The sequence below is a fragment of the Propionicimonas sp. T2.31MG-18 genome, from assembly GCF_964266745.1.
Classification (GTDB): domain Bacteria; phylum Actinomycetota; class Actinomycetes; order Propionibacteriales; family Propionibacteriaceae; genus Propionicimonas.
This window is the reverse complement of sequence record NZ_CAXWGX010000004.1, coordinates 79,481-134,468: the sequence shown is the minus strand read 5'-3', so window position 1 is coordinate 134,468 and position 54,988 is coordinate 79,481. Positions and strand designations below refer to the sequence as shown.

57 protein-coding genes and 1 tRNA gene (1 of these 58 only partly in view) are annotated in these 54,988 nt (G+C 72.5%); 31 read left to right on the top strand and 27 right to left on the bottom strand.

Annotated features, from left to right (window positions below; genetic code table 11):
• On the bottom strand, positions 1–1,085 hold the 5' portion of the coding sequence (locus tag ACFQQJ_RS04535) for a hypothetical protein (RefSeq protein ID WP_377104554.1). The gene continues 208 nt to the left of window position 1, outside the view; only the first 1,085 of its 1,293 coding nucleotides appear in the window; it begins with the start codon at positions 1,083–1,085; its stop codon lies off the left edge, out of view.
• A gap of 18 nt (positions 1,086–1,103) precedes the next feature.
• Between ACFQQJ_RS04535 and ACFQQJ_RS04530 the strand changes: the two genes are divergently transcribed.
• The 4 genes from ACFQQJ_RS04530 to ACFQQJ_RS04515 all read left to right on the top strand — a co-directional run bounded on the left by ACFQQJ_RS04530 (position 1,104) and on the right by ACFQQJ_RS04515 (position 3,117).
• The gene (locus ACFQQJ_RS04530; RefSeq protein WP_377104552.1) at positions 1,104–1,697 is read left to right on the top strand and encodes a 5-formyltetrahydrofolate cyclo-ligase; all 594 of its coding nucleotides are present in this window, start codon (positions 1,104–1,106) and stop codon (positions 1,695–1,697) included.
• A 73-nt stretch (positions 1,698–1,770) separates the two neighbouring features.
• Complete coding sequence (locus tag ACFQQJ_RS04525) at positions 1,771–2,046, top strand: FmdB family zinc ribbon protein (RefSeq protein WP_377104549.1); 276 nt, start codon at positions 1,771–1,773, stop codon at positions 2,044–2,046.
• A 49-nt stretch (positions 2,047–2,095) separates the two neighbouring features.
• Complete coding sequence (locus tag ACFQQJ_RS04520; RefSeq protein WP_377104547.1) at positions 2,096–2,704, top strand: SAF domain-containing protein; 609 nt, start codon at positions 2,096–2,098, stop codon at positions 2,702–2,704.
• Between the two features lie 50 nt (positions 2,705–2,754).
• Positions 2,755–3,117, top strand: a complete 363-nt coding sequence (locus tag ACFQQJ_RS04515; RefSeq protein WP_377104545.1) for an MscL family protein — start codon at positions 2,755–2,757, stop codon at positions 3,115–3,117.
• A gap of 19 nt (positions 3,118–3,136) precedes the next feature.
• Here ACFQQJ_RS04515 and ACFQQJ_RS04510 read toward each other — a convergent pair whose 3' ends face one another.
• Positions 3,137–3,499 (bottom strand): hypothetical protein, encoded by a 363-nt coding sequence (locus ACFQQJ_RS04510; RefSeq protein WP_377104543.1) that lies wholly within the window; start codon positions 3,497–3,499, stop codon positions 3,137–3,139.
• Positions 3,496–4,854 (bottom strand): UTP--glucose-1-phosphate uridylyltransferase, encoded by a 1,359-nt coding sequence (locus ACFQQJ_RS04505; RefSeq protein ID WP_377104538.1) that lies wholly within the window; start codon positions 4,852–4,854, stop codon positions 3,496–3,498. The genes ACFQQJ_RS04510 and ACFQQJ_RS04505 overlap by 4 nt, the downstream gene beginning before the upstream one ends.
• A gap of 337 nt (positions 4,855–5,191) precedes the next feature.
• Here ACFQQJ_RS04505 and ACFQQJ_RS04500 point away from each other — a divergent pair.
• Positions 5,192–5,264, top strand: a tRNA-Arg gene (locus ACFQQJ_RS04500).
• Between the two features lie 288 nt (positions 5,265–5,552).
• On the opposite strand, the gene ACFQQJ_RS04495 is transcribed toward ACFQQJ_RS04500, so the two are convergent.
• Together ACFQQJ_RS04495 and ACFQQJ_RS04490 are read right to left on the bottom strand one after the other, a co-directional pair.
• Positions 5,553–6,920 (bottom strand): GH1 family beta-glucosidase, encoded by a 1,368-nt coding sequence (locus tag ACFQQJ_RS04495; protein ID WP_377104536.1) that lies wholly within the window; start codon positions 6,918–6,920, stop codon positions 5,553–5,555.
• Between the two features lie 187 nt (positions 6,921–7,107).
• A complete protein-coding gene (locus tag ACFQQJ_RS04490) occupies positions 7,108–7,308 on the bottom strand; it encodes a twin-arginine translocase TatA/TatE family subunit (protein ID WP_377104534.1) in 201 nt (66 codons plus the stop codon).
• Between the two features lie 564 nt (positions 7,309–7,872).
• On the opposite strand from ACFQQJ_RS04490, the gene ACFQQJ_RS04485 reads away from it, so the two are divergent.
• A complete protein-coding gene (locus ACFQQJ_RS04485; protein WP_377104532.1) occupies positions 7,873–8,361 on the top strand; it encodes a molybdenum cofactor biosynthesis protein B in 489 nt (162 codons plus the stop codon).
• On the top strand, positions 8,361–8,792 hold the full coding sequence (locus tag ACFQQJ_RS04480; RefSeq protein WP_377104530.1) for a molybdenum cofactor biosynthesis protein MoaE: 432 nt from the start codon (positions 8,361–8,363) through the stop codon (positions 8,790–8,792). The genes ACFQQJ_RS04485 and ACFQQJ_RS04480 overlap by 1 nt, the downstream gene beginning before the upstream one ends.
• Before the next feature lie 8 nt (positions 8,793–8,800).
• Here the strand turns inward: ACFQQJ_RS04480 and moaC are convergent, their stop codons facing one another.
• The 5 genes from moaC to ACFQQJ_RS04455 are packed head-to-tail and all read right to left on the bottom strand — an operon-like array spanning position 8,801 to position 12,494.
• A complete protein-coding gene (moaC, locus tag ACFQQJ_RS04475; RefSeq protein WP_377104528.1) occupies positions 8,801–9,268 on the bottom strand; it encodes a cyclic pyranopterin monophosphate synthase MoaC in 468 nt (155 codons plus the stop codon).
• Positions 9,265–10,056 (bottom strand): HesA/MoeB/ThiF family protein, encoded by a 792-nt coding sequence (locus ACFQQJ_RS04470; RefSeq protein ID WP_377104526.1) that lies wholly within the window; start codon positions 10,054–10,056, stop codon positions 9,265–9,267. The genes moaC and ACFQQJ_RS04470 overlap by 4 nt, the downstream gene beginning before the upstream one ends.
• Positions 10,050–10,643 carry a molybdenum cofactor guanylyltransferase gene (locus tag ACFQQJ_RS04465; protein ID WP_377104524.1) on the bottom strand — a complete coding sequence of 198 codons (594 nt, stop codon included), beginning with the start codon at positions 10,641–10,643 and terminating at the stop codon, positions 10,050–10,052. Before ACFQQJ_RS04465 ends, ACFQQJ_RS04470 begins: the two co-directional genes overlap by 7 nt.
• Positions 10,634–11,842, bottom strand: coding sequence for a gephyrin-like molybdotransferase Glp (gene glp, locus ACFQQJ_RS04460; protein ID WP_377104522.1), 1,209 nt, complete (start codon positions 11,840–11,842; stop codon positions 10,634–10,636). The genes ACFQQJ_RS04465 and glp overlap by 10 nt, the downstream gene beginning before the upstream one ends.
• On the bottom strand, positions 11,835–12,494 hold the full coding sequence (locus tag ACFQQJ_RS04455) for a helix-turn-helix transcriptional regulator (RefSeq protein ID WP_377104520.1): 660 nt from the start codon (positions 12,492–12,494) through the stop codon (positions 11,835–11,837). The genes glp and ACFQQJ_RS04455 overlap by 8 nt, the downstream gene beginning before the upstream one ends.
• Before the next feature lie 122 nt (positions 12,495–12,616).
• Here ACFQQJ_RS04455 and moaA point away from each other — a divergent pair, with 122 nt between their 5' ends.
• The 8 genes from moaA to ACFQQJ_RS04415 all read left to right on the top strand — a co-directional run bounded on the left by moaA (position 12,617) and on the right by ACFQQJ_RS04415 (position 23,515).
• Positions 12,617–13,651 carry a GTP 3',8-cyclase MoaA gene (gene moaA / locus ACFQQJ_RS04450; RefSeq protein ID WP_377104518.1) on the top strand — a complete coding sequence of 345 codons (1,035 nt, stop codon included), beginning with the start codon at positions 12,617–12,619 and terminating at the stop codon, positions 13,649–13,651.
• A 3-nt stretch (positions 13,652–13,654) separates the two neighbouring features.
• Positions 13,655–13,894, top strand: coding sequence for a MoaD/ThiS family protein (locus ACFQQJ_RS04445; RefSeq protein ID WP_377104516.1), 240 nt, complete (start codon positions 13,655–13,657; stop codon positions 13,892–13,894).
• Positions 13,895–13,975: 81 nt separating this feature from the next.
• Positions 13,976–17,701 carry a nitrate reductase subunit alpha gene (locus ACFQQJ_RS04440; protein WP_377104514.1) on the top strand — a complete coding sequence of 1,242 codons (3,726 nt, stop codon included), beginning with the start codon at positions 13,976–13,978 and terminating at the stop codon, positions 17,699–17,701.
• Positions 17,701–19,341, top strand: coding sequence for a nitrate reductase subunit beta (narH, locus tag ACFQQJ_RS04435; protein ID WP_377104512.1), 1,641 nt, complete (start codon positions 17,701–17,703; stop codon positions 19,339–19,341). Before ACFQQJ_RS04440 ends, narH begins: the two co-directional genes overlap by 1 nt.
• The gene (narJ, locus tag ACFQQJ_RS04430; RefSeq protein ID WP_377104510.1) at positions 19,338–19,973 is read left to right on the top strand and encodes a nitrate reductase molybdenum cofactor assembly chaperone; all 636 of its coding nucleotides are present in this window, start codon (positions 19,338–19,340) and stop codon (positions 19,971–19,973) included. Before narH ends, narJ begins: the two co-directional genes overlap by 4 nt.
• Position 19,974: 1 nt before the next feature.
• Complete coding sequence (narI, locus tag ACFQQJ_RS04425; protein ID WP_377104508.1) at positions 19,975–20,730, top strand: respiratory nitrate reductase subunit gamma; 756 nt, start codon at positions 19,975–19,977, stop codon at positions 20,728–20,730.
• Complete coding sequence (locus tag ACFQQJ_RS04420; protein ID WP_377104506.1) at positions 20,727–22,115, top strand: nitrate/nitrite transporter; 1,389 nt, start codon at positions 20,727–20,729, stop codon at positions 22,113–22,115. Before narI ends, ACFQQJ_RS04420 begins: the two co-directional genes overlap by 4 nt.
• Positions 22,112–23,515 carry an MFS transporter gene (locus tag ACFQQJ_RS04415; RefSeq protein ID WP_377104504.1) on the top strand — a complete coding sequence of 468 codons (1,404 nt, stop codon included), beginning with the start codon at positions 22,112–22,114 and terminating at the stop codon, positions 23,513–23,515. The genes ACFQQJ_RS04420 and ACFQQJ_RS04415 overlap by 4 nt, the downstream gene beginning before the upstream one ends.
• 6 nt (positions 23,516–23,521) lie before the next feature.
• On the opposite strand, the gene ACFQQJ_RS04410 is transcribed toward ACFQQJ_RS04415, so the two are convergent.
• Positions 23,522–24,010 carry a molybdenum cofactor biosynthesis protein B gene (locus tag ACFQQJ_RS04410; RefSeq protein WP_377104502.1) on the bottom strand — a complete coding sequence of 163 codons (489 nt, stop codon included), beginning with the start codon at positions 24,008–24,010 and terminating at the stop codon, positions 23,522–23,524.
• Positions 24,011–24,361: 351 nt separating this feature from the next.
• On the opposite strand from ACFQQJ_RS04410, the gene ACFQQJ_RS04405 reads away from it, so the two are divergent.
• Entirely contained in the window at positions 24,362–24,793 is a 432-nt protein-coding gene (locus ACFQQJ_RS04405) for a hypothetical protein (protein ID WP_377104500.1), read from the top strand.
• 21 nt (positions 24,794–24,814) lie between these two features.
• On the opposite strand, the gene ACFQQJ_RS04400 is transcribed toward ACFQQJ_RS04405, so the two are convergent.
• The 3 genes from ACFQQJ_RS04400 to ACFQQJ_RS04390 form a co-directional block, all read right to left on the bottom strand.
• A complete protein-coding gene (locus ACFQQJ_RS04400; RefSeq protein ID WP_377104498.1) occupies positions 24,815–27,412 on the bottom strand; it encodes a sucrose phosphorylase in 2,598 nt (865 codons plus the stop codon).
• A 223-nt stretch (positions 27,413–27,635) separates the two neighbouring features.
• On the bottom strand, positions 27,636–28,001 hold the full coding sequence (gene trxA, locus ACFQQJ_RS04395) for a thioredoxin (protein ID WP_377104496.1): 366 nt from the start codon (positions 27,999–28,001) through the stop codon (positions 27,636–27,638).
• 76 nt (positions 28,002–28,077) lie between these two features.
• Positions 28,078–28,767 (bottom strand): metal-dependent transcriptional regulator, encoded by a 690-nt coding sequence (locus ACFQQJ_RS04390; RefSeq protein WP_377104495.1) that lies wholly within the window; start codon positions 28,765–28,767, stop codon positions 28,078–28,080.
• A 38-nt stretch (positions 28,768–28,805) separates the two neighbouring features.
• Between ACFQQJ_RS04390 and ACFQQJ_RS04385 the strand changes: the two genes are divergently transcribed.
• On the top strand, positions 28,806–29,456 hold the full coding sequence (locus ACFQQJ_RS04385; RefSeq protein ID WP_377104493.1) for an acVLRF1 family peptidyl-tRNA hydrolase: 651 nt from the start codon (positions 28,806–28,808) through the stop codon (positions 29,454–29,456).
• Between the two features lie 3 nt (positions 29,457–29,459).
• Here ACFQQJ_RS04385 and ACFQQJ_RS04380 read toward each other — a convergent pair whose 3' ends face one another.
• Complete coding sequence (locus tag ACFQQJ_RS04380) at positions 29,460–29,762, bottom strand: hypothetical protein (protein ID WP_377104491.1); 303 nt, start codon at positions 29,760–29,762, stop codon at positions 29,460–29,462.
• Between the two features lie 142 nt (positions 29,763–29,904).
• Here ACFQQJ_RS04380 and ACFQQJ_RS04375 point away from each other — a divergent pair, with 142 nt between their 5' ends.
• The 7 genes from ACFQQJ_RS04375 (at position 29,905) to gap (ending at position 37,588) form a co-directional block, all read left to right on the top strand.
• Entirely contained in the window at positions 29,905–30,555 is a 651-nt protein-coding gene (locus ACFQQJ_RS04375; RefSeq protein WP_377104489.1) for a hypothetical protein, read from the top strand.
• 73 nt (positions 30,556–30,628) lie between these two features.
• The gene (locus ACFQQJ_RS04370; RefSeq protein ID WP_377104487.1) at positions 30,629–31,390 is read left to right on the top strand and encodes a TetR/AcrR family transcriptional regulator; all 762 of its coding nucleotides are present in this window, start codon (positions 30,629–30,631) and stop codon (positions 31,388–31,390) included.
• Positions 31,390–32,643 (top strand): efflux RND transporter periplasmic adaptor subunit, encoded by a 1,254-nt coding sequence (locus tag ACFQQJ_RS04365; RefSeq protein ID WP_377104485.1) that lies wholly within the window; start codon positions 31,390–31,392, stop codon positions 32,641–32,643. The genes ACFQQJ_RS04370 and ACFQQJ_RS04365 overlap by 1 nt, the downstream gene beginning before the upstream one ends.
• 7 nt (positions 32,644–32,650) lie before the next feature.
• Positions 32,651–33,388: an ABC transporter ATP-binding protein gene (locus tag ACFQQJ_RS04360; protein ID WP_377104483.1), complete on the top strand. Its 738-nt coding sequence runs from the start codon at positions 32,651–32,653 to the stop codon at positions 33,386–33,388.
• Complete coding sequence (locus ACFQQJ_RS04355) at positions 33,385–35,913, top strand: FtsX-like permease family protein (protein WP_377104481.1); 2,529 nt, start codon at positions 33,385–33,387, stop codon at positions 35,911–35,913. Before ACFQQJ_RS04360 ends, ACFQQJ_RS04355 begins: the two co-directional genes overlap by 4 nt.
• A gap of 74 nt (positions 35,914–35,987) precedes the next feature.
• Positions 35,988–36,587 (top strand): TetR/AcrR family transcriptional regulator, encoded by a 600-nt coding sequence (locus tag ACFQQJ_RS04350; protein ID WP_377104479.1) that lies wholly within the window; start codon positions 35,988–35,990, stop codon positions 36,585–36,587.
• Positions 36,584–37,588, top strand: coding sequence for a type I glyceraldehyde-3-phosphate dehydrogenase (gap, locus tag ACFQQJ_RS04345; RefSeq protein ID WP_377104477.1), 1,005 nt, complete (start codon positions 36,584–36,586; stop codon positions 37,586–37,588). Before ACFQQJ_RS04350 ends, gap begins: the two co-directional genes overlap by 4 nt.
• Before the next feature lie 31 nt (positions 37,589–37,619).
• Here gap and ACFQQJ_RS04340 read toward each other — a convergent pair whose 3' ends face one another.
• The 3 genes from ACFQQJ_RS04340 to trxA (ACFQQJ_RS04330) form a co-directional block, all read right to left on the bottom strand.
• Complete coding sequence (locus tag ACFQQJ_RS04340; RefSeq protein WP_377104475.1) at positions 37,620–38,837, bottom strand: glycosyltransferase; 1,218 nt, start codon at positions 38,835–38,837, stop codon at positions 37,620–37,622.
• A complete protein-coding gene (locus ACFQQJ_RS04335; protein WP_377104473.1) occupies positions 38,834–39,292 on the bottom strand; it encodes a GbsR/MarR family transcriptional regulator in 459 nt (152 codons plus the stop codon). Before ACFQQJ_RS04335 ends, ACFQQJ_RS04340 begins: the two co-directional genes overlap by 4 nt.
• A gap of 88 nt (positions 39,293–39,380) precedes the next feature.
• The gene (trxA, locus tag ACFQQJ_RS04330) at positions 39,381–39,806 is read right to left on the bottom strand and encodes a thioredoxin (protein ID WP_377104471.1); all 426 of its coding nucleotides are present in this window, start codon (positions 39,804–39,806) and stop codon (positions 39,381–39,383) included.
• 335 nt (positions 39,807–40,141) lie between these two features.
• On the opposite strand from trxA (ACFQQJ_RS04330), the gene ACFQQJ_RS04325 reads away from it, so the two are divergent.
• Positions 40,142–41,251: a DUF3048 domain-containing protein gene (locus ACFQQJ_RS04325; RefSeq protein WP_377104469.1), complete on the top strand. Its 1,110-nt coding sequence runs from the start codon at positions 40,142–40,144 to the stop codon at positions 41,249–41,251.
• A 65-nt stretch (positions 41,252–41,316) separates the two neighbouring features.
• Here the strand turns inward: ACFQQJ_RS04325 and ACFQQJ_RS04320 are convergent, their stop codons facing one another.
• Complete coding sequence (locus tag ACFQQJ_RS04320) at positions 41,317–42,831, bottom strand: NCS2 family permease (protein WP_377104467.1); 1,515 nt, start codon at positions 42,829–42,831, stop codon at positions 41,317–41,319.
• Between the two features lie 44 nt (positions 42,832–42,875).
• Between ACFQQJ_RS04320 and ACFQQJ_RS04315 the strand changes: the two genes are divergently transcribed.
• Entirely contained in the window at positions 42,876–43,262 is a 387-nt protein-coding gene (locus ACFQQJ_RS04315) for a DUF2530 domain-containing protein (RefSeq protein WP_377104465.1), read from the top strand.
• A gap of 36 nt (positions 43,263–43,298) precedes the next feature.
• Here ACFQQJ_RS04315 and ACFQQJ_RS04310 read toward each other — a convergent pair whose 3' ends face one another.
• Complete coding sequence (locus tag ACFQQJ_RS04310) at positions 43,299–44,075, bottom strand: DUF3027 domain-containing protein (RefSeq protein WP_377104464.1); 777 nt, start codon at positions 44,073–44,075, stop codon at positions 43,299–43,301.
• Positions 44,072–44,458 carry a cold-shock protein gene (locus tag ACFQQJ_RS04305; RefSeq protein ID WP_377104462.1) on the bottom strand — a complete coding sequence of 129 codons (387 nt, stop codon included), beginning with the start codon at positions 44,456–44,458 and terminating at the stop codon, positions 44,072–44,074. Before ACFQQJ_RS04305 ends, ACFQQJ_RS04310 begins: the two co-directional genes overlap by 4 nt.
• A gap of 129 nt (positions 44,459–44,587) precedes the next feature.
• On the opposite strand from ACFQQJ_RS04305, the gene ACFQQJ_RS04300 reads away from it, so the two are divergent.
• The 4 genes from ACFQQJ_RS04300 to ACFQQJ_RS04285 are packed head-to-tail and all read left to right on the top strand — an operon-like array spanning position 44,588 to position 47,679.
• Positions 44,588–45,397 carry a hypothetical protein gene (locus tag ACFQQJ_RS04300; RefSeq protein ID WP_377104460.1) on the top strand — a complete coding sequence of 270 codons (810 nt, stop codon included), beginning with the start codon at positions 44,588–44,590 and terminating at the stop codon, positions 45,395–45,397.
• Complete coding sequence (locus ACFQQJ_RS04295) at positions 45,397–46,185, top strand: hypothetical protein (protein ID WP_377104458.1); 789 nt, start codon at positions 45,397–45,399, stop codon at positions 46,183–46,185. Before ACFQQJ_RS04300 ends, ACFQQJ_RS04295 begins: the two co-directional genes overlap by 1 nt.
• Positions 46,186–46,195: 10 nt before the next feature.
• Positions 46,196–46,759: an NUDIX hydrolase gene (locus tag ACFQQJ_RS04290; RefSeq protein ID WP_377104456.1), complete on the top strand. Its 564-nt coding sequence runs from the start codon at positions 46,196–46,198 to the stop codon at positions 46,757–46,759.
• A gap of 5 nt (positions 46,760–46,764) precedes the next feature.
• Positions 46,765–47,679, top strand: coding sequence for a cation diffusion facilitator family transporter (locus ACFQQJ_RS04285; protein ID WP_377104454.1), 915 nt, complete (start codon positions 46,765–46,767; stop codon positions 47,677–47,679).
• 43 nt (positions 47,680–47,722) lie between these two features.
• On the opposite strand, the gene ACFQQJ_RS04280 is transcribed toward ACFQQJ_RS04285, so the two are convergent.
• The 5 genes from ACFQQJ_RS04280 to ACFQQJ_RS04260 form a co-directional block, all read right to left on the bottom strand.
• Positions 47,723–48,436, bottom strand: a complete 714-nt coding sequence (locus ACFQQJ_RS04280) for a copper homeostasis protein CutC (RefSeq protein WP_377104452.1) — start codon at positions 48,434–48,436, stop codon at positions 47,723–47,725.
• 62 nt (positions 48,437–48,498) lie between these two features.
• Complete coding sequence (locus ACFQQJ_RS04275) at positions 48,499–49,947, bottom strand: MFS transporter (RefSeq protein WP_377104450.1); 1,449 nt, start codon at positions 49,945–49,947, stop codon at positions 48,499–48,501.
• Positions 49,948–50,280: 333 nt separating this feature from the next.
• The gene (gene groL, locus ACFQQJ_RS04270; RefSeq protein ID WP_377104448.1) at positions 50,281–51,903 is read right to left on the bottom strand and encodes a chaperonin GroEL; all 1,623 of its coding nucleotides are present in this window, start codon (positions 51,901–51,903) and stop codon (positions 50,281–50,283) included.
• 480 nt (positions 51,904–52,383) lie between these two features.
• On the bottom strand, positions 52,384–53,502 hold the full coding sequence (locus ACFQQJ_RS04265) for a sensor histidine kinase (RefSeq protein WP_377104446.1): 1,119 nt from the start codon (positions 53,500–53,502) through the stop codon (positions 52,384–52,386).
• Between the two features lie 13 nt (positions 53,503–53,515).
• On the bottom strand, positions 53,516–54,214 hold the full coding sequence (locus ACFQQJ_RS04260) for a response regulator (RefSeq protein ID WP_377104444.1): 699 nt from the start codon (positions 54,212–54,214) through the stop codon (positions 53,516–53,518).
• Between the two features lie 155 nt (positions 54,215–54,369).
• On the opposite strand from ACFQQJ_RS04260, the gene ACFQQJ_RS04255 reads away from it, so the two are divergent.
• Complete coding sequence (locus ACFQQJ_RS04255; protein ID WP_377104442.1) at positions 54,370–54,852, top strand: hypothetical protein; 483 nt, start codon at positions 54,370–54,372, stop codon at positions 54,850–54,852.
• Between the two features lie 21 nt (positions 54,853–54,873).
• Here the strand turns inward: ACFQQJ_RS04255 and ACFQQJ_RS04250 are convergent.
• Positions 54,874–54,988, bottom strand: a 115-nt coding sequence (locus ACFQQJ_RS04250; protein ID WP_377104600.1) for an integrase core domain-containing protein, incomplete at its 5' end; no start/stop codon positions are given.

Here is a 54,988-nt window from a genome sequence, read left to right as displayed (position 1 = left end):
TCCTCGGCGAGGGGCGGCCGGTCGGCGCCGGCGAGCCGCTGCACGAGCGGGCGCCCGAAGCACACGTACGCGAGCTGGGCGGCGACCGCGCCGGGTGGCAGCACGAGGACCGGCGACCTCTCGGCCCCGACGAGGGCGAACAGCATGCGGCCGGCGAAGCCGTCCACCTCGGCCACGTCGAGAACGTCCTGGGCGCCGAACACGGCCTCGAGGTCGTCGTCCGCGGCCACGAGCAGCAGCAGGTCGGCCCGGACGAGCTGCTCGGAGATCGTGGTGGCCAGCGACTTCGGCTCCGCGGCGACGATCCCCGCCGCGAACACCTGTGCGCCGTCCGCGCGGGCCGCGGCGGCCAGCATCGTGGTGCAGGCGTCGTAGGTCTGGTCGAGGCGGGTCAGGGGGAGCCCGGGCTCGACGAGGGTGGCGTCGGCGGTGAGTACGACCACGCGCGGACGGGGACGCGCCAGCACCTTGTCGTGGCCGACCTCGGCGATCAGCCCGAGCACGCGCGGGGTGAGCACCGTGCCGGAGGTGACGAGCGGGGTGCCGTCCGCGATCTGCGACCCGGCCGGCCGCAGGTTCTGGCCGAAGGCGGCCTCCGAGGTGAACTGCACCTCTTCGCCCACGGCGAGGCCCTCCCCCAGCGCGACCACGGCGTCCGCACCCTCGGGAACCGGCGCGCCGGCGGCGACGCGCACAGCCGTGCCCTTGGGCAGGGGTGCGCCCCGGTACGGGCCGGGCCCGATCTCGTCCACCACGGGCAGGATCACCGGCAGGTGCGGGCTCGCCCCCACGAGGTTGGACGCGCGCAGCGCCCAACCGTCCACGGTGGCGGAGGTGAAGGTCGGCAGGTCGAGGTCGGCGACGATCGTCTCGCAGATGGCCAGGCCGGCGGCGTCCAGCAGGGCGATGCCGAGCGGGGCCTCGCTGTGCACGTGCCGCAGCAGGAACTCCCGGTGGGCGTCGAGGGTGCGGCGTCCGGAAGGGCCCGCCGCCGGAGCGTCGGGGAACGTGGCCGGCACGGCCGGCTCCGGCTCGACCGCGGGCGCGGGCTGCGTGCCGTCCCCGGCTCGGGTGAAGAGGGCCATGCGCCCTACGATAAGTCAGTGACCAGCGACGGCCGCGAAGGCCAGCCGCGAGCCACCCGATCCGGCGAGAAGGCCGAACTGCGCCTCCGGATCGGGGCTGCGCGAGCGTCCCGTCCCTCCGATCCCGCCGGGGACGACGCCCGGACGGCCCGTGCGCTCGCGGCCTGCGCGGGCGTCCCCGTGGTCGCAGCGTACGTCTCCCGTCCCGGCGAACCGGACACCCTCGCCCTCATCGAGCACCTGCGGCAGGCGGACGTCCGGGTGCTCCTCCCTGTGCTGCGGCGCGCACCGGACTGGGCCTGGTACACCGGGCCCGACGACCTCGCGCCCGGCCCGCTCGGCATCGCCGCCCCCACCGGGCCCCCGCTCGGCCCTGAGGCGCTGGGCACGGCCGGCTGGGTCTGGCTGCCCGGTCTGGCCGGCACCCCGGACGGACGCCGGCTGGGCACCGGCGGCGGGTGGTACGACCGGGCCCTGGCCTGGTCAGCGGCGCACGCCCGGCGCGGATTGCTGCTCTTCGACGAGGAGGTGCTGCCCGACGTGCCGACCGACAGCTGGGACGTTCCCGTCCACCTCGTGGTCACCGAGCGGCGGCGCATCGACGCGGAATAGTGCCGGCGATTTCCTCGTTCCCCAGGGTGCTGGCTACCATTTGACCGTCCCTGTCGATCCTGTAGGAAGTGACATGCCCACCTACCAGTACCGGTGCACCTCGTGCGGCACGGATGTGGAAGTCGTCCAGAAGTTCACCGACGACCCCCTCACCGAGTGCGCGGAGTGCGACGGAACCCTGCGCAAGGTGTTCAACGCCGTCGGCGTCGTGTTCAAGGGATCCGGCTTCTACGCCACTGACAACCGCAGCAAGGGCAAGGCCAACGCCGCGACCCCGGCCAAGCCGGCCCCGGTCGACAGCGCGCCGGCCACTGCGGCGTCATCCACAGGGGCCAGCAGCGCGGCCTGAGCCTGTGGACGCCTGACGCGCTGGGGCGACGTCGGCTGAAGATTCAGGTATGCGCCTGATCGACCCGCTCCGCCGCGCGTTCCGCTGGCACCGTCGCGGTATCGCCGCGCTCCTCCTCGCCGTCGCCGTCCTCAGCGGGCTGGCCGCCGTCGGCCCCCGTTCGTCCGGGGGCGTGGCGGTGGTCGTCGCCGCCCGGACGGTTCCCGGCGGCGCCACGCTCACCCCCTCCGACCTCACCGTCGCCCTCCTGCCGCCGCAGGCCGTGCCGGAGGGGGCGGAGGGCGATCCCGGTCAGCTCGTCGGGCGGACGGTGGTCGTCGACGTCCCGGTGCGCCAGGCGCTCACCGCATCGGTGCTCCTCGACGGGGTCGGCGGTGTCGGGCCGGGGCTGCTCGCGCTGCCGGTCACCTTCGGCACCACGGGGGCGGTGGCACTGCTGCGCACGGGCCAGCGGATCGACGTGCTCGGCGCGAGCGCCGCCGGCTCGGGCTTCGGCGTCATCGCCGCGGGCGTACGGGTGGTCGCCATCGCCCCGTCGGACGCGGGGCTGCTCGGCGGCACCGACCCCTCGCTGGTCCTGCTGGAGGTCACCGCCGCGCAGGCGGCGGCTGTCGCCGCCGCGATGTCGGTCTCTGGCCTGAGCTTCGCCCTTCGCTGAGGCGGCCGGGTAGCGTGCGGAGTCCACCGAACCGGAAAGAGGGCAGGCAGATGAAGGGATTCAGGGATTTCCTGATGCGCGGGAACCTGATCGAACTGGCCGTCGCATTCATCATGGCGACCGCATTCACCGCTGTCGTGACCACGTTCACCCAACTGGTGATGGACGTGATCGGGAAACTAGGGGCGCAACCCGATTTCAGCAGCGTCGCGATCGGCGGAGTGAATGTCGGCACCTTCATCACCGCTGTGGTGACCTTCGTGGTGACGGCCGCCGTCGTGTACTTCGGGCTTGTCAGGCCCTACGACGCCGTCAAGGAGCGGCTCTCGACGCCGCAGCCCGACCAGCCCGCCGCACCGAGCTCGGAGGAACTGCTCGCCGAAATCCGCGACCTGCTCCGGGCGCGGGCGTAGTTGGCGACGGCCGCGCGCTTCAGGAGCCGTGGTGCGGGGGGACCTCCCGCAGCAGCCGGAGCTCGTCGGCGTTCAGCCGCCGGCGCCCCGAGGGCGGGCGCGTCTCGAGGGTGGTGAGGTCGAGGAGCTCCCGCACCCGGCCCATCAGCGCCGCCAGCTGCGCGGCGCCGCAGCCCGCCCGCAGGGTCGCCGGGACGAGGTGCGGCCACCCCTGTTCTGCCTCCAGCACCCGCCGGGCATGGTCGGCGATCCGCGTGCGCGTCCACCCGAGAGCGGCGAGGTCGTCCACGAGCCCGGACGGATCGGGCGCCTGCGCGTCCGGCAGGTCCAGCTCCTCACCGGTCAGCGCGTACCCGAGCGCGGAGTGCCAGCGTCCGCTCACCGGAAGGAGTGCGGGGTGCCGTCGTCGGGCAGGTCGACCGCGCCCACGACGGCCGCCGGGGCGTCGAAGCGCCACTCCCCGCGCACCCGCAGCGACGTGGCGCCCCGCAGGGACGGCACCACGGTGACGAGCGCGTCGAAGTCGTCGATGAGCCGGTAGTGGCGTCCGTCCAGGTCGATCTCCGGGATGCGCTCCACGCGGCTGTGCAGGCGACCGTCCGGCTCGAGCTCGAAGAGGTCGGAGCGCAGCAGCAGCAGCTCGTTGGTGGTCTTCACCGGCAGGAAGCGGTCACGACCGACGGCGATCGCCGTGGCCCCCGGGAACACCTCGATCGCCGCGCCCATCGCGCTCTCCAGCTGGATCACCCTGGGTGAGGTGGGGTCCGCGGGGTCGACGGTCTTCTCGTTGCGGATCAGCGGGAGGCCCAGCACGCCCCCGCGCTCGGCGAGGGTGTCGCGCAGCTGGACCAGGTCGAGCCACAGGTTGTTGGCGTGGAAGTACGGGTGGCGGAACTCGTCGGTGAAGAACTCCATCTCCTCGGGCGCGGTCTGGGCGGTGTCGCGCAGGATCAGCTGTCCGTCGGAGATCCGGACGGCGAGATGCCCGCCCTTGCGGTCGTTCACCGTCCGCGGGCACACCTCGGCCGCGTACGGCGCACCGGACGCGGCGAACCAGCCGGCCAGTCGCGCGTTCGGTGCGGCACCGAGGTTGTCGCCGTTGGCGACCGAGGCGTAGCGGAAGCCGGCGTCCACCAGGGCGTCCAGCACCCCGGTGCCCAGCAGCGCCGGGTAGAGGTCGCCGTGACCCGGCGGGCACCACTCCTGGCCGGGATCGGCGGGCCAGGACACCGGCGCGAGGCTGTCGGCCAGGATCTTGGGCTCTGCGTTCTGCAGGAAGTCCAGCGGGAGCCCGTCGACGGCGAGCCCCGGGTAGCGCTCGAGGTGGGCGAGGGTGTCCTCCCGGGTGCGGAAGCTGTTCATGAACAGCAGTGGCAGGCGGGCGTCGTAGCGCTCGCGGGCGTAGCGCACCTGGTCGACGATGAGGTCGAGGAACGTCCGTCCCTCGAGCACCGGGAGCAGTGTCTTGGCGCGGTCCAGGCCCATCGAGGTGCCCAGCCCGCCGTTGAGCTTGATGATCACCGTCTTCTGCAGGGCATCGCGCGCGGCGGCGTCGTCCACCTCGACCTGGTCGAGCCGGGGCGGGTCGGTCAGCGGACGGATGGTGTCCTCGAGGATCAGGCCGGTCGCGCCCGAGGCGCACAGCTGCCAGTAGTGGGCGAAGTTGTCCACGGCGGCGCGGCTGATCCCCGCGGCACGCATCTTGTCCAGGCACTGCTCGAGGGCGGTGGGGCTCATGCGGCGATGCTAGCCGGGACAGGACGGGACGCGCCTCCGCGGCGCCTGCTGAGACCTCGCGGCCACCGGGCCGGCGGGCGTTCGCGCGAGGGCCCTGCGGACACAGCGAGAGTGACGCACCGCGAAGGGCTTGAAGCCGTCTACCCACCCCCAGGAGACAACATCGTGTGCGTCACTCTCGATTGAGGACTCTAGCCGAACCGGGCGGCAATTCAAACTCGAATCGCGAATTCCCAGCGCACTCACAGGTTGTTTCACCCCTAGCCAGCCGCGCCGTCACTCGGCCGGGGGACAGTGCCGTCAGGCGGTAGGCTTGTGGAGCCCGCAAGGGCGTCCGGGCCCCATAGCTCAGGGGATAGAGCAGAGGTTTCCTAAACCTTGTGTCGCAAGTTCGAATCTTGCTGGGGTCGCAGAATGCGTGCGTCGTCCGCCGTGACAAGCACGGACGTCACGCCGACCTGTTCGCACTCCCCACCCGTCTGCGACCCCGCTCCCCCGCGAGGGCCAGCCTTCCGGCCGAGGGCTCGTCCACAGGTACTGGCCCTCGGCGTTAGGGCTGGTCCTCGATCACGAAGGCTGGTCTTCGATCGACGGGGCCGGCGTTCGGGCCGGGGCCGGCGTTCGGGTCCCCGGGCCGGCGTTCGGGCCGGGCCCGGCGTTCGAGCCCGAGGCCGGCGTTCGGGCCCGGACCGGGGCGTTCAGCCGATGGTTCCGGTGCGTGCCAGGTCGGCGAACCAGTGGGCGCTGGCCTTGGGGATTCGGCGCTGCTCCGCGTCCACCCGGACGACGCCGAAGCGCTTGGCGTAGCCCTCCGCCCACTCGAAGTTGTCCATCAGCGACCACGCCAGGTAGCCGCGCACGTCGGCACCCTCCTCGATCGCCTGGTGGACGGCGGTCAGGTGCCCGCGCAGGTACTCCACCCGGTCCTGGTCGTCGACGAAGCCGTTCTCGTCCGCCACGTCGTCGTAGGCCGCGCCATTCTCGGTGATCACCAGGCCGGTGCCGGTCGCGCCGGTGTAGGTGGTGTGCAGCCACACGAGCAGGCGACGCAGTCCGTCCGGGTCGACCTCCCAGCCCATCGCGGTCAGCGGCAGGTCGCGCATCACCTGCACGGCGTCAGGGGCGGACGGGTGCGGGGTGGGGCCGGACGGCGCGTCGCCCGGCCCCGCGGCACGGAACACGTTGGTCGTGTAGTAGTTCACGCCCAGGACGTCGATCGGCGTGCTGATCGCGGCCAGGTCGCCGTCCTGGACGAGGTCGGACGGCCACAGGCCGGCCAGGTCCTCCAGCGCGTCCTCGGGGTAATGGCCGTGCGCGATGGGCTCGATGAAGAAGCGGTTCGCGGTGGCGTCCACCCGGCGGGCCACGTCGACGTCCTCGGGGCTGTCGGACGCCGGGTAGGACGGGGTGAAGTTCAGCGTGATGCCGAGGCTGGCGTCGGGATCCGCCACGCGCAGCGCCTGCACCGTCCACCCGTGGGCGAGCAGCAGGTGGTGCGCGGCCTTGATCGCGGCGACCGGATCGGTCCAGCCGGGAGCGTGCACGCCGGCGGAGTAGCTCAGGAACGACGAGCACCAGGGCTCGTTCAGCGTCGTCCAGGTGCGCACCCGGTCGCCCAGCCGGTCGTGCATGGCAAGGGCGTAGTCGACGAACCGCTCGGCGGTCGCCCGGTTCGTCCAGCCGCCCGGCAGCGCAGCGGGCAAGTCCCAGTGGTAGAGCGTCAGCCAGGGCGCGATGTCGTGGGCGAGCAGCTCGTCCACGAGGCGGGAGTAGAAGTCCATGCCCTTGGGGTTCACGCTGCCGTCGGCGTGCATGACCCGCGGCCAGGACACCGAGAACCGGTAGGTGTTCATGCCGAGGTCGGCCAGCAGCTTCACGTCCTCGGGGTAGCGGTGGTAGTGCTCGCAGGCGACCAGCCCGTCGTCCCCGTTCACGATCTTCCCTGGCTCGCGGCAGAACACGTCCCAGATCGAGTCCTCCTTGCCGTCCTCGGTGGCGGCACCCTCGATCTGGTACGAGGACGTGGCAGAGCCGAAGAGGAACCCCTTCGGGAATTCGATGCCCATCATCAAGTCCTTCCCACCCGCGGGCCCTGCTCCAGTGCCGGGACCACCACGAATGATCGCGCTCTCATTGCGGTTGGGAGCAACTTAGCACCGCTCACCAGTGATGCGCGAAGCCCCGTCCGGCCAGAAGGGGTCGGCGGGACGGGAAGACGCCTGTCGCGACCGCCGGGGCAGGTCGCGCGGCAGGTCAGGCCTTGGGGCCCTCGTCGGTCGCCGGCGGCTCGGCCGGGGTCGCGGGCGGCTCGACGGAGCCGGTCTTCGACTCCTCCTTGAACTCGCGAATGGCCTTGCCCGCGTTCTTGCCGAAGTTGGCCAGTTTCGCGCCACCGAAGAGCACCAGCGCCACCACGGCGATGATGACCCATTCCCAACCGCCAAGACTCGGCATGCCGTTCTCCTGTTCCTGCGCCTCGTGGGGGCGACGTTACCCGACGCCGACCGGTGCCCATCTTCCACCCTCCGGACGTGGATCCCCAACGCGGGCCGGGGAATGCTGGCAGATGCTCACGATCGGCCGCGGACGCCGTCCGTTCGACCCACCCCGTCCATCGCCTCGAGGGCCAGCCTTCCGGCCGAGGGCTCGTCCACCGGTGCTGGCCCTCGACCACAAGGCTGGCTGTCGAACCGGAAGGCTGGCCCTCGACGGGACGAGGCGTCGCGAAGAGGGACGCGCAACGGCGGTTCTCACCTGCCGGCGCCGGTCATCGTCCCCCCGCACGACGGCTCGGACGCGCGGGCCCTCGTCCGGGCCCAGCACGCCGAGGACCAGCCATTCGGCCGAGGGCTCGTCCACTGGTGCTGGCCCTCGGCAGCAAGGCTGGCCCTCGAACATGGATGCTGGCCGTCACGTCCGTGGCTGGCCGACCATCGAACATGGGGCGTTGTCGCGGACGGGAGGCGAGCGAGGGACGCGGCGAGCGGGGTACGGTCGTCGCGTCGACAGGAGGTGGCGATGGAACGGTGCCGGGTGATCACGGTGTCCGACCGGTGCGCGGCCGGCGTGCGCGAGGACGAGTCCGGGCCGGTCCTCGTCGCCGCGCTCGAGGCGGCGGGCCACGCCGTGTCGCGCGTGGTGGTGCCGGACGGAGAGGAGAGCGTCCGCGCGGCGCTGCTCGAGGCGCTGGACGCCGGCGACCGCGTCGTCCTCACCACCGGTGGCACGGGCGTCGGCCCGCGCGACCGGACACCCGAGGGCACGCGCGGCGTCCTCGACCGCACCCTTCCCGGCGTGGCGGAACTGCTGCGCGCACGCGGGGCGGCGCGATCCCCGCACGCGGCGCTCAGCCGGGGCGTCGCCGGGGTGGTCGACGCCGTGGACGGGGCCGGCGGCGCCGTGGTCGTGAACCTCCCGGGCAGCCCCCGCGCCGCCGCAGAGGGCATCGAGGTGCTCCTGCCCCTGCTCGCCCACCTGCTCGAGCAGCTCCAGGGTGGTGACCACTGATGCCCGTCGTGCTCGCGGAGGTCCGCGACCACCCGGTGACCTCCGAAGAACTCGCGCGCCTCGTCGCCCGCCCCGACGCCGGGGCGGTCGTGCTGTTCGTCGGGGTCGTCCGCGACCACGACCCGCAGGCGGCCGGACGCGTCGTCGCCCTCGACTACACCTGCCACCCGTCCGCGCCCGCGCGCATCGCGGAGATCGTTGCCACCACGCTCGCCGACGCCGACCCCGCGGGAGACTGCCGGGTGGCCGCGGTGCACCGCACCGGCCACCTGGTGGTGGGGGAGAACGCGTTCGTGGTCGCCGTCTCCTCGCCGCACCGCCGCCTCGCCTTCGCGGTCTGCGCCGACGTGGTCGAGCGGGTGAAGGCGGAGCTCCCGGTCTGGAAGCAGCAGTTCGAGGACGACGGCAGCTACCGCTGGTCGAACCTGTAGGGGGCCGGTCAGCGGCGCCACGCGCCGGACCGCCCCCCGTCCTTCGCGACCAGGCGGACGCCGGCGATCTCGACCCGCTTGTCGAGGCCCTTCACCATGTCGACGACGGCGAGGGCGGCCACGGACACCGCCGTCAGGGCCTCCATCTCCACGCCTGTGCGGTCGACGGCGCGGACGGTGGCCGCGATCGACACGCCCTCGTCGGTGACGGCCAGGTCCACCTCGACGCCGTGGACGCCGATCACGTGCGCCAGCGGGAGCAGCTCCGGCGTCCGCTTCGCCGCGGCGATGCCGGCCACCCTGGCGACCGCCAGGACGTCGCCCTTGGGCACCTCCCCGCCGCGCAGGGCTGCGACCACCGCCGGCGGGCACCGTACGAGACCCTCGGCGGTTGCGCTGCGCGCGGTCACCTGCTTGCCGCTGACGTCGACCATCCGGGCGTGCCCCGCCGCGTCCAGGTGGGTGAACTCGCTCACGTCGTCCTCCTCGGGGACAGCGGCACGGTGGCGACCGTCGCGCTCATCGTGTCCAGGTACAGCATGCGGCCGAACAGCACATCGCCGGCCCCGGTGACCAGCTTGATCGCCTCGGTCGCCATCAGCGCGCCGACCTGGCCGCACATCGACCCGAGCACCCCGACCCCCGCCGCGGTCACCCACGTCGCCGGGTCGGGTGGCTCGGGGTGGAGGTCGCGCAGCGTGATCCCGGGCAGCGTCCCACCCACGCCACGCGGGGTGCTCCAGAACACGCTCACCTGGGCGCGGGTGACCATCACCGCACCCCACACCACAGGGATCCCCAGCTCGGCGCAGGTGTCGCTGATGAGGTAGCGGGTCGGGTAGTTGTCCACGGCGTCGAGCACGAGGTCGTAGCCGCCGAGCACCTCCCGGGCGTTGCCCTCGTCCAGCCGCAGCTCGTGGGTCACCACGCGCACGGCGGGGTCGAGCTCGGCGAGCCGCCGCGCGGCGCTGGCCGCCTTCGGCGTCCCGATCCCCCCGGTGGTGTGCAGCACCTGGCGCTGCAGGTTCACCAGCTCGACGACATCCGCGTCCACCACCCCGAGGGTGCCCACACCGGCAGCGGCGAGGTAGAGCAGGGCGGGGCTGCCGAGCCCGCCGGCGCCCACGACGCAGATGCGGGCGGCGCGCAGCCTGCGCTGCGCGAGCTCGCCGAGCCCGGGGATCGGCAGGTGCCGCGCGAACCGCTCCCGGTCGGACGCGGACAGCGCGCCGGCCGGCTCGACGAGAGGGGCGAGCCTCACCATTCCACCGCTCCCCTGCGCCCCGCCCAGCGGGCGGCGTCCTCCGGGGTGTCCAGGTCGTCGACGACCGCCGCGCCACGGGCCACGCCCCGCAGGCGCAGCGGGGCGAGCAGCCGGTGCATCGCGGTCAGGGGAGGGTCGCCCCGCTCCCCCAGCCGCCGCTCGAGCGCAGCGGTCCGGTAGCACCCCAGCAGCCACTGCAGGCGGCCGTCGTCGTCCACCAGGCAGGCGCCGTCCTCGTCGTCGGACGGCGGGGACGCCAGCAGCGTCGCCACGGCGGCCTCCGCGTCGGGCAGGTCTGCGGCCAGCACCAGCGTCCACGGTGCCTGCCCGTGCGCGCGTCCCAGCGCGGCCAGACCCGCGTCCAGCGCGGCCACCGGGCCGCCGAACGGCGGGTCCTCCCGGGTGCGCAGCACCCCGGACGGCACGTCGGCGTCGCCGACGACCACCACCCGGCGGGCCCCGGCGACCGCGGAGAGGGCGATGTCGAGCAGGCGGCGCCCACCGATCCTCACCGCCGGCTTGTCGATCCCGCCCAGGCGCGACCCGCGTCCCCCGGCGAGCACCACGGCGTCGAAGATCACAGCCACCTCACCTGGAGCGCGTCGCCCGGCTCGACGGCCGTGACGTCCTCTGCGACGACGGCGATCCCGTCCGCCCCGGCCAGCGAGGTGACGACGTGCGACGCCGATCCGCGCCGGTGCGCCGGACGGGCGACCAGCCGGCCGTCGTCCTCGCCGGAGAGCAGGACCGGCACCACCTGACGGCGGCCCTGCGGCGACGTCCACGCTGCCCCCGCCACGGCAGGGAGCCAGCCCGGCCCGGGCCGTCCGAGCATCCGGTCGACAAGCGGGCGGACGAACAGCTCGTAGCTCAGGGACGCCGACAGCGGGTTGCCCGGCAGCGACACCACCGGCACCCCGCGCCACCACGCCCAGCCCTGCGGCTTGCCGGGCTGCACGCGGACGTGCCGGAACGTGCCGCCCGCGCCGGTGAGCACGTCGCGCACCACGTCGTAGGCGCCCACGCTCGCGCCGCCGGTCAGCACCACCAGCGCACAGCCGGACGCGGCGAGGCCGTCGAGCCGGGCCGCCAGGGCCGCGGGCCGGTCGCCGACCGGAGCGGCCGCGACGACCTCTGCCCCGTCCCGGGTGAGCGCCGCGGCCAGCGCGAGGGCGTTGGACTCGTGCACCTGACCGCGCCGCAGCGCCGACCCGTCGGTGACCAGCTCGTCCCCGGTCGCGCACACCGCCACCACCGGCCGCGGCCGCACCGCGACCGTGCGGACGCCTGCGGCGGCCACCGCGCCCACCACGCCCGGGGTGAGCGCCGCCCCGGCGGGGGCGACGAGGTCCCCGGCGTCGACGTCCTCACCGGCCCGGCGCACGTGCGCGCCCCGACGGGCGGGCGGCGCCAGCACGGACACCTCGTCGTCCTCCACCCGGGTGTCCTCGACGGGCACGACCGTATCGGCGAAGGCAGGGAGCGGCGCCCCGGTCATGATGCGCACGCACTCCCCCGGCCCGGCGTCCGGGTCGTCCGCGCTGCCGGCCGGGACGTCACCGACCACCCGCAGCACCGCGGGAGCGCCGGCCACCTCCGCGAACCGGACCGCGTAGCCGTCCATCGCAGAGTTGTCGAAGGCGGGGACGGACGCCGCCGCGGCCACGTCGGCGGCGAGCACGCGCCCGAAGGCGGCGGCCAGCGGCAGCACCTCCGACCGCTCGTCCGGGCGCACCAGGACGAGCAGTTCGTCGAGGTACTCCTCGACCCCGAGCAGCTCACGCATCGGCCGCGGCGACCTCGGGGACGGGCGCGAGGCGCACCAGGCAGGTGGCGGGGGTGGCCCACGGCTCGATGGCGGTCACCGTCCAGCCCTCGCCCGGCCCGATCAGCCCACGCACGAGCCCGAGGTGGAGCTGGCAGACCACCTCCGGGTCGTCGTCGGCGAGGTCGAGGTAGGGGCAGGGGCGCAGCTGCACCACGGTGTCCGGGCCGGGCAGCAGGGTGGGGGCGTAGCCGAGGGCGTCGAGGCTGCCGACCACCCGCTCCAGCGGCGGCAGGGCGCCGGCGCGCTCCTGCTCGGCGCGCAGTTCCGCACCCCACGCCTCGCCGGCGAGGACGGCGTGCGCCCCGCGGTCCTCGACACCCCCGGCGAAGTGCCTGACCATGGCCGCGGCGAGATCCTGGTAGCGATTGGCGCGGTGGCCCGGCGCGGCGCGGTAGAGCACCCGGGGGCGACCGGGGCGACGGCGCGCCTCCGTCTCGCGGGCCACCAGGCCCGCCTCGACCAGCGCGTCGAGGTGGAAGCGGGTCGTGTTGGGGTGGAGGCCGACGGCTGCCGACACCTCCGCGACGTCCACGGGCCCTCCGGTGGTCCGGAGGTGGTCGAGCACCTCCGCGCGGGTGGGCCCCAGGCGTACCGCCACGCCCTCGCTCATCGGATCCTCCTCGCACCGGCACCGTGGGTACCCATGATCCCGCACGCCCGGAACCGTTTCCACTAGAAACTCGTAACTAATCGGGTTACTGTGCAGGCGACACCGACCGTTGGGAGCACCGGGTGCCGACCGCCGTCCTGCCGCTGGGCACGCTCAGCGATGCCCACGGACGGGTCGCGCGTGACCTGCGGGTGTCACTGACCGACCGCTGCAACCTGCGGTGCACCTACTGCATGCCGGCCGAGGGCCTGCCGTGGCTGCCCGGCCGCGACATCCTCACCGACGAAGAAGTGGCCCGCCTCGTGGGCGTGGCCGTGCACCTGCTCGGCGTCCGCAAGGTGCGCTTCACCGGCGGCGAGCCGCTCCTGCGCCCCGGACTCGCCGGCATCGTCGCCGCCGCCACCGGGCTGCGCACCGACGAGGGTGTCCCGCCGGAGACCTCCCTGACCACGAACGGGATCGGCCTCGACCGGCGAGCCGCATCCCTGGCCGGCGCCGGCCTGGGCCGGGTCAACGTCTCGCTGGACTCGCTCGACCGGACGCGGTACGCCGCCCTGGCCCGGCGCGACCGCCTGGACGACGTGCTGGGCGGGCTCGCCGCCGCCGACGCCGCGGGCCTGCACCCGGTGAAGGTGAACACGGTGGTGATGCGGGGTGCGAACGAGCAGGACGTCGTGCCCCTGGCGCGGTTCTGCATCGAGCACGGGTACCGGCTCCGGTTCATCGAGCAGATGCCCCTCGGCCCGGAGCACGGGTGGGACCGCAGCACGATGGTCCCGGCCGCCGAGATCCTGGACGCCCTCCGGACGGCCTTCACCCTCACACCGATCGACGGGCGCGGCGCCGCCCCGGCGCAGGAGTGGCGCGTCGCCGCGGCCCCCGGGCACCCCGCCGGACGCATCGGCGTGATCGCGTCGGTCACCGCGCCGTTCTGCGGAGACTGCGACCGCACCCGCCTCACCGCGGACGGGCAACTGCGCACCTGCCTGTTCAGCCGCACCGAGACCGACCTGCGCACGCCCCTTCGCGACGGGGCGGACGACGTCGAGCTGGCCCGGTTGTGGCTGGGCGCCCACCGCGCCAAGGCCGCCGGGCACGGGATCGACAGCCCCGGCTTCCGTCCACCCGCCCGCACCATGAGTTCGATCGGAGGCTGAACCGTGCAGATCACCTTCTACGCCGGGGCTGCGGACGCGGCCGGCACGACCACCGCCGAGCTGGACGAGGACGGCCTCACGGCCGCGGAACTGCTGGGCCGGCTCAGCCGCGGAGAGGACGCCCTCGCCGCCGTCCTCGGGTGCTGCTCCCTGCTCGTGGACGGCGCTCCGGTGCGCGAGCCCGACACCCGGATCTCCCGCTCGGCAAGGGTGGACGTCCTGCCGCCGTTCGCCGGCGGGTAGCCGCACGGCAGCGTCCGGAATCCCGTCCGGGATTTTTCCGAAAACTTCGTGAAAAGTGCTCCGTGCTGGTTAGCATGAGCCATGACCTCCCCGCGCGCGCACCTGGACGGTCCGGCCGCCGACGCCCTGCTCTCGCTCGGCAAGTACTTCACCAAGTGGGAGGAGACCGCCGACGGGCGCGTGGTCTTCCGTGAGGGCGGGCGCTCGGGCGACGTCTTCTACCGCGACCGCTGGAGTCATGACAAGGTGGTCCGTTCGACGCACGGCGTGAACTGCACCGGGTCGTGCTCGTGGAAGGTCTACGTCAAGGACGGCATCATCACCTGGGAGTCACAGCAGACCGACTACCCCACCACCGGCCCCGACCGCCCCGAGTACGAGCCGCGCGGCTGCCCGCGCGGAGCGGCCTTCTCCTGGTACACCTACTCGCCCACCCGCGTCCGCTACCCCTACGGGCGCGGCGTGCTGGTGGAGGCCTACCGCGAGGCGAAGGCCCGCCTCGGCGACCCGGTCGCCGCCTTCGCAGAGATCTCCTCCGACCCACAGACCCGCAAGCGCTACCAGTCCGCGCGCGGCAAGGGCGGGCTGGTACGCATCTCGTGGAACGAGGCGCTGGAGATCGCTGCCGCGTCCTACGTGCACACCATCGGCACCTACGGCCCCGACCGGTGCGTGTCGTTCTCGCCGATCCCAGCGATGTCGATGGTCTCCCACGCGATCGGCACCCGGTTCAACCACCTCATCGGCGGCGCGATGACGTCGTTCTACGACTGGTACGCCGACCTGCCGGTGGCCAGCCCGCAGGTGTTCGGCGACCAGACCGACGTGCCGGAGTCCGGCGACTGGTGGGACTCCACGTACCTGATGATGTGGGGCTCGAACGTCCCGGTCACCCGCACCCCGGACGCGCACTGGATGGCCGAGGTGCGCTACCGCGGCACCAAGGTGGTCACGGTCTCCCCCGACTACGCCGACAACGTGAAGTTCGCCGACGAGTGGCTGCCGGCCCAGGCCGGCACCGACGCGGCGCTGGCGATGGCGATGGGCCACGTGATCCTGAAGGAGAACTACGTCGAGCGGCAGGTGCCGTTCTTCACCGACTACGTGCGCCAGTACACCGACCTGCCGATGCTGGTCACCCTGGTGGAGCACCCCGACGGCCACGGCCTGACCGCCGCCAAGTTCCTCACCGCCGCCGATCTCGCCGCGAGCGGGACCGGCCGGACGCCCGGCCAGGACGACGAGTTCAAGACCGTCCTGTGGGACCGCGCGACCGGGGCCCCCGCGGTGCCGAACGGCACGATGGGCCACCGGTACACCGAGACCGGCAAGGGCAACTGGAACCTCGACCTCGGTGACCTCGACCCGGCGCTCAGCCTGCTCGACGTGGCCGGGGCACGGGCCGTCGAGCTCGCTCTGCCCTGTTTCGAGGATCCCCGCGGCGAAGGCACGATCGTGCACCGCGGCGTCCCGGCCGTCCGGGTCGGCAAGCACCTCGTGACCACCGTCCTTGACCTGATGCTCGCGCAGTACAACGTGGGACGCGAAGGCCTTCCCGGTACCTGGCCGTCCGGCTACGACGACGTGGAGGCGCCGTACACCCCTGCGTGGCAGGCGGAGATCACGTCCGTGCCCGCGGAGGCGTGCCTGCGCATCGCCCGGGAGTTCGCGAAGAACTCCGAGGACAGCCAGGGCCGCTCGATGATCATCATCGGCGCGGGCATCTGCCACTGGTTCCACGCCGACGTCACCTACCGGGCGATCATGGCGCTGCTGATGCTCACCGGCTGCATCGGGCGCAACGGCGGCGGCTGGGCGCACTACGTCGGCCAGGAGAAGTGCCGCCCCATGACCGGCTGGTTCAACCTGGCCAACGCGCTCGACTGGTCCCGCCCGCCGCGGACGATGATCGGCACCGGCTACTGGTACATGCACACCGACCAGTGGCGCACCGACGGCTACTCCGCGGACCGCGTGAAGTCGCCACTGTCCACGGGCAGCCTGGACGGGCTGCACACCGCGGACGCGATCGCGCTGTCCCACCGGCTGGGCTGGATGCCGTTCTACCCGCAGTTCGACCGCAACCCGCTCGACCTGGCCGACGAGGCCAAGGCGGCGGTGGACGCCGGCGAAGCGGCCACCGTCGGCGAGTGGGTGGCGTCGCGGCTCAAGGACGGCACCCTGGCCTCCGCGCTGGAGGACATCGACGCCCCGGTGAACTGGCCCCGCACGATGGTGGTCTGGCGCTCGAACCTGTTCGGGTCGTCCGCCAAGGGCAACGAGTACTTCCTCAAGCACCTGCTCGGCACCGGCTCGAACCTGATGCCGAACGACCACGCGTCCGAGGCCCGGCCCGAGGTGGTGAACTTCCGCGAGGAGGCTCCCGAGGGCAAGCTCGACCTGCTGATCAGCGCCGACTTCCGGATGACGTCCACGACGCTGCTGTCCGACCTCGTGTTCCCCGCGGCCACCTGGTACGAGAAGTACGACCTGTCGAGCACCGACATGCACCCGTTCGTCCACGCGTTCACCCCGGCGATCGACCCGCCGTGGGAGGCCAAGAGCGACTTCGAGTTCTTCACCCTGCTGGCCCGCGCGATCTCGCGGCTCGCCGAGACCCACCTCGGCACGCGCTCCGACCTGGTCGCCGTCCCGCTGCAGCACGACACCCCCGGCCAGGTGGCCCAGCCCGGCGGCCATGTCTACGACTGGCGCGGCACCCACCTGCCCGCCGTCCCGGGGAAGAACCTGCCGCAGCTGATGGTGGTGGAGCGCGACTACACCGCGATCGCGGACAAGCTCGCCACTGTCGGCCCGCTCGCCGACCGGCTCGGCTTCACGGTGAAGAACATCACCTACGACATGAACGAACCGGTGAAGCGGCTCGCCGGGTTGCACGGCGTCATGCCCACCGGCGCGGGCGCGGGGCGCCCGGCGATCGACACCGACGCCCGCTTCGCCGAGGCGATCCTCACCTGCTCGGGCACCACCAACGGGGCGCTGGCCACCCAGGGTTTCCACGACCTCGAGGCGAAGACCGGACGGAAGCTCGCCGACCTCTCCGAGGGCCAGGAGGAGCGGATCATCACCTTCGCCCAGACCCAGGCGTCCCCCCAGCCGGTGATCACCTCCCCGGAGTGGTCGGGCTCGGAGACGGGTGGACGCCGCTACGCCGCGTTCACGATCAACACCGAGCGGCTGAAGCCCTGGCACACCCTTTCGGGACGGATGCACTTCTTCCTCGACCACGACTGGATGATCGACGCCGGCGAGCAGCTGCCGACGTTCCGCCCGCCGCTGGACATGACCCGGGCGTTCGGCGAGCCGGAGCTCGGCCCGACCGGCGAGAAGGCGATCACCGTCCGCTACCTGACGGTGCACAACAAGTGGTCGATCCATTCGGAGTACCAGGACAACCTGTTCATGCTCAGCCTCGGCCGCGGCGGGCCGCAGGCCTGGCTGAGCGTCGCGGACGCGGCCAGCATCGGCGTGGCCGACAACGACTGGATCGAGCTCACCAACGCGAACGGCGTCTTCGTGGCCCGGGCGGTGGTGACCCACAAGCTCCCCGACGGCATCTGCTACGTCCAGCATGCCCAGGAGCGAACCATCGACGTACCCAAGTCGGAGGCCACCGGCAAGCGCGGCGGCATCCACAACTCGGTCACCCGGATCCTGGTGAAACCGACCCACCTGATCGGCGCGTACGCCCAGCTCGCCTACGCCTTCAACTACCTCGGCCCCACCGGGGTGCAACGCGACATCGTCTCCACCGTCCGCCGCCGCTCGCAGGAGGTGACCTACTGATGGCCCCGAAGCGCGTGATGGCCCAGGTGGCCATGGTGATGAACCTCGACAAGTGCATCGGCTGCCACACCTGCTCGGTCACCTGCAAGCAGGCCTGGACGAACCGGGCCGGCACCGAGTACGTGTGGTTCAACAACGTCGAGACCCGTCCGGGCCTGGGCTACCCGCGCCGGTACGAGGACCAGGAGACCTGGCAGGGCGGCTGGGTGCGGACGAAGTCCGGCGGGCTGAAGCTACGCTCGGGCGGCCGCTTCCAGAAGTTGCTGAGCATCTTCGCCTCGCCCGTCCAGCCAGAGCTCGCCGACTACTACGAGCCCTGGACCTACGACTACCAGAACCTGATCTCCGCCCCGCTCGGCGACGACTTCCCGGTGGCCCGGCCCAAGTCGCTGATCACCGGCGAGGACACGAAGATCACCTGGAGCGCCAACTGGGACGACTCCCTCGGGGGCGTCCACGCCACCGGCGACACCGACCCGATCGTGGCGAAACTCCGCGAGCAGGCCAACGAGCAGATCCGCTTCGAGTACGAGAAGAGCTTCATGTTCTTCCTGCCGCGCATCTGCGAACACTGCCTGAACCCGTCGTGCATGGCGTCCTGCCCGTCGGGGGCGATCTACAAGCGGGCCGAGGACGGCATCGTCCTTGTCGACCAGGACCGCTGCCGCGGCTGGCGGCAGTGCATCACCGGCTGCCCGTACAAGAAGATGTACTTCAACCACCGCTCCGGCAAGGCAGAGAAGTGCACGTTCTGCTACCCGCGCATCGAGGTCGGCCTGCCGACGGTGTGCTCGGAGACCTGCGTCGGACGCCTGCGCTACCTCGGCATCATCCTGTACGACCCGGACGCGGTGCTCGCGGCGGCGTCGGTGGACGAGAAGGACCTGTACGAGGCCCAGCTGGACCTGATGCTCGACCCGCACGACCCCGAGGTCGTCGCGCTGGCGCGTGCGGGCGGGATGCCGGACGACTGGATCAGCGCCGCCCAGCGCTCGCCGGTCTACGCCCTGATCAAGCACTTCAAGGTCGCGCTGCCGCTGCACCCGGAGTACCGGACGATGCCGATGGTCTGGTACATCCCGCCGCTGTCGCCGGTGGTCGACCTCCTCAAGGAGCAGGGGCACGACGCCGAGGCCGCCGGCAACCTCTTCGGTGCGATCGACGCCCTCCGGATCCCGGTCAGCTACCTCGCCGAGCTGTTCACCGCCGGCGACACCGGGATCGTCACCGGGGTCCTCCAGAAGCTGGCCGCGATGCGCGCCTACATGCGGGGAGTGACGCTGGGCACCGGCCGGGACGCCGAACTGGCCGCGGCGGTCGGGATGACGCCGGAGGCGCTCGAGCAGCTGTACCGGCTGCTGGCCATCGCGAAGTACGCCGACCGCTACGTCATCCCCAAAGCCCACCGCGAGGAGGCGCACGGCCTCGAGGAACTGGCCTGCTCGCTCGACTTCGAGGGCGGCCCCGGCATGTACGACTCCGGGCCGTTCGGCGAGGCGTCCGGACGGCCGGTGCCGGTGGCGATCGAGACCTACACCGCGCTGAAGGCGCGGCAGCGCGCCGAGGAGGCGGCCTCGTCCGACCAGCTCGCCCACCGTGCCGGCCTGCTCAACTGGGACGCGAACGAGGACCCCCGGTGATCGGCCGCAGGCGCACCGCGACGCTCGCACCCGACCGGCCGGCGGCCCACGCGCCGGTCGTCCTCCAGGCCGCTGCCCTCGTGCTGGCCTACCCAGAAGCCGAACTGCTCGACCGCCTCGAGGTTCTCGAATCCGCGCTCCGGGACACCCCGGCGGTCGAGCAGTTCGCCCCCGTCCTCGCCCACCTGCGCGGACGCCCGCTGGGCGAGCTCCAGGCGTTCCACGTCCAGGAGTTCGACCTGTCGCGCAGGCATGCGCTGCACCTGTCCTACTGGACCGACGGCGACACGCGTCGCCGCGGCGAGGTGCTCGCCGACGTGAAGCAGGTGTACCGCGAGTCCGGCCTGGTGGTCGACCTGTGCGGCGAACTGCCCGACTACCTGCCGATGGTCCTGGAGTTCGCCGCCATCGACCCCGGCCGCGGGCTCGTGCTGCTCCAACGGTTCCGGGCGAGCGTCGAGCTGATCCGGCTCGGGCTCGAGCACGACCGGCTCCCCCACGCCGGCGTCATCGCGGCGATCTGCGACCTGCTCCCCGGCGAGTCCCCCCGGAACCGCGCCGACGTACAGGCCCGCTTCGGCGAGGTCCAGCCGGTCGAGTTCGTCGGCCTCAACGGCGTGGTCAGGAGCTGACATGGACATCCTGCTGTGGGGCGTCCTGCCCTATTTGGTGGCCCTCGCCCTCGTTGGCGGGCTGGTGTGGCGGTACCGCTACGACCAGTTCGGGTGGACGACCCGCTCGTCGCAGCTGTACGAGTCGCGACTGCTCCGGATCGCGTCCCCGCTGTTCCACTACGGGCTGTTCGTGGTGCTCGCCGGCCACATCGCCGGGCTCTTCGTCCCGAAGGCGTGGACGGACGTCGTGATCACCCAGGAGACCTACCACCTGGTCGCCCTCGGCGCGGGCACGCTGGCCGGCATCGCGACCCTGGTGGGCATCGTCCTGCTGATCTACCGTCGCCGCACCACCGGCCCGGTCTTCCTCGCCACCACGAACAACGACAAGCTGATGTACGTCGTGCTGGTGGCGGCGATCGTGTTCGGCATGGTGGCGACCCTCACCGGCAGCGTGACACCCACCGGCGAGGAGCACAACTACCGCGAGACCGTCTCGGTCTGGTTCCGCTCGCTGCTGGTGTTCTCCCCGGACGTCGAGGCGATGGCGGCCAGCACCTGGCAGTTCAAGGTCCACATCCTGGTGGCGTTCGGCCTGTTCGTGCTGATCCCGTTCAGCCGGCTCGTCCACGCGTTCACCGTCCCCCTGCACTACCTGTTCCGGCCCTACGTCGTGTACCGCAGCCGGGACGTCGTCGCACCCACGCCCTCCCGCGGACGCGTCCGCGGCTGGGACCCCGTCGGCACCCAGGATCGCGACCGGAAGACCCGATGACCCAGACCACCACCCACGCCGCCGGGCACCACGGCGACGACGTGATCCCGCCCGTCCACGACACCGGGCGCGGGGCGAACCGCGTGCTGGCGATGTCGACGATCGACTTCACCGTGATGTTCGCGGTGTGGCTGATGTTCGGCATCCTCGGCATCGAGATCCAGAAGGAGCTGCTGCTCGACGACGTCCAGCTGTCCTGGATCACCGCGCTCGCGGTCCTGAACGGATCGATGTGGCGACTGCCCGCCGGCATGCTCGCCGACCGCATCGGCGGACGCAAGGTGACGATCGCCATGCTCGCCGCCACGGCCGTCCCCGCCTACCTCGTCTCGACGGCCCACAGCTACGGCGTGCTGCTCCTGCTCGCCTTCCTCGTCGGCTTCGCGGGCAACCTGTTCAGCGTGGGCATCGCGTGGAACGCTGCCTGGTTCGGTCGCGAGCGCCAAGGCTTCGCGCTGGGCCTGTTCGGCGCCGGCAACATCGGCGCGTCCGTCACGAAGTTCATCGGCCCGCCGCTGATCGCCGGCACCGCGGGCGCGACCTTCGCCTTCGGAGTGCAGGGCGGCTGGCGGCTCGTCCCCGTCATCTACGCCGTGCTGCTGGTCGTCCTGGCCGTGCTGACCTGGGCGATCGTCCCCCGCCACGACCGCCTCGCCGGGGAGTCGAAGCCCGTCCGCGACATGCTGGCACCGCTCTCCCACGTCAGGGTGTGGCGCTTCAGCCTCTACTACGTGGCGGTCTTCGGCGCCTATGTCGCGCTGTCGGCCTGGCTCCCGAAGTACTACGTCGACAACTTCGGCCTCAGCCTCTACCCGGCGGCGTTGCTCACCGCCCTGTTCATCTTCCCCGCCTCGCTGCTACGGCCGCTGGGCGGGTGGATCTCCGACCGGATCGGGGCCCGCACGGTCATGTACGCCACCTTCGCGCTGATGCTGGCCACCACGGGCGTGCTGATGATGCCCAACGGGCACATCGTGATCACCCACGCCGACGGCCGGCAGACCGAGCACCTGGGCTACGCGATCAACGTGTGGTGGTTCACCGCGCTCGTCTTCCTCCTCGGCTGCGCGATGGGAGTGGGCAAGGCAGCGGTCTACAAGCACATCCCCGAGTACTTCCCCGGCAACGTCGGCTCGGTCGGCGGACTCGTCGGAATGCTGGGCGGCCTGGGCGGATTCATCCTTCCGCCGCTGTTCGCTTACACCAAGCTGTGGAGCGGCTTCCCGACCAGCACCTTCTTCGTGCTGTTCGTGCTCACCGCGATCTGCGCGACCTGGATGCACCTCACCGTCGTCCGGATGCTGCACGCGCAGGCCCCCGAACTCGCCGACCACTTCGACACCGAACACATCGACACCAGGACGCCCCAGGAGGCACGCGCGTGAGCAGCAGGATCGTCGAACGACTCCAGGCCGGGCCGGAATGGGTCCGCTCCTGGGACCCCGAGAACGAGGAGAGCTGGGATTCGAGGCTGGCGTGGCGAACCCTGTGGATCACCACCTTCACCCTCACCCTGTGCTTCGTCGCCTGGTTCCTCCCCTCGGCCATCGTGCCGAAGCTCAACGCCATCGGGTACTCCTTCACCAAGGAGCAGCTGTACTGGCTGGCGGCCGTCCCCGGCCTGTCCGGTGGCCTGCTGCGCATCGTGTGGATGGTCCTGCCCCCGATCATGGGGACGCGCAAGATGGTGGCCGCGACCACCCTGCTGCTCTTCCTCCCTGTCCTCGGCTGGGGCGTGCGCTCGATGTCGCCGACCGCCCCCTACTGGGAGCTGCTGGTGCTGGCCTTCCTCGCCGGCATCGGCGGCGGAGCCTTCTCCGGCTTCATGCCGTCCACCTCGTACTTCTTCCCGCGCCGGAAGCAGGGCACGGCGCTCGGCCTGCAGGCCGGCATCGGCAACTTCGGCGTCTCGCTCGTCCAGCTGCTCACGCCCTGGCTGATCGGCCTGGGCATGCTGTGGTGGCTGGGCCAGAGCCAGATGATGAAGATCCCGGGCAAGCCCGACCGCGAGGTGTGGTACCAGGCGGCGTCCTTCGTGTGGCTGCCCTTCATCCTGGTCGGTGCGTGGATCGCGTGGCAGTACCTGAAGTCGGTGCCGGTCACCGCGAACATCCGGCAGCAGTTCGACATCTTCCGCAACCAGGACACCTGGTGGATGACCGTGCTCTACATCATGACCTTCGGCACCTTCTCCGGCCTCTCGGCCCAGTTCGGCCTGCTGGTGATCAACCTGTACGGCTCGGGCAACCCCGGAATCGTCCAGGGCACCGGCGCGACGGCGCAGATCCTCGTCTCCGGCTACTCGGTGCCCGATCCCGCGGCCTTCGTGTTCCTCGGCCCGCTGGTCGGGGCGGGCGCCCGCGTGCTCTTCTCCCCGCTCACCGACCGCATGGGCGGCGCCCTGTGGACGCTGGTGTCCGGGGTCGGCCTGGCCGCCTCGATCGCCTGGACGATCCCCGCCCTGAGCCCCGATCTCACCAGCGCGGCCACGCTGCAGGCCGGCTTCAGCCAGTTCCTGTGGGGGATGCTCGCGATCTTCCTGTTCGCCGGGATCGGCAACGCCTCGACCTTCAAGCAGATGCCGATGATCTTCGAGCGTCGCCAGGCCGGCGGGGTGATCGGGTGGACCAGCGCGATCGCCGCCTTCGGGCCGTTCCTGTTCGGCGTCGGGCTGACCATCATGCCCGCGCAGGTCTTCTACGGCATCGGGGTCGCGTGGGCGGTCCTGTGCATCGTCATCACGTGGTGGCGCTACGCCCGGCCGGGCGCGCCGCGGCGGTCCTGAGGCCCCTCAGAAGTGGCCCGCACCGTCCAGCTGGGCGACGATGTGGGCCAGCAGCGGACCGGCCACGCCGATCGCGTCCCGGACCCCGCCACGCGAGCCGGGGGCCGTCAGTACGAACACCGGCGGCTCGCCGGCCACCACGCCGGCCACCTCCCGCGACACCAGGGCGGACGCGACGTGCGCGGCGCCGCGCCGGCGGATCTCCTCGCCGATCCCGGGCAGCCGGTAGGCGAGCAGGGGCTCGACGGCCTCGACCGTGACGTCACGCGGGCCGATTCCCGTGCCGCCGCAGGTGACCACCACCCGGCACCCACCCCCGATCGCGCGGCGCACGGCGGCGGCGATCGCCTGCCGGTCGTCGCCGACGACCACGAGGTCCGCCCGTGCCCCGTGGGCGGCCAGCAGCTCGACCGCGACCGGGCCGGCCCGGTTCTCGTCCGCGCCGGTCGCGATCTCGTCGGAGACCACGATGACGGTGGCCGGGATGTTCTCCATCCCCCGACCCTAGCCTCCGCCCGTCCACCGCGAGCGTGGGCTGCACGGGCCGCCGACCTCTGGTACGATACCCCCCGGGGTATGAGTCACCGCCGGTCGGGCGGCCTCGGTGCCGGACGCTGACTCACCATGGCCGGCGCCGGACCGTCCGGCCGGCGGCCTGCATCGGAGAGGCGGGACCATGTGCAGTCCAGCGGTGTGCGACCACTGCGGCCGGACGACCTGGCGGGGGTGCGGCATGCACGTCGAGCAGGTACTCGCGGCGGTTCCGGCCGGCCAGCGCTGCGCCTGTGCCCACGCCCCGGCGCGTCCGGCCCACTGGTACCCGCGCCGCCCTCTCGGCACCGCGCGATGAGTTCGCCCGAGGAGTTCTTCGCCCGCGTCCCCCGTTCGACGGGAGCCGTCCGGGCCACGCCCGCCTCCGGCCCCGCCTACTGGCGCACGGCGTGGACGCCGCGCCACACCGTGGCGGCCGTCCTGCTCGCCGCGGCCCTGTTCGCGCTCAACGGCACGGTGGCGGGCTGGGGCACCGGACCCGCGATCCTCGGCGTCCTGGCGCTGGTCAGCGTGGCCGGGGCCCTCGTGCTGGCGAGCTACCTGCCCTCCCCCGGCGCGCCGGCCACCGCCAGCACCTGCGCGGCCGGCCCGGCGGTGATGACGATCGCGGCGACCTTCCTCATCGGGCAGCAGCCGGTCACCCTTGCCTCCGTGGCCCTGGCGGGACTGCTGCTCGTGCCGGCCGCGGGCCTGCGCACGTTCGGCCCCACGGCCTGCGTGAGCTGACCGTGCGCCGGCCCAGCCGGCTCAGATCGTGCGGGTCACCCCGTCCGCCCCGGTCGCCGTCACCGTGAAGGTCTCCGCGGCGAGGTCTGCGTCCAGGGTCGCCGACAGCCCGTCCTTGCGCCAGGTGACCACCAGCCGCTCGGGCGAGGTCTGCGCCACCTCGCAGGCGGCGTCGAACCCGAACGCGCCGAAGGTGTTGCGGAAGCGCAGCAGCTCCAGCTGCCGTTGCACGACCGGCTGCTCCAGGCCCGCGAGGACGTCGTCCATGCCCAGGTTGGTCCGGTTGATCTCCTTGTGCCCACCCGAGCCGGCCTTCTCGACCGCCGCGTGGTTGTTCCGGCCGGCGAACAGGTCGAGGTACCAGACCTGCGGCTTGCCCGGCATGAACAGCTGGATCGCCCGCGCCAGCACGAGGCGCGCGTCGCTCTCGCCCAGCGCGCTGTAGTAGGTGGCGTTCACCTGGTAGTACATGTTCTTCGCGCCGTGCAGGTCCTTCACGTACCCGCCGCGCCCGACGATGGTGTCGATCAGGCCCTGGATCCGCTCCTCGTCCAGCAGCCCCTTCAGGTCGAGCAGCGGGATGCCGTCGTGACAGCCGAGCATGTTCACCGTCCGGATGCGCTTGTCGACCAGCTCCCCGATCCACCGCTTGAGCGTGGACGCGTCACTGCGGTCGAGCGCGTCGATCAGCAGCCCCGGGAGGAAGAAGTCGTAGGTCAGGAACCCCTTGGACGAGATCAGCTCGTGGATGCCCTCGGCGTAGGTGGAGTGGATCTCCGGCAGCAGCAACAGGTCGCGGCGGTCGGCCAGCTCCTTCACGCGCGCGAGCAGGTCCCACGTGCCGGGGTCGTTGAGGAAGTTCTTCTCCCCGGGCGCCTTGGGCGCGTACGCGAAGGCGTCGAGCCGCACGATCTTGGCGCCGTAGCCGGCCAGCCGGTCGAGGGTGTCGGCGTAGAACTCCCACACCAGCGGGCTGTTGATGTTCAGGTCCATCTGGCCCAGGTAGGTCCGCTGCGACTCCACCAGGTCGACCACCGTGGCCTTCACCGCCTCGTAGCCGGTGAAGTCGGCCTCCGTGGGACGCCGGCCCGCGCCGAGGGCCTCGGCCAGCCGGTGGGCGAGCACCTCTGCCCGGCCGTACTGGAGCCCGGCGGCGCGCATCAGCTGCTGGGTGTCCGGCGCGGTGTAGCGCACCTCCTGGTAGAAGGTGTTCCAGTAGGGCTTCTCCCTGCCGTCCGGCAGTCGCACCATCAGGATGGGGAGCCCCGGCTTGCGGAAGAACATGTCCTTGATCAGCTCGGGATCGGGCTGCACGTAGCCCGCCGGCGTCAGCTCGCCGTGACCGGCCCAGAACGCGTTCCAGTCGATGAAGAAGTTCGCGTACTCCGACCGCTCGCCGCGGGCGAGGATGTCCTGGAACTGGGGCGAGAGCACCGATGCGTGGTTGAGGATGAAGTCGAACTTGAAGCCGAGCCCCTCCTCCGCCAGCGCCTCGAGGTCGGCCGGCGTCGCGTACACCTCGGACAGCCCGTAGTCGATCACCGAGAAGCCGCGGTCGAGGTCGGTGTTGAAGATGCTCGGCAGCAGGTAGGCGGAGCTGAAGACGTCCTTGAGTTCCGGTCGGCGCACGAAGGTCACCAGGTCGGCCAGGGTGCCGCCGATGCTGTCGGGGTAGACGTTCAGCATCGGCCCGGCACCGGGCAGGTCGGCACCCATCGCCGCGCGGTAGCCGTCGTAGTCGAGCAGCTCGCCGGACTTGGAGACGATGATCGCCGCGCGCGGAGCCTGCGCGTGCAGCCGCTGCTGTTCGATGCCGAGCACCATCGTGGTGAAGGGGCTGTCGACCGCACCGTCACGGCTGCGCGCCCTGCGGTGCGCGAGGGTCTCCTCGGGCGTGCTGTTCAGCAGGATCGGGATGTCGACGCCGTGCAGGTTCGGGTTGTTGCCGTGGGTCCACTCCACCACGATGACCCGCACGCCGCTGACGTCCACCGCGTCGTACCAGAGCTGGTCCGGGGTGCGCCCCATGCGCTTGAGCACGAGCTCGTCCGCCCCGGAGTGGAACGCGGCGAGGATGCCGTTGAGCTCGTCGAAGTCGATCTCGTTCGACGTCCCCAGGTAGCCGGCCAGTGCCGTGCGTCCCGCACGCTGGTAGGTCGCCAGCCACGGGTGGGCCGCGACCAGCGCCGGGTCGGCGTCCGTCCCCGCCGCCTGAAGGGCCGCGAGCTCCTCACGCACGCCGGCGGTGTAGGCGTGGCGCGCCACGAGCCCCTGGACGGCGCCCACCCGGAAGGTGCGCAGCCGTTCGGCGTCGTTCGCCGCGGGCACCCGCCGCGGGTAATTGTCGCCGGAGAGGACGTAGCTGCCGACGCCGAGCGCGTTCAGGCCGTACGCGAGCAGGGAGCCGGTCTCGGACTTGCCGACCCCGGACCCGCCGCACACCGCGACCACCGCGCGATGCGGCGGCTCGGCGAGGAGCGGTTCGAGCAGGTGCCACAGCCGGGGGAAGACCGCCCGCGCCTTGTCGAGGTGGCCGGGGCCGATCTGCACCTTGTCACCGGGCATGTCACCGGTCGGGACGGAGGCCAGGTCGGCCACCTCAGGGAAGCTCACGTCCATGTGCACTCCTCGCGAGTTGTCGCCAGCAGCAGCGTAGCGAAACGTGCCCGGCTAAATCGTTTGACCTCATCGTATGGGGTCAGGAGGTCGCGCGGCCAGCGTCGCGGAGGAGGTGCACAAGAAAGTGGTTCCTGCCCGGGGGGATGGGGCAGGAACCTGAGTCGAGTATAGGTCGGGCCACGGGTGGTGTCACCCCAACGGGTGACAAGAACTACGGCGTGTCTCAGCCCTTCCGGGCGGCCTCCGCCTCGGCCTTCAGGGCCTCCATGTCCAGTCCCTTGACCTGCTCGACGAGCTGGCTGAACTGGTTCTTGTTGAGGGCGCCGGCCTCACGGTAGACGAGGTAGCCGTCGCGGAAGGCCATCAGCGTGGGGATCGAGGAGATGCCCAGGCCGGAGGCCAGTCCGCGCTCCGCGTCGGTGTCGACCTTCGCGAACACGGCGTCCGGGTTGGCCTCGGAGACGGACTCGAACACGGGCCCGAACATCCGGCACGGCCCGCACCACGCGGCCCAGAAGTCCACGAAGACGATGCCGTTGTCCTTGATGGTCTCACCGAAATCGGCCTCGGTGACAGCGATGGTTGCCATTCTCGATTTCCTTAAGATCGGGTACTCCGCCACAACGCCTTCCGGCCCCGCGGGTATTCCCCCGGCGGCGGCCGGCTCAGTCGTCGGCGACGAAGATGTGCTCGGCCACGACGGTCGGCAGGACGGCCTCGGCGTCGCCGTCACCGAGCACCAGCCGGTGCCCCACCAGCACCGCACGGACGGGCACGCCGGGCAGGGCGCCGGCGGCCTGGATCGCGGCCAGCAGGGTGGGATCGTTCTGGATCGCCTCGCTCATGCGGCGCACGACGACCTGGTGCGGCTCGCCGTCCGCCAGGCGCAGGGAGAGCAGTTCCGCGCCGTCCAGGAACGTCTCGGAGGCGGGCTCCACCCCGAGTTCCTCCAGCGCGGGGATCGGGTTGCCGTACGGCGACCGCACCGGGTGGTCGAGGATGCTGACCAGCCGACGCTCGACGTCGGTCGAGATCACGTGCTCCCAGCGGCACGCCTCCTCGTGCACCAGCGGCCACTCCAGGCCGATCACGTCGATCAGCAGCCGTTCCGCCAGGCGATGCCTGCGCATCACCCGGGTCGCGAGCTCCAGCCCCTTGGGGCTGAGCACCAGGTGCCGGTCGGGATGGACGCTGACCAGGCCGTCGCGCTCCATGCGGGCGACGGTCTGGGACACGGTCGGCCCGCTCTGCTTGAGGCGCTCCGCGATGCGGGCGCGCAGCGGCGGGATCCCTTCCTCGCCCAGCTCGTAGATGGTCCGCAGGTACATCTCCGTGGTGTCGATGAGGTCGCTCATACCCCTCCTCCCTGCGATCCGCTTGCCAGACTATAGCCATGCCCGAGCAGCCGGTACCGAGAATGGTCAACGTGGCGCCCGAACGCCTGGCCGGCTGGGTGGACGGGTTCGCGGCCCGCCACGGCCGGCCCGCTGTGCGCGCCTCGGCCGGGTTCGTCGACCTCGAGGCCCCCGACGGCGCACGCGCGCGCGTCCGGCTGGCGTGGGGCCCGTTGCCCTCCGACGCGGAGCCCCTCGCCGCGCTGGTGGCGTCGGCCACCCGTCCCCGGCTGGTGGGCGCGCTGATCGTGCGCCGCAAGGCCCACGCCGTGGGGGTGTTCGACGGTGCGGAACTCCTCGCCGGCCGCCATGGCAGCCACTACGTGCAGGGACGGACGAAGGCCGGCGGCTGGTCCCAGCAGCGCTACGCCCGGCGGCGCGCCAACCAGGCCGGACGCGCCTTCGGGGCCGCGGCCGCCGACGCCGCGGAGGTCCTCCTGCCGCGCGTGGACAGCCTCGAGGCCCTGGTGACCGGCGGGGACAGTGCTGCCGTCCAGGCCGTCCTCGCCGAGCCCGTGCTGGAGCGGCTGCGCGGGGCGGGCCTGCCGCAGGTCGGCGTGTTCGCCGTGCCGGACCCGAACGCGGGCGTCCTGGCGGGCTTCCCGGACGTGTTCCGCCGGGTGGTGATCGAGCTCAACGAGCTCGCGTGAGGCTCAGCGCCGACGCAGCAGGACGACGGCCGCCATCGCCAGCGCCAGCAGGCCGGCAGCACCCAGCGCGTACAGCTGCCGGGAGGAGTCCGGGGCCAGGTCGGGGGTGTCGGCGACCGACCCCTCGTCCGCGGTGACCTCGCTCGTCGCCTGGCCGCTCGCCGTCGGCGAGGCGGGGACGGAGGTCGTGGCCGTCGCGGCCGGAGTGGGTGTCGGCGTCTCGGCCTGCGCGGCACCCGCGGCGCCGACGGACAGGGCGACGCCCAGGGCCAGCGCAGCCAGCGCACGGCGGAGAGCCACGATCATGGCCGGGAGCCTACCTGCCGAGCCCGAGGGCGCTGCCCACCACCACGAGGATGAGCAGCAGCACCAGGACCCCGGTCACGACGAGGCGGCGGGATCTGGGGTTCACAGCCCCAAATGTACGTGGGGCGATTAGCGTTGTCGCATGGGATCGGTGCGGCTCTACGCGATCGCGATCGATGAGGTGCGGGAGATCTTCGGGGCGCCGGAGCAGATGGCCGGCACGCTCCGCGGGATCGCCGCCGGGCGGTTCGCCCAGGACACCCCGGCCTCGCCGGGCCTGCTCGCGCGGCTCGGGCCGGTCTTCCGCCGCCAGCCCGACGCGCCCGTGGTGCGCCCGGGCGTGCCGTCCGGCTCGGACGTCGACACGCTGCTCGCCGGGCGCTACGTGCCGCCGCACCGGCTGACCGCCTGCTGGGTGCTGTTCGAGACGTGGCTGGACGCGCTGTCGTGGGGGTCGCTCGGCCAGGAGCTCAGCGAGGCACGGCTCAACGATTTCGACTTCGACCTCGTGCGCTCCGAGGTGCCGGCCCGTCTGGGCCTGCGCCACCTCCTGCGCAACGACCTCGGGATCCCGCTGCTGCCCCACCCGGGCCTCGCCGCAGGCTGGGCGGCCGGCGACCATGTGCACGCGATGGCACGGGCGTGGCGCCCGGTCGTCGACGGGCTGGAGGATCCCCACCGGGACATCGCGCGTTCCGTGCTCTCCTGGCTCGACGGCTACCCGGGCTGGGAGCAGGCCGCCCCTGCGGCCCACCGTCCGGCGCCGGACCTGGTCGCGATCCTGCGCGCCTGAACACGCCCGTTTGTTCCTCCCGCCCCTGTGACGGAGTAGACTGACCGACGGTCGGTCGGTAAGAGGAGAAAGCATGGCTGGAAGTCACCGCGAGGGTGCAGGGCGCGGGGGGGTGACGACCCGCACTGCGTCCCGGCGCCGGGTCACGAAGGACCCGGCCGTGCGGCGCGAGGAACTGCTCGACCTCGCGTTCTCGCTGTGCCGCAGCGAGGGCTTCGACGCCATGAGCGTCGACCAGCTCACCCGGGTGGCCGGCGTGGCGAAAGGCACCTTCTACCACTACTTCTCCTCCAAGGACGACCTGCTGGAGCAGCTCGTCCACCGCTTCGGGGACGCCCTGTTCGACCTGCTCTCTGCCGCGGCCAACGACACGGAGGGATCGGGCACCGACCGCCTTCGCGCCCTCATGGGAGCCGCCGCCGCGTACAAGATGTCGCAGGCGGATGTCGGGTACGCCGGCTTCCTCTACCGTCCGGAGAACCTCCCCCTGCGTCACCGGCTGATGCAGGCCTGGCGCGAGCGCGCCCGCCAGGTGCTGCTGCCGGTGATCGCGGACGGAGCCGCGGACGGCTCGATGTCGGTGGCCGACGTCGGGACGGCGACCGACCTCGTCCTGCTGCTGTGGTTCGACGCGCCCGAGCAGCTCTCGCTGCGCGCCTTCGCGGCGCCGGACGCCGACACGTTCGCCGAGGTGATGCTCGCCGGCGCCGTGGCCATCTACCAGGCGCAGGAGCGGATCCTCGGCCTGCCCGACGGGACGTTCGTCGTCCCCGCAGGCCCCCAGCTCGTCGAACTGACCCGACAGCTCTACACCCTCGTCGACAGGAAGCAGTGATGAAGCGCAAGACCATGGTTGCCACCGGGATCGCGGCGGCGGTGGTGCTGGCCCTCGGCGGCGGCTACGCCTACTCCGCGGCGAACAGCCGGCCGCTGGTCGGCGTGGCGACCGCGCAGGTCGCGCCGCTGACGGTCACGGTCAGCGCGTCCGGCTCGCTGGTCGCCGCCCACTCCGCCGGCGTCTACCCGCCGGTCGCCGGCACGCTCGGCTCGGTGAAGGTGCACGACGGCGATACCGTCGCCTCCGGGCAGACCCTCGCCGTGATGGCGACCGGCCCGCTCAAGCTCGCCGTGGCCCAGGCGCGGGCGGCACACGCCGCGGCCAGGGCCCAGGGCGAGGCGGTGGCCAACGGGGTGCCGAGCGCCATCGACCGCTCCGCGGCGACCGCCGCGCTGTCGGCCGCACGCTCGCAGGTGTCGACCGCGAACAAGAACTACGCGTCGTTCCGCGCCGACTACGACGACGCGACCGCGGAGGAGCAGCACGCCATGCTGCCCACCCTGCGCACCCTGAAGACCGCGCGGAGCACGGCGAACGCCGCCCTCCAGTCCGCCCGGGCGGGGCTGGGCCGGCTGTCGACCGCGGGACGGGTCGCGCTGGCGCGCAGCGCCGCGTCCGAGGCCGTGCGCGCCTCCGCCAGCGCGCTGCGGCAGGCGGAGAAGAACCTCGCCGCCGCCGCGCTGACCGCGCCGTTCGACGGGATCGTCACCGTCCACGGCACCGTCGAGAAGGGGTCGGGCGCGACGCCGGGCGTGCCCGTGTTCACCGTCGTCGACCCCACCCGGATGGAGTTCCGGGCGTCGGTGAACGAGACCGACATCGCCGGCGTCGCGGTCGGCCAGGCGGCCACGGTCACCCTCGACGCCTTCCCGGACCCCTTCACCGGGACGGTCGCGCGGGTGCAGGCCAGCCCGGAGACCACCAGCACCGGCAGCATCGCCTTCGGCGTCCGGGTGCGGTTCGAGGCGGGGCAGTCCCGGCTGTTCCAGGGCATGAGCGGCGCGGCGGACATCGCGGTGCAGTCGATCCCCGACGCCCTCACCGTGCCGGTGGAGGCCGTGCTGAGCCAGGGCTCGGCCCACACGGTGATGGTCCTCGGGCCCGACGACGTCGCCCACGCGCGGACGGTGACGATCGGCGCGTCCACCGACACCCTCACCCAGGTGCTCACCGGGCTGGACGCGGGCGACCGGGTGGTCACCACAGGGGCGTCCGCCCTGGCCGACGGCCAGCCCGTCCGCACGAAGTGAACCGGCGATGACGAACGAGCCGATCGTCGAGATCCGCGGCCTCACCAAGGTCTACGGCACCGGCGCGTCCGAGGTGACCGCCCTCGACGCGGTGGACCTCGTGGTGCCCGAGGGGCAGTTCGTGACCGTCATGGGGCCGTCCGGCTGCGGCAAGTCGACCCTGCTCAACCTGCTCGGCGGCCTGGACTCCCCCACGGCCGGCACCATCAGCATCGACGGCACGCCGCTGGGCGACCTGCCCGACGACCGGCTCACCGAGCTGCGCCGACGCCGCATCGGGTTCGTGTTCCAGTTCTTCAACCTCATTCCCGTGCTCGACGCGGTCGAGAACGCGTCCCTGCCGCTGCGCCTCGACGGCGACCGGGACGCGGAGCCGCGCGCGGTGCGCTGGCTCGAGCGCGTCGGCCTCGGCGACCGGCTGCGCAACCGTCCCGACCAGCTGTCCGGCGGTCAGCAGCAGCGCGTGGCGATCGCCCGTGCGCTGTCCACCGAGCCCGCGCTGGTGCTCGCGGACGAGCCCACCGGCAACCTGGACTCCCACTCGGCCACCGAGATCGGCGGGCTGCTGCGCCAGGTGAGCGACGAGTGGGGACGCAGCGTGCTGATGGTCACCCACGACCCCCGCATCGCCAGCTTCGCCCAGCGCCTGGTGCTCATGCGGGACGGCCGGATCGTCGACGACCTGGCGCTCGACGGCAGCCACGAGGGCCCCCGCCACGCCCTGGAGAGGGCCGGCCTGCTGTGAAGCTCGTCCTCACCCTTGCCTGGCGCTACCTGCGCGGACGCGGCACCCGCTCGCTGCTCACCACGCTGGCTGTCGTCTTCGGGGTGATGCTCACCTTCGGCCTCAACGGGATCCTCCCCGCGATGACCGAGGCGTTCACGCGCAACCTGCTCTCCGCGGCGGGCAAGGTCGACCTGACCGTCACCAGCGCCTACAACCAGCCGTTCGGCCCCGGCGTCGTCGACCGCGTGCTCGCCGTCCCGGACGTGGCGACCGCCAGTCCCGGCGTGCAACGGGTGGCGCCGCTGCCGCGCAGCGCGGACGCCGCGCCGGACGCCCTCGCCCAGCTGGTCGTGGTGGGCGTCGACCTCGGCACGGCGCAGTCGGTCCACGACTTCCCGCTCACCGCCGGTCGCATGCTCGCCGCGGGCGACGGCGCGTCCGTCGTTCTGAACGCCGACCTGGCCGCGGAACTGGCCCTGGGGGTGGGCGACCAGCTCGTGCTGCCGTCGGCGGGCGGCACCGCGCGCTTCCGTGTCGTCGGGCTGCTGGCCACCGCCACCGTCCCCGGGCAGGAACAGGTGTACCTCACCCTGCCCGCAGCCCAGCAGCTCTTCGGGCTGGGCTCCCGGATCACGCAGGTCGAGGCGGCCGTCGCCCCCGGCGCCGACCGGGCGGCCGTCGAGCGTGCCGTGGTCGCGGCGCTCGGCCCCGACTACCGGGTGGGCGGGCTCTCCAGCGAGTCGACGCTGATCGCCTCGCTCCAGGTGGCGACCTTCTCGTTCAACATGTTCGGCATCTTCGCCCTCGCCACCGCGGGCTTCATCATCGCCAACTCGTTCCGCACCGTCGTGGCCGAGCGTCGCCGCGACATCGGCATGCTGCGCGCGGTCGGTACCCGGCGGCGCACCGTGATGGGCATGTTCCTTGCCGAGTCGTTGTTCCAGGGCCTGCTCGGCACCGGGCTGGGGCTGCTCGCCGGCTGGGGGCTGGCCGCAGGGATGTTCGCGGTGATGGCGCCGATCTTCGAGCAGGTGATGCACTTCCGCGTCGGCGGCCCGGTTTTCGAGCCGGCCACCTGGGTGACGTCGATCGCGCTCGGGGTCGGCGTGACGGTCGCCGCCGCCATCCTCCCGGCGCGGGCGGCCGGGCGGGTCACGCCGCTGGAGGCGATGCGTCCCCAGCTCGGCGAGGTCTACGAACGCCGCGTCGGACGACGTGCCTGGGTGGGCGTCGGCCTCGTCGTGGCGTCGCTGTTCGGGCTGGCCACCGGCCAGGCGAACCTCGTCGGCCTCGGCGCGGTGGTGTTCCTGGTCGGCGTCGCGCTGGTGGCCCCCGCGGTGGTGAACCCGATCGCGGACGCGGCGTCCCGGCCCCTGGAACTCGTGTTCTCGCGGGAGGGCGCGATCGCGCGCAGCAACCTCCAGCGCAACCCCGGCCGCAGCGCGATCACGGTGACCGCGGTGATGCTCGGGCTGGCGTCCATCGTGGCGACGATCAGCATGGTCACCTCGATCTTCGCCGGGTTCACCAGCTACCTCGACAAGTCGCTGAGCGCCGACTACCTGCTGATCCCGCAGTCGATCATCCTGGGCCAGGGCAACGTGGCCGCCGGCCCGCGCCTGGCCGAGGAGGTGCGCTCCGTCCCCGGGATCGCGGCGAGTTCGACGCTCCGCCAGGCTCAGGGACGCTCCGACGGCGGGGACGTGCAGGTGATCGGGATCGACCCGGCCAGCTACCTGACGGTGGCGGCCTTCGACTGGAACTCCGGCTCGTCCGACGCCGCGGTGGGGCAGCTCCGTACCGGCCGCTGGGTGATCGCCAACGGCGTCTACGCGGCCCAGCACAACCTCGTGGTCGGACAGGCGCTGGAGCTCGACACCCCCACCGGGCGGCGCGTGTACCACCTCGCCGGCGTGGGGAACGACTACCTGAACGCCAAGCTGTCCACGCTCTACACCTCGCAGCAGAACCTCGCCCGCGACTTCGGCGTCACCGCCGACCTGCTGCTGATGGCCGACCGCAGCCCGGGCGCGGATGCGGACCAGGTGACGCGGCGCCTCGCCCGCGTGGTGAGCGGCTACCCGGCGTTCCGGCTGTACGAGTCAGCGGCCTGGCGCGCGGAGCAGATGCGGACCTTCAGCCAGACCATCGTGATCTTCGACGCACTGGTCGCGGCCCTGGCCCTGCCGTCGCTGCTCGCCCTGGTGAACACCCTGGCGATCAGCGTGCTCGGACGGCGCCGCGAGATCGGCATGCTGCGGGCGGTCGGCGCCACGCGGCGCCAGGTGCGGCGGATGGTCATGGCGGAGTCGCTGCTGCTCTCGGTGATCGGCACCGGGTTCGGAGCCGTGGCCGGCCTGTGGCTCGGGTACGCGCTGGTCGCGGCGATGGGCGCCGTCGGGTGGCAGATGCCGTACGCGTTCCCGTGGACCGGCCTGGTGGCCACCGTGGTGGTGGGCATCACCTTCGGCGTGCTCGCAGCCCTCGGGCCCGCCCGCTCCGCGTCGCGCCTCGACGTGGTGGCCGCACTGCACCAGGAGTGACGGCCGACCTCACGCCCCTGCGTCCTCGGTGCCGTGCTTGACGGACTGTACCTAGAGGTAGGTACAGTGGCGGCATGGAGTCCCGGGAGCGGCTGGTGGTCGCGATGAGCGAGCTGATGTGGGAGCGCGGATACGCGGCCACCAGCCCGCGGGAGGTCCGCGAGCGCTCCGGCGTCGGGCAGGGCAGCATGTACCACCACTTCCCCGGCAAGCGCGACCTCGCCCTCGCCGCCCTCCAGCGCAACTGCGCCGACCTCCTGCCCGCAACGGAGGAGCTCCTCGCCGCGCCCGGGGACCCGCTCGAGAAGCTCACGGCCTACCTCACCCGGCCGTTGCCCGCGCTCAAGGGGTGCAAGGTCGGCCGGATGACCCAGGACCCGCTGGTGGCCGCCGACCCGGGGCTGCTCGCGCCCGTCGGGGAGGCGTTCGCGAGGGTCCACCAGGCTCTGGCGGCGGTGATCGGCGAGGCGGTCGCCCTGGGCGAGCTGCGCGACGACCTCGACCCGGAGCGGATCGCCCGGTTGCTGGCGGCGTCCATCCAGGGCGGCTACGTGCTGGCGATCGCCGCGCAGGACCCCGCTCCGTTCGACGACGCGAGGGCGGGCGCCCTGGACCTGCTGCGGGCGGCGGCGCCGCCACCACGGACTGACACACAAGGAGAGGAACGACCATGACCGTACGGATCGGCATCAACGGCTTCGGCCGGATCGGACGCAGCTACCTGAGGGCGGCGCTCGCCAGCTCCGCCGACGTGGAGGTGGTGGCCGTGAACGACCTCACCGACGCCGCCACGCTCGCGACCCTTCTCGAATGGGACTCGATCTCGGGCCACCTCGACGGCGTGTCCGTCGACGGCGACGTGATCACCGTCGGCGAGCGGCGCATCACGGTGCTGTCGCAGCGGGACCCGTCCGCCATCGCCTGGGGCGACCTCGGCGCGGACGTGGTGATCGAGTCCACCGGCTTCTTCACCGACGGGGCGAAGGCCCGTGCCCACCTCGACGGCGGCGCGCGCAAGGTGATCATCTCCGCGCCGGCGAAGGGCGACGTCCCCACGTTCGTGCTGGGCGTGAACGACGACACCCTCGACGCCACGGCCGCGGACGTGTTCTCCAACGGGTCGTGCACCACGAACTCGCTGGCGCCGCTGGCGAAGGTGCTCAACGACTCCTTCGGGATCGAGAGCGGGCTGATGACCACCGTCCACGCCTACACCGGCGACCAGCGGCTGCACGACGCCCCGCACTCCGATCTCCGGCGGGCGCGCGCCGCGGCCCTGTCGACGATCCCCACCTCCTCCGGGGCCGCGAAGGCGATCGGCAAGGTGATCCCCGAGCTCGACGGCCGGCTGACCGGCTTCGCGCTGCGCGTCCCCGTGCCGGTGGGCTCTGTCACCGACCTGACCGTGGTGCTGAACCGCGCGGCCACCAGGGACGAGATCAACGCGGCCTTCGCCGCGGCGGCAGCGTCCGCTCCGCTCGCCGGGTACCTCCAGTACTCGGAGGCCCCGCTCGTGTCGGCGGACATCGTCGGCAACCCGCACTCGTCGATCTTCGACGCCCCGCTCACCGAGGTGGTCGGACGCCAGGCCAAGGTGCTCGGCTGGTACGACAACGAGTGGGCCTTCTCCCACCGCCTCGTGGAGTTCTCCGAGAGGATCGGCGCGGCACTCTGACGCTCTCGCCGCCCGGCGGCGACGGCTCACCTCAGCCGTGGCCGCCGACGGCCGCCTCGATCCGGGCCCGCGCCGCGGCCACCCCGTCCTCGCCGGCCAGGGCGGCGCGGATCCTCCGTGCCGCCGGCACGAGTGCGTCGACCTGCGCCAGCGAGGCGGCCAGCCCGTCCGCGGTGAGGGTGGACAAGGTCGGGGGCGCCACCCCGAGCTCGCGGAGGCGGCGCGCCCAGAAGGGCTGGTCGCCGAAGAAGGGGTGGACGACCTGGGGGACGCCCGCCCGCAACGCCGCCGCGACGGTGCCGACGCCGCCGTGGTGGACGATCGCTGCGACCCGCGGCAGCACGGAGGCGAAGGGGACGGCGTCGACGACGTGGATGTCCTCCGCGGCGGACGTCGCACCCAACCCCGCCCAGCCGGAGACGATCAGCCCCCGCCGCCCGGCCCTCCTCAACCCGGCGACCACCTCCGCGGCCAGAGCAGCGGGGTCCCGGTGGGTCATGCTGCCGAAGCCGACGAGGACCGGCGGCGGGCCGTCGTCGAGAAATGCCTCCAGAGCCGGCGACGCGTGCCAGTCCTGCGCCGCGGGTACCGTCCAGAAGCCCAGTGGTGCCGCGGAGGCGGGCCAGTCCGACGGAGCGGGGAGCAGGTGGGGGCTCCACGCGCTCAGGATGCCGCCGGCGGCGACGAGGGACGCGAAGCGGGGTGCCCGTGACGCAAGGCCCAGCCTCTCTGCGCGCCAGCGCGCCACCATGCCGCGCCAGGGCCGTTCGACGGCATCGGCGAGCGACCAGGTGAGCCGCGCGAGGGCCCGAGGGGTCCGCGCCGGGGCCAGCGGGCTGGCGAACGCCGAGGTCGCAGGCACCGTCGGGATCAGCTGCGCGGGGATCGCGGGCACGCCGAGCTTCTCCGCGATGGACGCCCCGCCGAGGGTCTTCTGGGTGAACACCACGACGTCCGCCCGCGTCCCGGCGAGCGACGCGAGGTCGTCGAGCCATCGCTGCAGGTAGGGCCGCGCCCGCGACGCGGCCGTGATCGCCGCCCACGTCCCGGCACCGACGAGTTCGTCCTGGAGCACGAACAGGCTGTCATCGAGACCGACGAACTCGGCTCCGACCTCGACGGAGAGGTCAGCGAAGCGACGCGGGGCGGCGACCGTCGCCTCGTGGCCGGCCTCGGTGAGACCCCGGGCCAGGGCGAGGAACGGCTGGACGTCGCCCCGGCTGCCGGTCGTCAGCAGAAGGACCTTCACCGGATCGCCTCCCACTCGTCCAGCAGTTCGGGGAAGCGGCGGGCCATGAAGGCGTAGAGGTCCCGCATGCGCTCCAGCCTCTGCCGGGGAACCGGGTCGTCACCGACCAGCTGGAGGCCGTGGGCTGCCAGTTCCTCGAAGCGCCGGAGCTCGGCCATCTTCGCCCGGAAGGCCCCGCCGAACACGTCCTCGCCCGCGGCGAACCGGTCCCGCCGTGCCCCGTGGGGGCGGACCCGGACCACCAGCCCCAGCAATTCCAGTTTCTGGAGGGCGACGCTCACGCTGCTCTTGGCCGCTCCGACGGCCGATGCCAGCTCACCCGGCGACGCGCCGTCCGCCCCGGCGGTGAGCAACCAGCCCACCACCCGGCCCGCCGTGGGACTCAGGCCCATTCCCTCGAAGTGGCGCCCGACCTCGTCCGCATACGCCGCACGGGCGGCCTCCCGGTCCTCCATGCCTCGATGTTATAGCGTTCGGAACAATCCGAACAAGCTGGACAAACAGGATCCGGCGCGGAGGGCGACGGGTCGACGTCCGTCCGCCTCAGGACGCGAGGAGCCCGTCGATCCGCTGCGCGAGCACGCCCTCCGGCTGGGCGCCGACGATCCTGGCCACCGTCCGCCCTCCCCTGGTCATCACCAGGGTGGGGATGCTCCGGGCATCGAAGCGGGCAGCGGCGCGCGGGTTGTCGTCCACGTTGACCTTCACGACCTTGATCCGGCCGGCGTAGCGCACGGACAGTCGTTGGAGGATCGGGGCGACCATCCGGCACGGCCCGCACCAGGGCGCCCAGAGGTCGATCAGCACCAGGACGGAGGTGTCGAGGGCGGCGGCGAGGTTGTCGTCCGTGGCGTCCACCAGCCACGGAAGGGGTTCGTGGCAGGAGGCGCACTGGGGCCGTCCCGACGCCACGACAGGGACGCGGTTCTTCGTGCCGCACGACCCACAGGCGGCGATGCGAGCGCTCATGCCCCCAACCTAGCCCGCCCCGCCTCGCCGAGGGCCAGCCTTCCCGCGCGAGGACCAGCGCTGTGGCCGAGGGCCAGCACCAGGGTGCGAGCCCTCGACGTGAAGGCTGGCCCTCGGCGGGGTGGGTCGGCGGGGGGTGGGTCGGCGAGATGGGTGGGCGAGGTGGGGACGACGTCCGGGGCCGAGATGGGACTGGGGAGCCGGAAGAACGGACCCGGCTCACGGCCCGTCGGCGTCACATCCGGTGGCGGCGGGTCTAGCCTGCCCGGTGGAGTCATCGGGGACTCCACCGGATCGGCCGGACGGGGCGTGGCCCCGGCCGGTGGGGGAAGAACATGCTGAGCCGTCGCACGGCCCTCGCGGCGCTGGCCGGCGCCGTGGGCGCCGCCACCTCCGGGTGCGCCGTCACCCCACCGTCGGCAGCGAGCGGGACGCAGGCACCCGCCGCGCCGACAACGGCCCCGGGTCCCACCCCCACGCCGACACCGACGCCCATCGTCGACGACCGCCCCCGCGCGCCGCTGACCGGGCTGGTCGTGGCGGACGCCGCGGCGCTCGACCACGCCGCCGTGGCGGTGAAGGTGTCCAACGTCCTGTCGGCGCACCCGCAGGCAGGGGTGAACCAGGCCGACATCGTCTTCGTCGAGCCGAACGGCATCAGCTACACCCGGCTGTGCGCGGTGTTCCACAGCCGCTTCCCGGAGCTCGTCGGCCCGGTCCGCTCGATCCGACCGGTGGACGTGCCGCTGCTCAGCCCGATGCGCCCCGTCTTCGGCAACACCGCGGCCGCCAATTGGGTGATGCACTACGTGGCCGCGCACGACAAGTACCTGGAGAACCTCTACTCGTTCAAGGCCGGCGTGCACGGGACCGCCGCCTACTACACGATGCCGCACCGCGCGCGCGTCCACTCGGTGTTCTGCCGCCCGGACGAGCTCCGCAAGCTCGCCCGGCGGATGACGGCGCCCCCGCCCGTGCCCTACCTGCCCTTCGCCACCGGCGACGAGCAGCCGTCCACCGCATCGGCCGGACGGGACGCGGCGAAGGTCGCGATCCCCTGGGGGCCCGGCGACACGTGGAACACCAGCTACACGTGGGACGAGGAGTCGGGCCGCTACCTGCGCAGCGAGCCGTGGGGACGCCACGTGCTGCTGGACGGCAAGCGGGTGACCACCGACAACGTCCTGGTGGTGCGCGCGAAGTGGCGGATGGACAAGATCTACGCCGGCGGCGGCGCACCCGACCCCGTGGTGAGCATCATCAACGGCCAGGGCACCTTCTTCTGCCTGCACGGCGGGCGCAGCGTGAAGGGCACGTGGGCCAAGGAGGCGATCACCGACCTCTTCAGCTTCACCCTCGACGACGGCAGTCCGCTGCGGATCGCCCCGGGACGGACGTTCGTCGACCTGCCCCAGATCGACGCGAAGGTCCGCATCACCGGCTGACCCCGGACATGACGAGGGGTCACCGTCCCCGGCCGGACGGTGACCCCTCGCGAAGGGCGGAACCCCTACTTGATCAGGCTGGTGATGATGCCCTCTCCGAAGAACAGGACGAAGGCGGCCGCCACGCCGTAGAGCAGCGGGTGCACCTCCTTGGCCTTGCCGCGCAGCATCTTGATCACGGCGTAGGCGATGAAGCCCGCGCCGATGCCGACGGTGATCGAGTAGGTGAACGGCATCAGCACGACGGTGAGGAAGGCGGGGATGCCCTCCTCAGGGTCGTCCCACTTCACGTGGAGCACCTGCGACATCATGAGGAAGCCGACGAAGAAGAGCGCCGGGGTGGCGGCCTCCGCGGGCACCAGCTGCACCAGCGGCGCGAGGAACAGGCTCGCCAGGAAGGCGAGACCGGTCACCACGGACGCGATGCCCGTGCGGGCGCCGTCACCGACACCCGAGGCGGACTCGATGTAGGAGGTGTTGGACGACACCGAGCCGACACCGCCGGCGATGGCCGCGACGGAGTCGACGAGCAGGATCTCCTGGGTGTAGGGCGGGTTGCCGTCCTCGGCGAGCAGGTCGCCCTCCGCGCCCACGGCCACGATCGTGCCCATGGTGTCGAAGAAGTCGCTGAGGAGCAGGGAGAAGACGAGCAGCAGGATGCCGATGATCGCACCCGGGCCGGCGGCGGAGGTGAAGGCGCCGAACAGGTCCACCCGGCCGAGCAGGCCGAGGTTGGGCATGGTGAAGCCGCTGGTGAGCGCCGGCAGGTTCTGGATCCAGCCGGTCGGGTTGACGACCGCGCCGGTGGCGTCCTTCATCAGGGGGAGGTTCAGCACCGCCTGGACGATCATGGCGAGCACGGTGGCGGCGAGGATCGAGATCAGCATCGCGCCCTTGACCTTGCGGACGAACAGCGCGACCAGCAGGAGCAGGCCGATGAGGAAGATCGCGATCGGCCAGCCGATGAGCTGCCCGTACACGCCCAGCTGCACCGGGGTGCCGCTGCCGGGACGGACGATGCCGGAGTCGAAGAGGCCGATGAAGGCGATGAACAGGCCGATGCCGACGGAGATGGCCGACCGCAGCGAGCGGGGGACGGCGTCGAAGATGGCCTTGCGGAAACCGGTGAGCACGAGGACGGTGATCAGCACGCCCTCCCACACGATCAGGCCCATGGCCTGCGGCCAGGTCATCTGCTTCACGATCGTGAACGCCACCAGCGCGTTCAGGCCGAGGCCGGTCGCGATCGCGATCGGGAAGCGGCCGTACACACCCATGAGGATGGTCATCAGGCCGGCGATCAGTGCGGTCGCCGCGGCCACCATGGCCATCGACAGCCCGATGGCGGCGCCACCGTCCGCGATCGGCTGGCCGGTGATCAGGTTGCCGTTCACGTCGGGCTGGGTGCCGATGATGATCGGGTTGAGGATGATGATGTAGGCCATGGTGAAGAAGGTCACCAGGCCTCCGCGGACCTCCCGACCGATGGTGGAGCCACGCTTGGTGAGCTCGAACCAGCCGTCCAGGGTCTTGTTCGTCTTCGGGGCAGGGTCTGCCGTTGTCGTACCAGGGTTCGCCATGGCGGAATGGTAGGGGTGCCGAGGCTGGCCCTATCGTGGTGTCCGTGAGCCAGAACACCCACCATCACAAGCCGTTGATGGTGCAGGCGCCGGTGCGGGCGCTGGACCCCGACGGCGTGGCCGTCGTCACCACGGGGACGATCGGCTTCGCGGTCGGCGCGGTGGTGTGCTGGTGGGTCGCCCCGGAGCTCGCGGCGGCGGGCAAGCAGTGGTACTTCGGGGTCGCCGTGACCGGGACGGTGCTCGGCCTGGTCGGCCTCGTCGTCGGCCTCGTCCGCAAGACCCGACGGCGTCGTGGACGCCGGGGGATCAGCGGCCCGGACACCCCGACGATCGACGTGCTCGCCCTTCCCGGCAGCCGGGCGGCCACCGAGGGGACGCCGTCCGCGCCGGGTTCGCCGGCGGCCCGTCCCACCCCGCCGGAGTCCTGAGCGGGCAGGCCACCGCCCCCGGGGAGCGGGACGACCTCAGTCGAAGAGGCCCTCTTCGATGCTGATCGTGTCCCACACCGGCACTCCCAGGTCGACACCCTTGGCGGGCGCGACGACGTCGGAGTGCCCGCCGCAGCCGTGGTCACGGCTCACCACCGCGCCGTCGCTGGGCGACAACTCGTTGGCGCACACGCCGAACACGCGGCCGAGGCCGCCGCTGAGGCCGATGAAGAAGCCGCAGGTCTGGCACAGCGCCGGCGCCTGCTGCGTCATGGCGTTGTCGGGGCCGCCGCCGGACTCGAGCCAGCGCTCCGCGGCCGCGTCGCGTCCCTCGACCGAGAGGACGCGCTCGCGTCCGAGGCCGAGTTCCGCCACCACCGCGCGGGTCTGGCTGGCCTCCGCGGGGTCCTCGTCCGCCGCGGACTCGCCCCCGGTGTAGCCGGGCTCGAGCCGGTAGTCGTCGGCCGGCGCCGGCGCGAGCACGCCGGCGGTGAGGTCCTTGGGCCCGATGCGGTCGGCCCACGGCACCCAGGCGGGCGCGAGCAGGGCGCCCTCGCCCGGCACCAGCGTCACCTCGGACACGGTGACCACCCGCGAGCGGGACGCCCGCGCCACGGTCACCGACCACTGCCAGCCGGGGTAGCCCGGGTGGACGCAGTCGAACAGGTGGGTGGCCACGCGGGTGTCCTCCGCGACCACCGCCCGGTGCTCGCCGACCTCGAGGACGCCGGCCCGGCGCACGGCGGCGTGCCGTGCCAGGTCGATGGCCTCGGCGCAGGCCTGGTCGAGTTCGAGGGTTGCCGCCACGGTCACAGCTCCAGTTCGTCGGCGACCGCGCGCAGCACGGCAGCGGTCTTCCCGGCCAGCTTGGCATCGGGGTGGCGCCCGCGGCGGTACCCGTTGCCGACGCCGTCGAGCATCTTGATCAGGTCCTCGACGATGATCGCCATCTGCTCGGGTGACTTGCGGGTGGCCTTGGACAGCGACGGCGGGGCCTCCAGCAGCCGGACGGACAGGGCCTGCTCGCCCTTCTTGCCGTCCACGACGCCGAACTCGACCTTCTGGCCGCGCTTGAGGGTGGTCACTCCCGCGGGCAGGGCGGAAGCGCGCACGTAGACGTCCTCCCCGCCCTCGTCCTTGGACAGGAAGCCGAAACCCTTCTCGGCGTCGTAGTACCGCACCTTGCCAACCGGCATGTCTTCCTCAACTCCTGGTCATCCCCGGCCCGCTCCCACGACCGGCTTCACAAGACTAACTGGTCGGCCCAGCGCTGGCACCTCGCGGCCCCCAGGTCCCCGTCCCGGGCCACGCCCTACCATTGGCGCATGGCCACCTGGCGGGACGGACCCGAGTACGCGCCGCACGAGCGGCCGGCCGCGTTCGTCGTCCCGCCCACGGAGCCCCTCTCCGCACCGGCACCCCCGGTGCGGGTCGTCGAGGCCGCCCCCGCGGAGGAGCCGTCCTTCACCGTGCCGGAGGGCGCCCAGCCCGACCTCGCCACCCTCGTCCCCGCCGCGGCACCCGGCCGGAACCCCACGGTGCCGTTCGAGGTCGTCACCGCGGCCGTGACGTCCGGGGGCCCCTGGTCGGGGACGACCGGTGCCACAGCCGAGCGCCTGCCGACCCAGCCCTTCACGGCCCCTGGCCCCCCGCTGGCCGGCTACCTCGCCGTGCAGCCCGCCGTGCAGCCGAACGCACAGGTGAACCCGGCACCGTTCCCCGCGCCGAACACCCCGCAGTGGTTCGCGCCGCCCCCGGAGACCCGCGTGCCCGCCCCTCCCCCGCCGGTGAGCATCGGCCAGATCTGGCAGGCAGCGACGCCCGGGGTGCTGGTCCCGCTGATCGTCGGCATGTTCTTCAGCTGGCTGTCGATCCTGATGCTCGCCATCTCCTTCGCCCTCTCCGCCCGCATCGCCTACCGGCGCGACGCGATCCGCCGGTCCTACGTCGTCGCACTGATCCTGATCGCCATGGGCGGCATGCTGTCGGTGCTGGCCGACGGCTACTCCTCGGACCTGCTCTTCGACGCCCTGTCGGCGAGCGCCCGCGCGGCCTGCGTCGTCCTGCCGTTCGTGGTCGGCCTGATCGTGGGGGCAGCCCTGCGCGCGGGCGAGCGTCCCGACCGGGCCGGCTGATGACCCGGCCGCCCGACGACGCCGACGGCATCGGCACCCCGGGGTCGGGGCAGCCGTCCTTCGCCCCGCCCGCCGCGCCGGCGGCCGGCATGTCGGCCACGCCCCCGTTCCCGCAGCCCCCCGGGCAGCCGGTCCCGCCACCGCCCGCCGCAACGCCCGGGACGTGGGCTCCCCCGCACCCGGACTCCCTTGTCGCCCCGCCGCCGTCCGGACGGCGTCCGCCGCGACCCCGACGCTCGCGGCGCGTGGCCGTCGCCGCGGTGCTCGCCGGCAGCCTGCTCCTGATCGGCGTCCTCAGCGTGCTGCCCCTGCTGCCCGGGCAGGCCCCGGCACCGAGGACGACGGCACCCCCGGCGCTCGTGACCGCCACGCCGTCCCCCGTCCCGACCGCCGCGAGCACCGCCACCGGTGCCGGCGTCGGCATCCCCGTCCCCTTCACCGGCGCCGACGGCTCCGGGACGTTGACCCTCACGCGGGCGGTGTGGACGGACGCCGGAGAGCTGGCCGCCCCCGCCGGGCAGCGGTACCTCGTGCTGGACGTCACCATCTCGTGCACCGGCGGGAGCGTCGCGGTGACGCCGCCGTCCCTCCTGGTCACCTCCGGCGACACGGGGACGCTGCCGGCGTTCGGGCCGTCGCTGGAGCGGCCGCTGGCCGGCGTCGAGCTCTCCCCCGGCGCGCAGGTGAGCGGCCAGGTCGGGTATGTGCTCGCCCCGGGCGCCGTCCGGCTGCACCTGGTGGACGCGGCACTGCGCCGGCTGGCCACCGTGGAGGTCCCGGCGCCGTGAGGGTTCACCGGTGAGCGGCACCGAAGCCTTCCGGACCCGGCGGTTCACGCCGGTCGCGCCGGAACTGCGCCCGCGGCGCCATCGTCGCGCGGCCCGCGTCGTGGTCACCGACGGGCGCCACGCGCTGATGCTCGCCGACACCGATCCCGGGCTGCCCGGGTCGCGCTGGTGGGTCACGCCCGGCGGCGGCATCGACCCGGGCGAGACCGCTCTCGAGGCGGCCGTCCGCGAGGTGGCCGAGGAGACCGGCCTGGTCGTCCGGCCCGAAGAGCTGCGCGGCCCGGTCGCCGTCCGCACCGTCGTCCACGGCTACTCCGACCAGGTGCTCAGCCAGGAGGAGAGCTTCTTCGTCCTCGTCGTCGATGCGCGCTTCGAGGTGGAGCCCGCGGGGCTGACCGCTGACGAGCAGATCACCCTCGACGGCTGGGACTGGCTCCCGCTGCACGACCTGGCCGCCGTCGCCGAGCCCGTGTGGCCCGCGGACCTGGCCGCTCTGGTCGCGCTGGCGGACAGCCCCGGGGAGTGGCCGGTTCGTCTCGGTGACGTCGAGGAATCCACGTTGCCGGTAGGCTGAGGCGAGTGCAGGAATCCCCGCTGACCGTGTCCGCGATCTCCGAGACGCAGGCGAACCAGCGTCTCCTCGAGCGCTTCATCTGGCTCTCGATCGGCACGGCCGTCGCCACCGTGGCCATCAAGGCCGTGGCCGCGTGGCTCACCAACTCCGTCGGCCTGTGGTCCGATGCCGCGGAGTCGACGGTGAACCTCGTCGCAGCCCTGGTCGCGCTGTGGGCGCTGCGCCTGTCGTCCAAGCCGGCCGACCACAACCACGACTTCGGCCACGGCAAGGCCGAGTACATGTCGGCAGCTGTCGAGGGCAGCCTGATCTTCGTCGCCGCGGCGTTCATCATCTACGGCGCGATCCTCCGACTGGCCGCCCCGGTCCCGCTCGAGCAGCTCGGGCTGGGCCTCGCCCTCTCGACACTGGCCACCCTGCTGAACCTCGGCACCGGGCTCCTGCTGGTGCGCGCCGGGCGCACGCACCGCTCGATCACCCTCGAGGCCGACGGCAAGCACCTGCTCACCGACGTGTGGACGTCCGTCGGCGTGCTGCTCGCCATCGGCCTGGTCGCCCTCACCGGCTGGCAGGTGCTCGACCCGGTGATCGCACTGGCCGTGGGCGCCAACATCCTGTTCACCGGCTACCAGCTCGTCCGCCGCTCGGTGGTCGGCCTGCTGGACGGCACGCTGCCGCCGGAGGAGGTCGAGCTGGTGAACACCGCCCTGCACGGCGTCTGCGCGGAGCCCCGGGTGGAGATCACCGATGTGCGCACCCGCGAGTCGGGGCGCCAGCGCTTCGTCTACGCCACGCTCGCCGTCCCCGGCGACTGGACGGTGAAGCGCAGCCACGACGTCGCCGACGAGGTCGAGACGGCGATCGACGCGGCGCTGCCGGGCACGACGACGTTCGTGCACATCGAGCCGGCCACGGGGTAGCCCCCGCGCGGTTCCCCTGCCGGACCGGGAACGCCGGCGCTTCTCAGGCGGTGGCCGCGGGCCGGTGGCGCACCTCGTCGTCGATCAGCGTCCGCCACGACCGCACCAGGTCCGCATCCACGTACGCCTTGTAGGAGCCACCGGGCCGGGCCGGGCTGCCGATGTGGAAGGCGCGGACGCCGGCGCGGGCCAGCCACGGCACGTGGTCGGGGTGCAGGCCGCCGCCGGCCATCATCACCGACGCCGACCAGGGGTCGCCCTTCGCCCGCGCGATCAGGTCGCCGAGACCGTGCTCGACGTCCCTCGCCGAACCCGCCGTCAGCACCTGGTCGAGCCGCGGCAGCGTCCGCAGCGTGTCCCAGGCCTTGTCGGTGTCGAGGCAGGCGTCGACCGCGCGGTGGAAGGTCCACGGCCAGGTGCCGTCGTCGATGAGCTCCTCGACAAGGCGCGCGTCCACCTCGCCGAGGCCGTTCAGGAAGCCGAGCACCATGCCGTCCGCGCCGGCGTCGGCGTAGCTGGCCATCAGCCCCCGCAGCCGGACCGCCTCGCCGCCGTCGGTGCCGAACCCCTCGCGGAGACGCACCATCACCCGGACCTGGATCGTCGTCGCGCGCCGCACCTGCGCCACCAGCTGGGGCGTGGGCGACATGCCGCAGTCCTCGAGCGTCCCGCAGACCTCGACACGGTCGGCACCACCGGCCTCCGCACGCTCGGCGTCGGCCGGGTGCAGGGCGATCACCTCGAGCAGGCCGCTCATGGCTCAATGATGGGCCGTCGCCCTCCCCGGCCCCCGCCGACACGCGGCGGAGCGCGCTGCGCCTACGCGGGCGACGCCGGCTCGGCACCCGGGACGCCGTAGGCGGCGGCGTCCACCCCACCGGGGGGCATCCGCGTTCCCGCGAGCCAGGTGAGGACGGCGGACACGGCGATCGCCACGAACACCCAGGTGGACGCGGCCACGATGGTGGCGTAGTCGGTCTCCCCCCGTCCGGCGGCGATGACGTTGTTGGCGATGGCGCCGAAGACCGCGACGCCCACCGCGCTGCCCGCGGACCGGGCGAACACGTTCAGGCCGGTCACGACCCCCCGCTCGTTCCAGTCCACCGACGCCTGCGCCGCGATCAGCGACGGGGCCGCCGTCCAGCCGAGGCCGAAGCCGACGACGAACGAAACCGCCCCGACGACCCACGCGTTCGGCCACGACCCGGTCGCCGCCAGCGCGGCGGTCCCCGCCACCGTGATGCCCGTCCCGATCATCACGGTGCGGCGGTAGCCGTGGCGCAGGTAGAGCCGTCCGGCCGTCGACGCGGCGAGCGGCCACCCGAGGGTGAGCGCCGCGACGGCGGCACCGGAGACGAGCGGCACCACGCCGAGCGCGTTCTCCAGGTAGGTCGGGACGAAGCTGGTGATGCCGATCATCAGCGCACCGACGCCGAGGGAGACCAGCGTGGTCGTCCGGATGAGCGGACGGGACAGCAGCGACAGGTCGAGCACGGGCTCGGCCGCGCGCCGCTCCACGAACGGGAACGCGGCGAGGGCCGCGACCCCCACGCCGAAGCTCAGCAGGCTCGGCACCGACAGCCACGACCACGCGTTTCCGCCCTCCAGCAGCGCGAGGATGAGGGCCGTGAGCCCGACGGTGAGCAGGAGCGCGCCGGCGTAGTCGATGCGGTGGCGCCGGCGCTCGACCGACTCGTGGTACGAGCGGGCCAGTGCCCAGCCGGCGATGAGGCACAGCGGGATGTTCACCGCGAAGATCCAGCGCCACGAGGTGAACTGCGAGAACAACCCGCCGAGCGCGGGCCCGACGACCGACGACACCGCCCAGACGCTGGCGATGTAGCCCTGGACGAGGGCGCGCTCGGCGACGCTGTAGAGGTCGCCGACGATCGTCATCGACATCGGCGCGACCGCACCGGCACCCAGGCCCTGCACCACCCGGAAGACGATCAGCGAACTCATGTTCCACGCCGCGGTGGCGAGGACGGACCCGAGCAGGAACAGCGCGACACCGGCGAGGATGACGGGCTTGCGTCCGATGGTGTCGGCGAGCTTCGAGTAGAGAGGGACGGAGACCGCCTGGGCCAGCAGGTACACCGAGAACAGCCACGGGAACTGGTCGAACTCGCCGAGCTCCTTCACCACCGACGGCACAGCCGTGGCCAGGATCGTGGCGTCGATGGCGATCAGCCCGGTGGTGAGCATCAGCGCCAGCAGCACCGCCCCCCGCTCGGACCGGAATCCCACCGTCGTCGACCTGTCACTCACTCACGCTTCAAGCCTCCCGCCCCGAGGACTATTCCCCGTCCGGCGAGGTGCCCGCGTCCGCCTTGCCACCCGGGCGGCGCTGGCGTCCCCTCGTCACCCGGACGCGCGCCCTTCGTCCCCGCGCCCCTCACATCGAGGGCCAGCCTTCGCGCCGAGGGCTCGCCCCCCGGTGCTGGCCCTCGGCATCAAGGCTGGCCCTCAACGCGGGAGGCTGGCCCTCGACGCGGAAGGGAGGCGCACAACGCGGAAGGGGGCGCACACGCGGACGGGGCCGGGAAACGCGGAAGGGCGGCCCCCAACGGGGACCGCCCTCCGGAGCCGGAACCGGCAGGATCAGAAGTCCATGCCGCCCATGCCACCGTCGCCGCCCGGCATGGCCGGAGCCTTCTCGGGCTTGTCGGCGATGACGGCCTCGGTGGTGAGGAACAGCGCCGCGATGGACGCCGCGTTCTGCAGCGCGGAACGGGTCACCTTGGCCGGATCGATGATGCCGGAGTCGACCATGTTCACGTACTCGCCCGTGGCCGCGTTCAGGCCGTGGCCGGGCTCGAGGTGCGACACCTTCTCCGCCACGACGCCGCCCTCGAGGCCGGCGTTGATGGCGATCTGCTTCAGCGGGGCCGAGCAGGCGGTGAACACGATCTGCGCACCGGTCGCGACGTCACCGACCAGGCCCTCGACGGACGCCTTCGCAGCCGCCTGCAGCAGCGCCACGCCACCTCCGGCGACGATGCCCTCCTCGACGGCCGCCTTCGCGTTGCGGACGGCGTCCTCGATGCGGTGCTTGCGCTCCTTCAGCTCGACCTCGGTGGCCGCGCCGACCTTGATCACCGCAACACCGCCGGCCAGCTTGGCAAGGCGCTCCTGCAGCTTCTCGCGGTCGTAGTCGGAGTCGGAGTTCTCGATCTCCTTGCGGATCTGGTTGACCCGCCCGGCGATCTGGTCGGCGTCACCGGCGCCGTCGATGATCGTGGTCTCGTCCTTGGTCACCTTGACCGACCGGGCACGGCCCAGCAGGTCGATGGTCACCGCGTCCAGCTTCAGGCCGACCTCCTCGGAGATCACCTGGCCGCCGGTCAGGATCGCGATGTCGGTGAGCATGGCCTTGCGGCGGTCGCCGAAGCCCGGGGCCTTGACGGCCACGGACTTGAAGGTGCCCTTGATCTTGTTCACGATCAGGCCGGCCAACGCCTCGCCGTCCACGTCCTCGGCGATCACCAGCAGCGGCTTGCCGGACTGGACGACCTTCTCCAGCAGCGGCAGCAGGTCGCGCAGGCTCGAGACCTTGGAGTTGACGATCAGGATGTACGGGTCGTCGAGGACGGCCTCCATCCGCTCGGCGTCGGTCACGAAGTACGGGGAGATGAAGCCCTTGTCGAAGCGCATGCCCTCGGTGAGCTCGAGGTCGAGCCCGAAGGTGTTGCTCTCCTCGACGGTGATCACGCCCTCCTTGCCGACCTTGTCCATCGCCTCGGCGATGATCTCGCCGACGGTGGTGTCCGCGGCGGAGATGGACGCGGTCGCCGCGATCTGCTCGCGGGTCTCGATGTCGATCGCCTGCGCGCCGAGCTCGGCGACGATGGCGGCGACGGCCTTCTCGATGCCGCGCTTGAGGTCCATCGGGTTCGCACCCGCGGTGACGTTCTTGAGGCCTTCACGGACCATCGCCTGGGCGATGACGGTGGCGGTGGTGGTGCCGTCGCCCGCGACGTCGTCGGTCTTCTTGGCGACCTCCTTGACCAGCTCGGCGCCGATCTTCTCGTAGGGGTCCTCGAGCTCGATCTCCTTGGCGATGGACACGCCGTCGTTGGTGATCGTGGGGGCGCCCCACTTCTTCTCCAGGACCACGTTGCGGCCCTTCGGTCCGAGGGTGACCCGCACGGCGTCGGCGAGGGTGTTCATCCCGCGCTCCAGGCCGCGGCGCGCCTCGACATTGAATTCAATCAGCTTCGCCATGTGTGTTCGGCAATCCTTTGGCGTCTCGGGGGCCGGGGCCCCACGGGTGGACTCTGGGTTCACGGTCTTCGCCTCGATGCCCGCGACGGACGATCAGGAGATCTCATCGAGTCAGACTGATGGCACTCTCTGCCGGAGAGTGCTAAGTCCATGTTTAGCACTCACACCCTGCGAGTGCAAACGTTCCGGCGCCCCGAATCACGGCGGACGGGGGTGCCACCTCCGGCCCGTACCCGCCAGGCGGGGCCGGAGGTGCCGGTCAGCATCACCCCCGGATGGCGGACCCGTGCGATGCCTGGTTCCCGGCGATCGCCTCGACAGGCCGGACGTCCGGTGGCTGCAGGCTAGCCACACATCCCGGAGCCCGGCTGGAGACCGATCGGCTGTGGCCAGTGGGGCTGGCCACCGGACGAGCCAACCAGCCCGAGGTCTGGGGACGGTCAGGCAATTGCGAAGGTTTCCTCAAGGACCCCGGCGTGGTCACGGACGACCCGGAAGCGTCAGGGTGAAGACCGAGCCCTTCCCCGTGCCCGGGCTGGACGCGGTCAGCGTCCCGCCATGGGCCTGCGCGATGGCGAGGCTCACCGCCAGCCCGATGCCGGTGCCGCCCGCGTCGCGCGCGCGGGCGGTGTCCGTCCGGTAGAACCGCTCGAAGACGCGCTCGAGGTGCTCGGGCGCGATCCCGTCGCCGGTGTCGCTGACGGTGATCACCGCCCCGGCGGCGTCCACGGTCGCGGCAAGGGCGACCCGCCCGCCCCGCGGGGTGTGCCGCAGGGCGTTCGAGAGCAGGTTCGCCAGCACCTGTCCGATGCGCTGGGCGTCGGCGTGCACCGTCCCGGCCGGGTCACCGTCGACCTCCAGACCGACGCCTTTCCGGGCGAAGTCCTCCGCTGCGGCGAGCCGCGCGCGCTCCAGCAGCACCCCCACTTCGCACGGTCCTGGGTGGACGGCCAGCCCGCCTTCGGCGTCGGAGATGTCCCGCAGGTCGGCAGCCAGCCGCGTGAGCCGGCCCGCCTGGTCGGCGAGCGTGGCGAGCGTCGTCGGGTCGGCGTCCAGGACGCCGTCCGCGACGGCTTCCACCGTCACCGCCAGCGAGGCGATCGGCGTGCGCAACTCGTGGGCGAGGTCGGCCAGCAGCCGCCGGCGCGCGTCCTCCGCCTCCCCCAGCCGCGACGCCATCGTGTTGAACGCCGACGCCAGCAGCGCGACCTCCTCGCCGGCGCCGGGCCCCGGCTCGGCCCGCAGCCCGAAGTCGCCGTCGGCCACCCGGCGGGCCGCGACCGCCAGTTCACGCAGCTGGCGGCGCAGCGGCCGCACCATCGCCAGCGCGACCGTCACCGCGACGGCCGCGGCCACCAGCAGCGCGACGGCGAGCGAGATCCACATCGCGGAGCGGAAGGCCTTCTCGGCGTAGGAGAGCTGGTCGGGGGTCTCCAGCGGGCCGTTCTGCACCAGGTAGTAGTCGAACAGGCCGGGGCCGATGCCCGCCATCACGACGGCGACGGTGGCCAGCAGTGCCACGAGCACCGCGAGCTCGCCGAGCAGCAGCCGTCCGTAGAACGTCCGGCTGAAGCGCTCGCCGGGCCTCAGCGCCGGCACCGCGTCGCCCCGCTCACCCCGCGCCCATCCGGTAGCCGACCCCCCGGACGGTCACGATGTAGCGCTGCCGTGCGGGGTCGTCGCCCAGCTTGCGTCGCAGGTTGGCCACGTGGACGTCCACCAGGTGCTGGTCGCCGCCCCCCGCTTCACCCCAGATCGTCTCGATCAGGCGACGACGGCTGAACGCCAGCCGCGGCCGCTCGGTGAGCACGGCCAGCAGGTCGAACTCGGTGGGCGTGAGGTCGACCAGCCGACCGGCGAGGCTCGCCTCGCGTGCGGCGACGTCGACGGTCAGTTCCCCGAAGCGCCGGGCCGGGTCGGCCTGTGCCCCCCGGGCGCGCGGACGGCGCAGCATGGCCTGCACGCGGGCGACGAGTTCGCGCGCGCTGAACGGCTTGGTGACGTAGTCGTCTGCGCCGACCGACAGGCCGATCAGCACGTCGACCTCGTCGGTGCGGGCGGTGAGCATGATGACGTAGCAGTCGCTGAAGGTACGGATGCGCCGGCACACCTCCACGCCGTCCAGGCCCGGCAGCCCGAGGTCGAGGATCACCACCGTCGGGTCGATCCGCCGGGCCAGGTCGACCGCCTCCAGCCCGTCGCCGGTGATGGTCGCGTCGAAGCCGGCCCGATCGAGGTAGGACGCCACCACGCCGGCCAGGACGGGCTCGTCGTCGACGACGAGCACGTGGCCGAGCCGCTCCGCGTCCATCGCACCCTCCCTCGGGCGCCCAGCCTAGGGCTTGGGTCGCCGCAGGGGGACGGGGTCGCCGGACGGTTCTCGGCCCACGGCCCCCCGTGATACCTCGACGGGCGTGGTACTGCTCGCACCGGCGCGCCCCCACGCCCTGCGGCGACAATGGGGCCATGCCGGCCACCGTCCCCGCCACCTCGCCCCTGCACTGGGTGCGGGCGGGCTGGAACCTGCTCAACCTGTCCACCGTGCTGGGCCTGCTGGTCGCCCTCGCCGGACGCGCGCGGCTGCGCTGGGGGGACCAGGCCACCGTGGTCGGGGAGAACTACCGGCTGCCGTTGCCGCGGGCCGGCGCCTTCACCGTGGGCAACGTGATCCTGGTGCCGCGCGGGCTGCTCGCGGGCGTGGAGCTCGTGCACCCGGGCACCTTCGACCACGAGGCGCGGCACAGTTCGCAGTACGCGTGGTTCCTCGGGCTGCCGTTCCTGCCCTGCTACGCGGTGGCGTCCGGCTGGTCGTGGCTGCGCACCGGGGACGCGTGGTCGCGCAACTGGTTCGAGCGCAACGCGGGGCTGGCCAGGGGCGGCTACCTCGAGCACGCGGCGGACAACACCGGCCTGAAGCGGATCGGACGCGCGCTGCGCCTGACGAGGTGAGGCGCTAGATGTACTCGGCCATCAGGTTGGTGACAGTCGGTTGATCGGGGGGTGGCCTCCGAGTGCGGTGTGTCGGCGTTCAGTGTTGTAGTAGTTGAGCCATGGGGCAAGGGCGTCTGCGCGGTCGGTGTTGGTG

Coding starts and splice junctions, on each gene's coding strand:
- ACFQQJ_RS04525 (WP_377104549.1), top strand. CDS start 1,771: ATGCCCACCTACCAGTACCGGTGCACCTCGTGCGGCACGGATGTGGAA.
- ACFQQJ_RS04520 (WP_377104547.1), top strand. CDS start 2,096: ATGCGCCTGATCGACCCGCTCCGCCGCGCGTTCCGCTGGCACCGTCGC.
- ACFQQJ_RS04515 (WP_377104545.1), top strand. CDS start 2,755: ATGAAGGGATTCAGGGATTTCCTGATGCGCGGGAACCTGATCGAACTG.
- ACFQQJ_RS04505 (WP_377104538.1), bottom strand. CDS start 4,854: ATGAGCCCCACCGCCCTCGAGCAGTGCCTGGACAAGATGCGTGCCGCG.
- ACFQQJ_RS04495 (WP_377104536.1), bottom strand. CDS start 6,920: ATGGGCATCGAATTCCCGAAGGGGTTCCTCTTCGGCTCTGCCACGTCC.
- ACFQQJ_RS04490 (WP_377104534.1), bottom strand. CDS start 7,308: ATGCCGAGTCTTGGCGGTTGGGAATGGGTCATCATCGCCGTGGTGGCG.
- ACFQQJ_RS04485 (WP_377104532.1), top strand. CDS start 7,873: ATGGAACGGTGCCGGGTGATCACGGTGTCCGACCGGTGCGCGGCCGGC.
- ACFQQJ_RS04480 (WP_377104530.1), top strand. CDS start 8,361: ATGCCCGTCGTGCTCGCGGAGGTCCGCGACCACCCGGTGACCTCCGAA.
- ACFQQJ_RS04470 (WP_377104526.1), bottom strand. CDS start 10,056: ATGGTGAGGCTCGCCCCTCTCGTCGAGCCGGCCGGCGCGCTGTCCGCG.
- glp (WP_377104522.1), bottom strand. CDS start 11,842: ATGCGTGAGCTGCTCGGGGTCGAGGAGTACCTCGACGAACTGCTCGTC.
- ACFQQJ_RS04455 (WP_377104520.1), bottom strand. CDS start 12,494: ATGAGCGAGGGCGTGGCGGTACGCCTGGGGCCCACCCGCGCGGAGGTG.
- ACFQQJ_RS04440 (WP_377104514.1), top strand. CDS start 13,976: ATGACCTCCCCGCGCGCGCACCTGGACGGTCCGGCCGCCGACGCCCTG.
- narH (WP_377104512.1), top strand. CDS start 17,701: ATGGCCCCGAAGCGCGTGATGGCCCAGGTGGCCATGGTGATGAACCTC.
- narI (WP_377104508.1), top strand. CDS start 19,975: ATGGACATCCTGCTGTGGGGCGTCCTGCCCTATTTGGTGGCCCTCGCC.
- ACFQQJ_RS04420 (WP_377104506.1), top strand. CDS start 20,727: ATGACCCAGACCACCACCCACGCCGCCGGGCACCACGGCGACGACGTG.
- ACFQQJ_RS04410 (WP_377104502.1), bottom strand. CDS start 24,010: ATGGAGAACATCCCGGCCACCGTCATCGTGGTCTCCGACGAGATCGCG.
- ACFQQJ_RS04405 (WP_377104500.1), top strand. CDS start 24,362: ATGAGTTCGCCCGAGGAGTTCTTCGCCCGCGTCCCCCGTTCGACGGGA.
- ACFQQJ_RS04400 (WP_377104498.1), bottom strand. CDS start 27,412: ATGGACGTGAGCTTCCCTGAGGTGGCCGACCTGGCCTCCGTCCCGACC.
- trxA (WP_377104496.1), bottom strand. CDS start 28,001: ATGGCAACCATCGCTGTCACCGAGGCCGATTTCGGTGAGACCATCAAG.
- ACFQQJ_RS04390 (WP_377104495.1), bottom strand. CDS start 28,767: ATGAGCGACCTCATCGACACCACGGAGATGTACCTGCGGACCATCTAC.
- ACFQQJ_RS04385 (WP_377104493.1), top strand. CDS start 28,806: ATGCCCGAGCAGCCGGTACCGAGAATGGTCAACGTGGCGCCCGAACGC.
- ACFQQJ_RS04380 (WP_377104491.1), bottom strand. CDS start 29,762: ATGATCGTGGCTCTCCGCCGTGCGCTGGCTGCGCTGGCCCTGGGCGTC.
- ACFQQJ_RS04375 (WP_377104489.1), top strand. CDS start 29,905: ATGGGATCGGTGCGGCTCTACGCGATCGCGATCGATGAGGTGCGGGAG.
- ACFQQJ_RS04370 (WP_377104487.1), top strand. CDS start 30,629: ATGGCTGGAAGTCACCGCGAGGGTGCAGGGCGCGGGGGGGTGACGACC.
- ACFQQJ_RS04365 (WP_377104485.1), top strand. CDS start 31,390: ATGAAGCGCAAGACCATGGTTGCCACCGGGATCGCGGCGGCGGTGGTG.
- ACFQQJ_RS04360 (WP_377104483.1), top strand. CDS start 32,651: ATGACGAACGAGCCGATCGTCGAGATCCGCGGCCTCACCAAGGTCTAC.
- ACFQQJ_RS04350 (WP_377104479.1), top strand. CDS start 35,988: ATGGAGTCCCGGGAGCGGCTGGTGGTCGCGATGAGCGAGCTGATGTGG.
- gap (WP_377104477.1), top strand. CDS start 36,584: ATGACCGTACGGATCGGCATCAACGGCTTCGGCCGGATCGGACGCAGC.
- ACFQQJ_RS04335 (WP_377104473.1), bottom strand. CDS start 39,292: ATGGAGGACCGGGAGGCCGCCCGTGCGGCGTATGCGGACGAGGTCGGG.
- trxA (WP_377104471.1), bottom strand. CDS start 39,806: ATGAGCGCTCGCATCGCCGCCTGTGGGTCGTGCGGCACGAAGAACCGC.
- ACFQQJ_RS04325 (WP_377104469.1), top strand. CDS start 40,142: ATGCTGAGCCGTCGCACGGCCCTCGCGGCGCTGGCCGGCGCCGTGGGC.
- ACFQQJ_RS04320 (WP_377104467.1), bottom strand. CDS start 42,831: ATGGCGAACCCTGGTACGACAACGGCAGACCCTGCCCCGAAGACGAAC.
- ACFQQJ_RS04305 (WP_377104462.1), bottom strand. CDS start 44,458: ATGCCGGTTGGCAAGGTGCGGTACTACGACGCCGAGAAGGGTTTCGGC.
- ACFQQJ_RS04300 (WP_377104460.1), top strand. CDS start 44,588: ATGGCCACCTGGCGGGACGGACCCGAGTACGCGCCGCACGAGCGGCCG.
- ACFQQJ_RS04295 (WP_377104458.1), top strand. CDS start 45,397: ATGACCCGGCCGCCCGACGACGCCGACGGCATCGGCACCCCGGGGTCG.
- ACFQQJ_RS04280 (WP_377104452.1), bottom strand. CDS start 48,436: ATGAGCGGCCTGCTCGAGGTGATCGCCCTGCACCCGGCCGACGCCGAG.
- groL (WP_377104448.1), bottom strand. CDS start 51,903: ATGGCGAAGCTGATTGAATTCAATGTCGAGGCGCGCCGCGGCCTGGAG.
- ACFQQJ_RS04260 (WP_377104444.1), bottom strand. CDS start 54,214: ATGGACGCGGAGCGGCTCGGCCACGTGCTCGTCGTCGACGACGAGCCC.
- ACFQQJ_RS04255 (WP_377104442.1), top strand. CDS start 54,370: ATGCCGGCCACCGTCCCCGCCACCTCGCCCCTGCACTGGGTGCGGGCG.